This is a genomic window from Enterobacter cancerogenus, from assembly GCF_019047785.1.
Taxonomy (GTDB): domain Bacteria; phylum Pseudomonadota; class Gammaproteobacteria; order Enterobacterales; family Enterobacteriaceae; genus Enterobacter; species Enterobacter cancerogenus.
The window spans coordinates 2,401,685-2,459,355 of sequence record NZ_CP077290.1 but is presented as its reverse complement, the minus strand read 5'-3'; the positions used below and the strand labels follow the sequence as shown (position 1 = coordinate 2,459,355).

The 57,671-nt window shown below is 55.5% G+C and carries 44 protein-coding genes, 4 tRNA genes, 3 rRNA genes and 1 riboswitch; of the genes, 36 read left to right on the top strand and 15 right to left on the bottom strand.

The features are described 5' to 3' along the window. The first annotated feature begins 85 nt into the window (after nucleotides 1-85). The 5 genes from dppA to dppF all read left to right on the top strand — a co-directional run bounded on the left by dppA (nucleotide 86) and on the right by dppF (nucleotide 5,826). On the top strand, nucleotides 86-1,693 hold the full coding sequence (gene dppA, locus I6L58_RS11570) for a dipeptide ABC transporter periplasmic-binding protein DppA (protein WP_006177809.1): 1,608 nt from the start codon (nucleotides 86-88) through the stop codon (nucleotides 1,691-1,693). A 197-nt stretch (nucleotides 1,694-1,890) separates the two neighbouring features. Next, entirely contained in the window at nucleotides 1,891-2,910 is a 1,020-nt protein-coding gene (gene dppB / locus I6L58_RS11565) for a dipeptide ABC transporter permease DppB (protein ID WP_006177810.1), read from the top strand. A 9-nt stretch (nucleotides 2,911-2,919) separates the two neighbouring features. Then, nucleotides 2,920-3,822 carry a dipeptide ABC transporter permease DppC gene (gene dppC, locus I6L58_RS11560; protein WP_006177811.1) on the top strand — a complete coding sequence of 301 codons (903 nt, stop codon included), beginning with the start codon at nucleotides 2,920-2,922 and terminating at the stop codon, nucleotides 3,820-3,822. 10 nt (nucleotides 3,823-3,832) lie between these two features. Beyond that, nucleotides 3,833-4,816: a dipeptide ABC transporter ATP-binding protein gene (dppD, locus tag I6L58_RS11555; protein ID WP_006177812.1), complete on the top strand. Its 984-nt coding sequence runs from the start codon at nucleotides 3,833-3,835 to the stop codon at nucleotides 4,814-4,816. After that, nucleotides 4,813-5,826 (top strand): dipeptide ABC transporter ATP-binding subunit DppF, encoded by a 1,014-nt coding sequence (gene dppF, locus I6L58_RS11550; RefSeq protein ID WP_058610530.1) that lies wholly within the window; start codon nucleotides 4,813-4,815, stop codon nucleotides 5,824-5,826. Before dppD ends, dppF begins: the two co-directional genes overlap by 4 nt. Nucleotides 5,827-5,869: 43 nt before the next feature. On the opposite strand, the gene coaA is transcribed toward dppF, so the two are convergent. Further along, the gene (gene coaA, locus I6L58_RS11545) at nucleotides 5,870-6,820 is read right to left on the bottom strand and encodes a type I pantothenate kinase (protein ID WP_042321387.1); all 951 of its coding nucleotides are present in this window, start codon (nucleotides 6,818-6,820) and stop codon (nucleotides 5,870-5,872) included. 316 nt (nucleotides 6,821-7,136) lie between these two features. On the opposite strand from coaA, the gene I6L58_RS11540 reads away from it, so the two are divergent. The 13 genes from I6L58_RS11540 (at nucleotide 7,137) to rpoC (ending at nucleotide 21,203) form a co-directional block, all read left to right on the top strand. Next, nucleotides 7,137-7,212, top strand: a tRNA-Thr gene (locus tag I6L58_RS11540). A gap of 8 nt (nucleotides 7,213-7,220) precedes the next feature. After that, nucleotides 7,221-7,305 (top strand) — tRNA-Tyr (locus I6L58_RS11535). Between the two features lie 117 nt (nucleotides 7,306-7,422). Then, nucleotides 7,423-7,497, top strand: a tRNA-Gly gene (locus I6L58_RS11530). A 6-nt stretch (nucleotides 7,498-7,503) separates the two neighbouring features. Continuing rightward, nucleotides 7,504-7,579 (top strand) — tRNA-Thr (locus tag I6L58_RS11525). Between the two features lie 117 nt (nucleotides 7,580-7,696). After that, nucleotides 7,697-8,881, top strand: coding sequence for an elongation factor Tu (tuf, locus tag I6L58_RS11520; RefSeq protein ID WP_058637001.1), 1,185 nt, complete (start codon nucleotides 7,697-7,699; stop codon nucleotides 8,879-8,881). Nucleotides 8,882-9,110: 229 nt separating this feature from the next. Further along, on the top strand, nucleotides 9,111-9,494 hold the full coding sequence (gene secE / locus I6L58_RS11515; RefSeq protein ID WP_003033128.1) for a preprotein translocase subunit SecE: 384 nt from the start codon (nucleotides 9,111-9,113) through the stop codon (nucleotides 9,492-9,494). A 1-nt stretch (nucleotide 9,495) separates the two neighbouring features. After that, the gene (nusG, locus tag I6L58_RS11510; protein ID WP_003862341.1) at nucleotides 9,496-10,041 is read left to right on the top strand and encodes a transcription termination/antitermination protein NusG; all 546 of its coding nucleotides are present in this window, start codon (nucleotides 9,496-9,498) and stop codon (nucleotides 10,039-10,041) included. 155 nt (nucleotides 10,042-10,196) lie between these two features. Next, entirely contained in the window at nucleotides 10,197-10,625 is a 429-nt protein-coding gene (gene rplK, locus I6L58_RS11505; RefSeq protein WP_004097640.1) for a 50S ribosomal protein L11, read from the top strand. Between the two features lie 3 nt (nucleotides 10,626-10,628). After that, nucleotides 10,629-11,333, top strand: coding sequence for a 50S ribosomal protein L1 (rplA, locus tag I6L58_RS11500; protein ID WP_006176745.1), 705 nt, complete (start codon nucleotides 10,629-10,631; stop codon nucleotides 11,331-11,333). A 292-nt stretch (nucleotides 11,334-11,625) separates the two neighbouring features. Then, a complete protein-coding gene (rplJ, locus tag I6L58_RS11495) occupies nucleotides 11,626-12,123 on the top strand; it encodes a 50S ribosomal protein L10 (protein ID WP_001207203.1) in 498 nt (165 codons plus the stop codon). A gap of 66 nt (nucleotides 12,124-12,189) precedes the next feature. After that, entirely contained in the window at nucleotides 12,190-12,555 is a 366-nt protein-coding gene (gene rplL / locus I6L58_RS11490; protein ID WP_006176746.1) for a 50S ribosomal protein L7/L12, read from the top strand. A gap of 319 nt (nucleotides 12,556-12,874) precedes the next feature. After that, nucleotides 12,875-16,903, top strand: coding sequence for a DNA-directed RNA polymerase subunit beta (gene rpoB / locus I6L58_RS11485; protein WP_042320726.1), 4,029 nt, complete (start codon nucleotides 12,875-12,877; stop codon nucleotides 16,901-16,903). A gap of 76 nt (nucleotides 16,904-16,979) precedes the next feature. After that, the gene (gene rpoC / locus I6L58_RS11480) at nucleotides 16,980-21,203 is read left to right on the top strand and encodes a DNA-directed RNA polymerase subunit beta' (protein ID WP_006176749.1); all 4,224 of its coding nucleotides are present in this window, start codon (nucleotides 16,980-16,982) and stop codon (nucleotides 21,201-21,203) included. Nucleotides 21,204-21,318: 115 nt separating this feature from the next. On the opposite strand, the gene I6L58_RS11475 is transcribed toward rpoC, so the two are convergent. From I6L58_RS11475 to rsd, 10 genes are all read right to left on the bottom strand, one after another. Further along, on the bottom strand, nucleotides 21,319-21,636 hold the full coding sequence (locus I6L58_RS11475; protein ID WP_008503455.1) for a PTS lactose/cellobiose transporter subunit IIA: 318 nt from the start codon (nucleotides 21,634-21,636) through the stop codon (nucleotides 21,319-21,321). Next, nucleotides 21,636-21,944, bottom strand: a complete 309-nt coding sequence (locus tag I6L58_RS11470) for a PTS sugar transporter subunit IIB (protein WP_006176751.1) — start codon at nucleotides 21,942-21,944, stop codon at nucleotides 21,636-21,638. Before I6L58_RS11470 ends, I6L58_RS11475 begins: the two co-directional genes overlap by 1 nt. Before the next feature lie 180 nt (nucleotides 21,945-22,124). Continuing rightward, nucleotides 22,125-23,666 (bottom strand): sensor domain-containing diguanylate cyclase, encoded by a 1,542-nt coding sequence (locus I6L58_RS11465; protein ID WP_088209513.1) that lies wholly within the window; start codon nucleotides 23,664-23,666, stop codon nucleotides 22,125-22,127. 327 nt (nucleotides 23,667-23,993) lie between these two features. Further along, entirely contained in the window at nucleotides 23,994-25,127 is a 1,134-nt protein-coding gene (gene thiH / locus I6L58_RS11460; RefSeq protein WP_058610867.1) for a 2-iminoacetate synthase ThiH, read from the bottom strand. Continuing rightward, complete coding sequence (gene thiG / locus I6L58_RS11455; RefSeq protein WP_058610865.1) at nucleotides 25,127-25,894, bottom strand: thiazole synthase; 768 nt, start codon at nucleotides 25,892-25,894, stop codon at nucleotides 25,127-25,129. The genes thiH and thiG overlap by 1 nt, the downstream gene beginning before the upstream one ends. Nucleotide 25,895: 1 nt before the next feature. Then, nucleotides 25,896-26,096 carry a sulfur carrier protein ThiS gene (gene thiS, locus I6L58_RS11450; RefSeq protein WP_006176757.1) on the bottom strand — a complete coding sequence of 67 codons (201 nt, stop codon included), beginning with the start codon at nucleotides 26,094-26,096 and terminating at the stop codon, nucleotides 25,896-25,898. Continuing rightward, complete coding sequence (locus I6L58_RS11445) at nucleotides 26,080-26,835, bottom strand: HesA/MoeB/ThiF family protein (RefSeq protein ID WP_058610864.1); 756 nt, start codon at nucleotides 26,833-26,835, stop codon at nucleotides 26,080-26,082. Before I6L58_RS11445 ends, thiS begins: the two co-directional genes overlap by 17 nt. Further along, on the bottom strand, nucleotides 26,828-27,463 hold the full coding sequence (thiE, locus tag I6L58_RS11440) for a thiamine phosphate synthase (protein ID WP_006176759.1): 636 nt from the start codon (nucleotides 27,461-27,463) through the stop codon (nucleotides 26,828-26,830). The genes I6L58_RS11445 and thiE overlap by 8 nt, the downstream gene beginning before the upstream one ends. Continuing rightward, complete coding sequence (thiC, locus tag I6L58_RS11435) at nucleotides 27,463-29,358, bottom strand: phosphomethylpyrimidine synthase ThiC (RefSeq protein WP_088209512.1); 1,896 nt, start codon at nucleotides 29,356-29,358, stop codon at nucleotides 27,463-27,465. Before thiC ends, thiE begins: the two co-directional genes overlap by 1 nt. 79 nt (nucleotides 29,359-29,437) lie before the next feature. Further along, nucleotides 29,438-29,551, bottom strand: a riboswitch (TPP riboswitch). A gap of 52 nt (nucleotides 29,552-29,603) precedes the next feature. Beyond that, on the bottom strand, nucleotides 29,604-30,101 hold the full coding sequence (gene rsd / locus I6L58_RS11430; RefSeq protein ID WP_088209511.1) for a sigma D regulator: 498 nt from the start codon (nucleotides 30,099-30,101) through the stop codon (nucleotides 29,604-29,606). A gap of 95 nt (nucleotides 30,102-30,196) precedes the next feature. Between rsd and nudC the strand changes: the two genes are divergently transcribed. From nudC to I6L58_RS11400, 6 genes are all read left to right on the top strand, one after another. Then, nucleotides 30,197-30,970 carry an NAD(+) diphosphatase gene (nudC, locus tag I6L58_RS11425; protein ID WP_006176762.1) on the top strand — a complete coding sequence of 258 codons (774 nt, stop codon included), beginning with the start codon at nucleotides 30,197-30,199 and terminating at the stop codon, nucleotides 30,968-30,970. 38 nt (nucleotides 30,971-31,008) lie between these two features. Further along, on the top strand, nucleotides 31,009-32,073 hold the full coding sequence (gene hemE, locus I6L58_RS11420) for a uroporphyrinogen decarboxylase (RefSeq protein WP_088209510.1): 1,065 nt from the start codon (nucleotides 31,009-31,011) through the stop codon (nucleotides 32,071-32,073). A 9-nt stretch (nucleotides 32,074-32,082) separates the two neighbouring features. Then, nucleotides 32,083-32,754, top strand: coding sequence for a deoxyribonuclease V (gene nfi, locus I6L58_RS11415; protein WP_006176764.1), 672 nt, complete (start codon nucleotides 32,083-32,085; stop codon nucleotides 32,752-32,754). A 41-nt stretch (nucleotides 32,755-32,795) separates the two neighbouring features. After that, nucleotides 32,796-33,386: a YjaG family protein gene (locus I6L58_RS11410; RefSeq protein WP_006176765.1), complete on the top strand. Its 591-nt coding sequence runs from the start codon at nucleotides 32,796-32,798 to the stop codon at nucleotides 33,384-33,386. A gap of 186 nt (nucleotides 33,387-33,572) precedes the next feature. Further along, nucleotides 33,573-33,845, top strand: a complete 273-nt coding sequence (gene hupA / locus I6L58_RS11405) for a nucleoid-associated protein HU-alpha (RefSeq protein ID WP_002445246.1) — start codon at nucleotides 33,573-33,575, stop codon at nucleotides 33,843-33,845. Between the two features lie 11 nt (nucleotides 33,846-33,856). Beyond that, a complete protein-coding gene (locus I6L58_RS11400) occupies nucleotides 33,857-34,549 on the top strand; it encodes a DUF1481 domain-containing protein (protein WP_058610861.1) in 693 nt (230 codons plus the stop codon). A gap of 56 nt (nucleotides 34,550-34,605) precedes the next feature. Here I6L58_RS11400 and purD read toward each other — a convergent pair whose 3' ends face one another. Next, the gene (gene purD, locus I6L58_RS11395; RefSeq protein ID WP_088209509.1) at nucleotides 34,606-35,898 is read right to left on the bottom strand and encodes a phosphoribosylamine--glycine ligase; all 1,293 of its coding nucleotides are present in this window, start codon (nucleotides 35,896-35,898) and stop codon (nucleotides 34,606-34,608) included. A gap of 15 nt (nucleotides 35,899-35,913) precedes the next feature. Next, nucleotides 35,914-37,503: a bifunctional phosphoribosylaminoimidazolecarboxamide formyltransferase/IMP cyclohydrolase gene (gene purH, locus I6L58_RS11390; protein ID WP_088209508.1), complete on the bottom strand. Its 1,590-nt coding sequence runs from the start codon at nucleotides 37,501-37,503 to the stop codon at nucleotides 35,914-35,916. 562 nt (nucleotides 37,504-38,065) lie between these two features. Between purH and I6L58_RS11385 the strand changes: the two genes are divergently transcribed. The 7 genes from I6L58_RS11385 to aceK all read left to right on the top strand — a co-directional run bounded on the left by I6L58_RS11385 (nucleotide 38,066) and on the right by aceK (nucleotide 49,038). Further along, a 16S ribosomal RNA gene (locus I6L58_RS11385) occupies nucleotides 38,066-39,605 on the top strand. Nucleotides 39,606-39,803: 198 nt separating this feature from the next. Further along, nucleotides 39,804-42,709 (top strand): 23S ribosomal RNA (locus tag I6L58_RS11380). Between the two features lie 72 nt (nucleotides 42,710-42,781). Next, a 5S ribosomal RNA gene (gene rrf / locus I6L58_RS11375) occupies nucleotides 42,782-42,897 on the top strand. The 16S, 23S and 5S rRNA genes sit together here, the layout of an rRNA operon. A 176-nt stretch (nucleotides 42,898-43,073) precedes the next feature. Beyond that, nucleotides 43,074-44,003: a homoserine O-acetyltransferase MetA gene (gene metA, locus I6L58_RS11370; RefSeq protein ID WP_088209282.1), complete on the top strand. Its 930-nt coding sequence runs from the start codon at nucleotides 43,074-43,076 to the stop codon at nucleotides 44,001-44,003. A 271-nt stretch (nucleotides 44,004-44,274) separates the two neighbouring features. After that, nucleotides 44,275-45,876 (top strand): malate synthase A, encoded by a 1,602-nt coding sequence (aceB, locus tag I6L58_RS11365; RefSeq protein ID WP_088209283.1) that lies wholly within the window; start codon nucleotides 44,275-44,277, stop codon nucleotides 45,874-45,876. A gap of 31 nt (nucleotides 45,877-45,907) precedes the next feature. Next, the gene (gene aceA / locus I6L58_RS11360; protein ID WP_042321216.1) at nucleotides 45,908-47,212 is read left to right on the top strand and encodes an isocitrate lyase; all 1,305 of its coding nucleotides are present in this window, start codon (nucleotides 45,908-45,910) and stop codon (nucleotides 47,210-47,212) included. 65 nt (nucleotides 47,213-47,277) lie between these two features. Further along, nucleotides 47,278-49,038, top strand: coding sequence for a bifunctional isocitrate dehydrogenase kinase/phosphatase (aceK, locus tag I6L58_RS11355; protein WP_006177532.1), 1,761 nt, complete (start codon nucleotides 47,278-47,280; stop codon nucleotides 49,036-49,038). 21 nt (nucleotides 49,039-49,059) lie between these two features. Here aceK and iclR read toward each other — a convergent pair whose 3' ends face one another. Next, the gene (gene iclR / locus I6L58_RS11350) at nucleotides 49,060-49,887 is read right to left on the bottom strand and encodes a glyoxylate bypass operon transcriptional repressor IclR (protein ID WP_140418827.1); all 828 of its coding nucleotides are present in this window, start codon (nucleotides 49,885-49,887) and stop codon (nucleotides 49,060-49,062) included. A gap of 192 nt (nucleotides 49,888-50,079) precedes the next feature. Here iclR and metH point away from each other — a divergent pair, with 192 nt between their 5' ends. The 5 genes from metH (at nucleotide 50,080) to rluF (ending at nucleotide 57,374) form a co-directional block, all read left to right on the top strand. Next, entirely contained in the window at nucleotides 50,080-53,763 is a 3,684-nt protein-coding gene (gene metH, locus I6L58_RS11345) for a methionine synthase (protein ID WP_088209284.1), read from the top strand. A gap of 217 nt (nucleotides 53,764-53,980) precedes the next feature. Then, on the top strand, nucleotides 53,981-55,612 hold the full coding sequence (locus I6L58_RS11340; protein WP_088209285.1) for a Na/Pi cotransporter family protein: 1,632 nt from the start codon (nucleotides 53,981-53,983) through the stop codon (nucleotides 55,610-55,612). 145 nt (nucleotides 55,613-55,757) lie between these two features. After that, entirely contained in the window at nucleotides 55,758-56,108 is a 351-nt protein-coding gene (locus tag I6L58_RS11335; protein ID WP_088209286.1) for a type II toxin-antitoxin system RelE/ParE family toxin, read from the top strand. Nucleotides 56,109-56,110: 2 nt separating this feature from the next. Then, a complete protein-coding gene (locus I6L58_RS11330) occupies nucleotides 56,111-56,449 on the top strand; it encodes a helix-turn-helix domain-containing protein (RefSeq protein WP_088209287.1) in 339 nt (112 codons plus the stop codon). A 52-nt stretch (nucleotides 56,450-56,501) separates the two neighbouring features. After that, nucleotides 56,502-57,374, top strand: coding sequence for a 23S rRNA pseudouridine(2604) synthase RluF (gene rluF / locus I6L58_RS11325; RefSeq protein WP_006177527.1), 873 nt, complete (start codon nucleotides 56,502-56,504; stop codon nucleotides 57,372-57,374). Here the strand turns inward: rluF and I6L58_RS11320 are convergent, their stop codons facing one another. Continuing rightward, nucleotides 57,375-57,647 (bottom strand): DUF3811 domain-containing protein, encoded by a 273-nt coding sequence (locus tag I6L58_RS11320; RefSeq protein ID WP_088209288.1) that lies wholly within the window; start codon nucleotides 57,645-57,647, stop codon nucleotides 57,375-57,377. Nucleotides 57,648-57,671: the final 24 nt, after the last annotated feature.

The window sequence follows — 57,671 nt, the reverse complement described above, 5'->3', positions numbered from 1 at the left end:
GCACCACCGACCAGACCGGGTAAAAAATAAATAAAGGTCAGGCGGCGTAACACAACAAAGCAAAACATCACATTGGAGCAGAATAATGAGTATTTCCTTGAAGAAGTCAGGGATGCTGAAGCTTGGTCTGAGCCTGGTGGCTATGACCGTTGCAGCAAGTGTTCAGGCAAAAACCCTGGTTTACTGTTCTGAAGGCTCGCCGGAAGGCTTTAACCCACAGCTCTTTACCTCTGGTACAACGTACGACGCTAGCTCTGTACCTATCTATAACCGTCTGGTTGAATTCAAAACCGGTACTACGGAAGTGATTCCGGGTCTGGCTGAGAAGTGGGACGTCAGCGAAGACGGTAAGACCTATACCTTCCACCTGCGTCAGGGCGTGAAGTGGCAGGACAGCAAAGAGTTCAAACCTACGCGCGATTTCAACGCCGACGACGTGGTGTTCTCCTTCGACCGTCAGAAAAATGCCCAGAACCCGTACCACAAAGTGTCCGGCGGCAGCTATGAATACTTCGAAGGCATGGGTCTGCCTGACCTGATTGCTGAAGTGAAAAAAGTGGACGACAAAACCGTTCAGTTCGTGCTGACGCGTCCGGAAGCACCATTCCTGGCCGACCTGGCAATGGACTTCGCCTCTATTCTCTCTAAAGAGTATGCGGACAACATGCTGAAGGCCGGTACGCCTGAGAAAGTGGATCTGAATCCTATCGGGACCGGTCCGTTCCAGCTGCTGCAGTACCAGAAAGACTCCCGTATTCTGTACAAAGCCTTCCCGGGCTACTGGGGCACCAAGCCGCAGATTGACCGTCTGGTCTTCTCCATCACGCCTGATGCTTCTGTGCGCTACGCAAAACTGCAGAAAAACGAATGTCAGGTTATGCCGTACCCGAACCCGGCTGACATTGCGCGCATGAAGCAGGACAAAAACATCAACCTGCTGGAGCAGGCGGGCCTGAACGTGGGTTACCTCTCCTTTAATACCGAGAAGAAACCGTTTGATGACGTGAAAGTCCGTCAGGCGCTGACCTACGCGGTAAACAAAGAAGCGATCATCAAAGCCGTTTATCAGGGCGCTGGCGTTGCCGCGAAGAACCTGATCCCACCAACCATGTGGGGCTATAACGACGACATCAAGGACTACACCTACGATCCTGAGAAAGCGAAAGCGCTGCTGAAAGAAGCGGGCCAGGATAAAGGCTTTACCGTTGAGCTGTGGGCAATGCCTGTTCAGCGTCCATACAACCCGAACGCGCGCCGCATGGCGGAAATGGTTCAGGCTGACTGGGCGAAGATCGGCGTTCAGGCCAAGATCGTGACCTACGAGTGGGGCGAATACCTCAAGCGTGCCAAAGCGGGCGAGCACCAGGCGGTGATGATGGGCTGGACCGGCGACAATGGGGATCCGGATAACTTCTTCGCGACGCTGTTCAGCTGTGCGGCAGCGAAAGACGGTTCCAACTACTCTCGCTGGTGCTACAAGCCGTTTGAAGACCTGATCCAGCCAGCCCGCGCGACCGACGATCACAACAAACGTATTGAACTGTACAAACAAGCGCAGGTTGTTATGCACGATCAGGCTCCGGCGCTGATTGTTGCTCACTCCACCGTGTACGAGCCAGTGCGTAAAGAAGTGAAGGGCTACGTGGTTGATCCACTGGGCAAACACCACTTCGAAAACGTGTCTGTTGAATAACTAAAAGCGTAAGGGGTGCAGTAGCACCCCATGCCCGGCGGTGCTGCGCTTGCACGGGCCTACGAATGTAGGCCGGGTAAGCGTAGCGCCACCCGGCAGTAGTGCTTTATTTCCTCTCTGGAAGGGGAGGGAATAAGATTTGTGAGCAATACAGACGTCGCGCCGTTGGGCGTGCGTCATCAGAGAGAATCCGGGTTATGTTGCAGTTCATCCTCCGACGTCTGGGACTTGTCATCCCCACGTTTATCGGTATCACCCTTCTCACTTTTGCCTTCGTCCATATGATCCCCGGCGACCCGGTGATGATTATGGCGGGCGAGCGTGGTATTTCCCCTGAACGTCATGCCCAACTGCTGGCGGAACTCGGCCTTGATAAGCCGATGTGGCAGCAGTACCTCCATTACATCTGGGGCGTTCTGCACGGCGATTTAGGGATTTCACTGAAAAGCCGTCTCCCGGTGTGGGACGAGTTCGTGCCGCGGTTTAAAGCGACGCTGGAACTGGGTATCTGCGCCATGATTTTTGCAACCGCGGTGGGTATCCCCGTTGGCGTACTGGCTGCCGTTAAGCGCGGTTCAATTTTCGATCATACGGCCGTTGGCCTCGCGCTGACCGGCTACTCCATGCCTATCTTCTGGTGGGGCATGATGCTGATTATGCTGGTGTCGGTGCAGTGGAACCTGACGCCGGTGTCCGGGCGCGTCAGCGATATGGTCTTCCTTGACGATACCAACCCGTTGACCGGCTTCATGCTGATCGATACGGCTATCTGGGGCGAGGAGGGCAACTTCATTGATGCCGTGGCGCACATGATCCTGCCTGCAATGGTGCTGGGCACCATTCCTCTGGCGGTCATCGTGCGTATGACCCGTTCCTCGATGCTGGAAGTGCTGGGCGAAGACTACATCCGTACCGCGCGTGCTAAAGGGCTGACCCGTATGCGCGTGATCATCGTTCACGCCTTGCGTAACGCGATGCTGCCGGTGGTTACCGTTATCGGCCTGCAGGTGGGAACGCTGCTGGCAGGGGCGATCCTGACGGAAACCATCTTCTCCTGGCCGGGGCTGGGACGCTGGCTGATTGATGCATTGCAACGCCGTGACTATCCGGTGGTGCAGGGCGGTGTGCTGCTGGTTGCGACGATGATTATTCTCGTCAACCTGCTGGTCGATCTGCTGTACGGCGTGGTGAACCCGCGTATTCGACATAAGAAGTAAGGGGCCATCATGTCACAAGTAACTCAAAATAAAGTGGTCGCGGCGCCGGTTCCTATGACCCCGCTGCAGGAGTTCTGGCACTATTTCAAGCGCAACAAAGGCGCGGTTATCGGGCTGGTCTATGTCACCATCATGATCCTGATTGCGGTGTTTGCGAACGTGCTTTCACCGTATAACCCGGCGGATCAGTTCCGCGATGCGCTGCTCGCGCCACCTGCCTGGCAGGACGGCGGCAGCCTGACGCACCTGCTGGGGACCGATGACGTGGGCCGCGACGTGCTGTCGCGCCTGATGTACGGCGCGCGCCTGTCGCTGCTGGTCGGCTGTCTGGTGGTAGTGCTGTCGCTGATCATGGGCGTGGTTCTCGGTCTGATTGCCGGCTACTTCGGCGGTATCGTAGATAACATCATCATGCGCATCGTCGATATCATGCTGGCGCTGCCAAGCCTGCTGCTGGCTCTGGTGCTGGTGGCGGTCTTTGGGCCGTCGATAGGTAACGCCGCCCTGGCGCTGACCTTCGTGGCCCTTCCGCACTATGTTCGATTAACCCGCGCGGCCGTTCTGGTTGAAGTGAACCGCGACTATGTGACCGCTTCTCGCGTGGCGGGAGCAGGCGCCATGCGCCAGATGTTCGTCAACATTCTTCCTAACTGCCTTGCACCGCTGATTGTTCAGGCGTCGCTTGGTTTCTCTAACGCCATTCTTGATATGGCCGCTCTTGGCTTCCTTGGCATGGGTGCGCAGCCGCCAACACCGGAGTGGGGCACCATGCTCTCCGACGTGTTGCAGTTCGCACAAAGCGCCTGGTGGGTCGTCACCTTCCCAGGTCTGGCGATTCTGCTGACGGTGCTGGCATTTAACCTGATGGGTGATGGTCTGCGTGATGCACTTGATCCCAAACTGAAGCAGTAAGAGGCACGAGATGGCGTTATTAACTATAGATAAATTATCGGTGCACTTCGGAGACGAAGGCACACCGTTTCGCGCCGTGGACCGCATCAGCTACAGCGTAAATCAGGGCGAAGTGGTCGGCATTGTTGGGGAATCTGGTTCCGGTAAATCGGTGAGTTCACTGGCGATCATGGGGTTGATTGACTATCCCGGTCGCGTGATGGCAGAAAGCCTGACCTTTAACGGCCAGGATCTGAAGCGCATCTCCGAAAAAGAGCGTCGCCAGCTGGTGGGCGCTGAAGTGGCGATGATCTTCCAGGACCCGATGACCAGTCTCAACCCTTGCTACACCGTTGGCTACCAGATTATGGAAGCCATTAAGGTGCACCAGGGCGGCAATAAGAAAACGCGTCGTCAGCGGGCTATCGACCTGCTGACGCAGGTGGGAATACCTGACCCGGCATCGCGTCTGGACGTTTATCCGCACCAGCTCTCCGGCGGGATGAGCCAGCGCGTGATGATCGCCATGGCGATTGCCTGTCGGCCAAAGCTGCTGATTGCCGATGAACCGACCACCGCGCTGGACGTAACGATTCAGGCGCAAATCATCGAACTTCTGCTGGAGCTACAGCAGAAAGAGAACATGGCGCTGGTGCTGATTACGCACGACCTGGCGCTGGTGGCTGAAGCAGCACATAAAATTATCGTGATGTACGCAGGGCAGGTTGTGGAAACCGGCAACTCGCACGATATCTTCCGCGCGCCGCGTCACCCGTATACCCAGGCGCTGTTGCGCGCGCTGCCGGAGTTTGCTCAGGATAAAGCTCGTCTGGCCTCGCTGCCGGGCGTGGTGCCGGGCAAATATGACCGTCCGCAGGGCTGCCTGCTTAACCCGCGCTGCCCGTATGCGACGGACAAATGCCGTGTCGATGAGCCAGAGCTGAATACGCTGGCTGACGGCCGCCAGTCGAAATGTCACTACCCACTCGATGATGCCGGGAGGCCAACACTATGAGTACGCAACAGGCCGCCACGCAACACATGCTGTTGCAGGCCATCGACCTGAAAAAACATTACCCGGTCAAAAAGGGGATGTTTGCCCCTGAGCGTCTGGTGAAAGCGCTGGATGGCGTATCCTTTACCCTCGAGCGCGGTAAAACGCTGGCGGTGGTGGGGGAGTCGGGCTGCGGTAAGTCTACCTTGGGCCGTCTGCTGACGATGATCGAAACGCCGACCGGCGGTGAGCTTTATTATCAGGGTCAGGATCTGCTCAAGCACGATCCGCAGGCGCAGAAACTGCGTCGCCAGAAAATCCAGATCGTCTTCCAGAACCCGTACGGTTCTCTGAACCCGCGGAAAAAAGTGGGGCAGATTCTGGAAGAGCCGCTGCAGATCAACGCTAATCTGAGCAAAGAGCAGCGTCGTGAAAAAGCGCTGGCGATGATGGCGAAGGTGGGTCTCAAAACCGAACATTACGATCGTTACCCGCACATGTTCTCCGGCGGCCAGCGTCAACGTATCGCCATTGCCCGTGGTCTGATGCTTGACCCGGACGTGGTGATTGCCGACGAACCGGTTTCAGCGCTCGACGTTTCCGTGCGCGCGCAGGTGCTGAACCTGATGATGGATCTGCAGCAGGAGCTGGGGCTGTCGTACGTATTTATCTCGCACGATCTCTCCGTGGTGGAGCACATTGCTGACGAAGTGATGGTGATGTATCTCGGGCGCTGCGTGGAGAAGGGGACCAAAGACCAGATCTTTACGAATCCTCGTCACCCGTACACCCAGGCGCTGCTATCGGCTACGCCGCGTCTGAACCCGGATGACCGTCGCGAGCGCATCAAGCTCACCGGCGAACTGCCAAGCCCGCTGAATCCGCCGCCGGGGTGTGCGTTCAACGCCCGCTGCCGTCGCCGCTTTGGTCCCTGCACACAGTTGCAGCCGCAGCTGAAGGATTACGGTGGACAACTGGTGGCCTGCTTCGCGGTCGATCAGGATGAAAACGGCGAGAAGCCGCAGGCGTAAACAAAAAAACCGGCACTGAGCCGGTTTTTTTATGCCTGAAAGATTACTTCCGCAACCGGATCTGGTCGACAGCGTGTTTCTCACTCTTGGTGAGGATCAGGCTGGCGCGCTCGCGCGTTGGCAGGATGTTCTCTTTGAGGTTCACGTAGTTGATCTCATTCCACAGCCCCGTCGCGACCTTAATAGCCTCTTCTTTGGAGAGCTGCGCGTAGTTATGGAAGTAAGAATCAGGATCGGTGAACGCCCCCTCACGGAACTTCAGGAAGCGGTTGATATACCAGCTTTGCAGCAAATCTTCCGGCGCATCGACATAGATAGAGAAATCCACGAAGTCGGAAACGAATACGTGATGCGGGTCGTGAGGATAATCCATTCCGCTTTGCAGCACGTTTAACCCTTCGAGGATCAGGATATCCGGCTGCACCACCGTTTTGTCGCCGTCCGGGATGCGGTCGTAGATTAAATGCGAATAGACCGGCGCGGTCACGTTTGGCGCGCCCGATTTCAGATCAGAGACGAATTTCACCAGCCGGTGCATATCATAGGAGAGCGGGAAGCCTTTCTTCTTCATCAGACCGCGCTCTTTTAACACCTCATTCGGGTGCAGGAAGCCGTCGGTGGTGATCAGCTCCACGCTGCGGTGTTCCGGCCAGCGGCTCAGCAGCGCCTGCAATACGCGCGCTGTGGTGCTTTTACCCACCGCCACGCTGCCCGCAATGCTGATGATATAAGGAATGCGTTGGCCGTTGGTTCCAAGGAACTGCTCCAGCACCGCCTGACGGCGCAGGTTGGAGCTTATATAGAAGTTAAGCAAGCGAGAGAGGGGAAGATAGATCTCTGCCACCTCTTCCAGGGAGAGATCTTCGTTTATCCCTTTTAACCGTGCGATTTCGCCTTCCGTCAGCGTCATGGGGACGGAGTCACGCAGGGCAGCCCACTGGCTGCGGTTAAACTGAAGATAAGGCGTCATTAACGTTTGCTCTTTTTTGCTCATAAGCATGCTTCTGTGAACCGCCACAGACCGGCGCGTAACGGCTCATCACATAGTTAATTTTGGACAATGGGCAGGAGGTTAACACCAGATGACAGGAATAATAAGAAAAAATATGGGAAAGCGGTGCGTTACGCGGGAGTCGTCACGCCAGAGTAACGCAGGGTAAAACGGGGGTTTCCGCTGATTTTTTGTTCGCGAGTGAATGATTTTACAGCACTCGACGCTACTTTCGAATAAAATGTGAGCGAAAGAACGTTTTATGCAATTTTTTAGTTGCATGACTGCGCAGGTCTCCATAGAATGCGCGCTACTTGATGCCGACTTAGCTCAGTAGGTAGAGCAACTGACTTGTAATCAGTAGGTCACCAGTTCGATTCCGGTAGTCGGCACCATCAAGTCCGGTGGGGTTCCCGAGCGGCCAAAGGGAGCAGACTGTAAATCTGCCGTCACAGACTTCGAAGGTTCGAATCCTTCCCCCACCACCACTTTCTGGCAGCGAATATGCCGCCGGAGCTGGTTGGAAAAATTGACCAGCTCGAACTTAAAAAGAGAGAAATCTCTTTTTTTGTTACAGAAAGAACTGGGTAGCCGAGTTTCAGGATGCGGGCATCGTATAATGGCTATTACCTCAGCCTTCCAAGCTGATGATGCGGGTTCGATTCCCGCTGCCCGCTCCAATACGTGCTGATATGGCTCAGTTGGTAGAGCGCACCCTTGGTAAGGGTGAGGTCCCCAGTTCGACTCTGGGTATCAGCACCACTTCACTTCTCCTCCCTTTTCTCTCTGTTTCAATGTAAATGTATTCAACAGTTCAGGCATTTCGCCTGGTTGATGTGGTGATATCACCGATTTATCCGTGTCTTAGAGGGACAATCGATGTCTAAAGAAAAGTTTGAACGTACAAAACCGCACGTTAACGTCGGTACTATCGGCCACGTTGACCATGGTAAAACAACGCTGACCGCTGCAATCACTACCGTACTGGCTAAGACCTACGGCGGTGCTGCTCGCGCATTCGACCAGATCGATAACGCACCAGAAGAAAAAGCTCGTGGTATCACCATCAACACGTCCCACGTTGAATATGACACCCCGACTCGCCACTACGCACACGTAGACTGCCCAGGCCACGCCGACTATGTTAAAAACATGATCACCGGTGCTGCGCAGATGGACGGCGCGATCCTGGTTGTTGCTGCGACTGACGGCCCAATGCCTCAGACTCGTGAGCACATCCTGCTGGGTCGTCAGGTAGGCGTTCCTTACATCATCGTGTTCCTGAACAAGTGCGACATGGTTGATGACGAAGAGCTGCTGGAACTGGTAGAGATGGAAGTTCGTGAACTGCTGTCTCAGTACGATTTCCCAGGCGACGACACCCCAATCGTTCGTGGTTCCGCGCTGAAAGCGCTGGAAGGCGAAGCAGAGTGGGAAGCAAAAATCATCGAACTGGCTGGCTTCCTGGATTCTTACATCCCAGAACCAGAGCGTGCGATTGACAAGCCATTCCTGCTGCCAATCGAAGACGTATTCTCCATCTCCGGTCGTGGTACCGTTGTTACCGGTCGTGTAGAGCGCGGTATCATCAAAGTTGGTGAAGAAGTTGAAATCGTTGGTATCAAAGATACTGCGAAATCTACCTGTACTGGCGTTGAAATGTTCCGCAAACTGCTGGACGAAGGCCGTGCTGGTGAGAACGTTGGTGTTCTGCTGCGTGGTATCAAACGCGAAGAAATCGAACGTGGTCAGGTTCTGGCGAAGCCAGGCTCAATCAAGCCACACACCAAGTTCGAATCTGAAGTGTACATCCTGTCCAAAGACGAAGGCGGCCGTCATACTCCGTTCTTCAAAGGCTACCGTCCACAGTTCTACTTCCGTACAACTGACGTGACCGGTACCATCGAACTGCCAGAAGGCGTAGAGATGGTAATGCCAGGCGACAACATCAAGATGGTTGTGACGCTGATCCACCCAATCGCGATGGACGACGGTCTGCGTTTCGCAATCCGTGAAGGCGGCCGTACCGTTGGCGCGGGCGTTGTTGCTAAAGTTCTCGGCTAATTGCTGATAACATTTGACGCAATGCGCAATAAAAGGGCATCATTTGATGCCCTTTTTGCACGCTTTCACATCAGAACCTGGCTCATCAGTGATTATTTTTGTCATAATCATTGCTGAGACAGGCTCTGCAGAGGGCGTATAATCCGAAAAGCGAATATGCGTTTCGATTTGGTTTGCCTCGCGATCGCGGGGTGAAAATGTTTGTAGAATACTTCTGACAGGTTGGTTTATGAGTGCGAATACCGAAGCTCAAGGAAGCGGGCGCGGCCTGGAAGCGATGAAATGGGTAGTTGTTGCCGTGCTGCTTCTCGTAGCGATTGTTGGCAACTATCTTTATCGTGACATGATGCTGCCGCTCCGCGCGCTTGCAGTGGTAATTCTGATTGCTGCAGCGGGTGGTGTCGCGCTGTTGACAACGAAAGGCAAAGCGACCGTTGCTTTTGCTCGCGAAGCGCGTACTGAAGTCCGCAAGGTAATTTGGCCGACTCGCCAGGAAACATTGCACACCACGCTGATCGTAGCGGCGGTTACCGCTGTAATGTCACTGATCCTGTGGGGACTGGATGGTATTCTGGTTCGCCTGGTATCCTTTATCACTGGCCTGAGGTTCTGAGATGTCTGAAGCCCCTAAAAAGCGCTGGTACGTCGTTCAGGCGTTTTCCGGTTTTGAAGGCCGCGTAGCAACGTCGCTGCGTGAGCATATCAAATTACACAACATGGAAGAGTTATTTGGCGAAGTTATGGTTCCAACCGAAGAAGTGGTTGAGATCCGTGGCGGCCAACGTCGCAAAAGCGAGCGTAAATTCTTCCCGGGTTACGTGCTGGTTCAGATGGTTATGAACGACGCGAGCTGGCACCTGGTGCGCAGCGTACCGCGCGTGATGGGCTTTATCGGCGGCACGTCCGACCGTCCGGCGCCAATCAGCGATAAAGAAGTTGATGCGATTATGAACCGCCTGCAGCAGGTTGGTGATAAGCCGCGTCCTAAAACGCTGTTTGAACCGGGTGAAATGGTTCGTGTTAACGACGGTCCGTTTGCTGACTTTAACGGCGTAGTTGAAGAAGTGGACTACGAGAAGTCCCGCCTGAAAGTTTCTGTGTCTATCTTTGGTCGTGCGACCCCGGTAGAGCTGGACTTTGCCCAGGTAGAAAAAGCCTAAGCAGCGATCAAAAAAGCGGCGATTTAATCGTTGCACAGGGCGCGAGATTGGAATACAATTTCGCGCCTTTTGTTTTTATGGGCCTGGCCCGTAAAACGATTTTTATTCACGGGGAGCCTCCTTGAGGCGCTATTACCCAATCAGAGGATTTTAGAATGGCTAAGAAAGTACAAGCCTACGTCAAGCTGCAGGTTGCAGCTGGTATGGCGAACCCAAGTCCACCAGTTGGTCCAGCTCTGGGTCAGCAGGGTGTGAACATCATGGAATTCTGTAAAGCGTTCAACGCCAAAACCGAATCCCTGGAAAAAGGTCTGCCAATCCCAGTCGTAATCACTGTTTACGCTGACCGTTCTTTCACTTTCGTTACCAAAACCCCTCCAGCAGCAGTTCTGCTGAAGAAAGCAGCGGGCATCAAGTCTGGTTCCGGTAAGCCGAACAAAGACAAAGTCGGTAAAATTTCCCGCGCTCAGCTGCAGGAAATCGCGCAGACCAAAGCTGCCGACATGACTGGTTCCGACATTGAAGCGATGACTCGCTCCATTGAAGGTACTGCACGTTCCATGGGCCTGGTAGTGGAGGACTAAGAAATGGCTAAACTGACCAAGCGCATGTCCGTGATCCGTGACAAAGTTGATGCGACCAAACAGTACGACATCAACGAAGCTATCGCTCTGCTGAAAGAACTGGCTACTGCTAAGTTCGTTGAAAGCGTTGACGTTGCCGTTAACCTGGGCATCGACGCTCGTAAATCCGATCAGAACGTTCGTGGCGCAACTGTACTGCCACACGGTACTGGCCGTTCCGTTCGCGTAGCTGTATTTGCTCAGGGTGCAAACGCTGAAGCTGCTAAAGCTGCCGGCGCTGAACTGGTAGGTATGGAAGATCTGGCTGATCAGATCAAGAAAGGCGAAATGAACTTTGACGTTGTTATTGCTTCTCCAGATGCAATGCGCGTTGTTGGCCAGCTGGGCCAGGTTCTGGGTCCACGCGGCCTGATGCCAAACCCGAAAGTTGGTACTGTAACCCCTAACGTTGCTGAAGCGGTTAAGAACGCTAAAGCAGGTCAGGTTCGTTATCGTAACGACAAAAACGGCATCATCCACACCACCATCGGTAAAGTGGACTTTGACGCTGACAAACTGAAAGAAAACCTGGAATCTCTGCTGGTTGCGCTGAAAAAAGCAAAACCAACTCAGGCGAAAGGCGTGTACATCAAGAAAGTTAGCATCTCCACCACCATGGGTGCAGGTGTTGCAGTTGACCAGGCTGGCCTGAGCGCTGCTGCAAACTAATGCCTTTACGTGGGCGGTGATTTTGTCTACAATCTTACCCCCACGTTTGCTAACGAAAGTTAGCGGCTAAAAAGATTTGTTCGTTGGAGCCTGGCCTATCCAGGCCTCCGTCGAAGACCGCAGGTGTTTCGCAAGAAACTTAATCCCCTGCGTAGACGGTGACAGAACGCTAAGATTATTTTTTGAATACTCTGGCTTGTTTCTGCTCACCGTATTAAGACGCTCTTTCCGTTTGGGAGAGTGAAGTGAGTTCCGGAACATGAGTTCCGGCAAACATCCAGGAGCAAAGCTAATGGCTTTAAATCTTCAAGACAAACAAGCGATTGTTGCTGAAGTCAGCGAAGTAGCCAAAGGCGCGCTGTCTGCAGTAGTTGCGGATTCCCGTGGCGTTACTGTAGACAAAATGACTGAACTGCGTAAAGCAGGTCGTGAAGCTGGCGTATACATGCGTGTTGTTCGTAACACCCTGCTGCGTCGCGTCGTTGAAGGTACTCAGTTCGAGTGCCTGAAAGACACGTTTGTTGGTCCGACCCTGATTGCATACTCTATGGAACACCCGGGCGCTGCTGCTCGTCTGTTCAAAGAGTTCGCGAAAGCGAATGCAAAATTTGAGGTCAAAGCTGCAGCCTTTGAAGGTGAGTTGATCCCGGCATCGCAAATCGATCGCCTGGCAACCCTGCCGACCTACGAAGAAGCAATTGCACGCCTGATGGCAACCATGAAAGAAGCTTCGGCTGGCAAACTGGTTCGCACTCTGGCTGCTGTTCGCGATGCGAAAGAAGCTGCTTAATAGCAGTTATCTTTATAAAGCATTTGCTTACGTATAAACTTATTCTGATTTTCAGGAACAATTTAAATGTCTATCACTAAAGATCAAATCATTGAAGCAGTTGCAGCTATGTCCGTAATGGACGTTGTAGAACTGATTTCTGCAATGGAAGAAAAATTCGGTGTTTCCGCTGCTGCTGCTGTAGCTGTAGCTGCTGGCCCGGCTGAAGCTGCTGAAGAAAAAACTGAATTCGACGTAATTCTGAAAGCTGCAGGCGCTAACAAAGTTGCTGTTATCAAAGCAGTACGTGGCGCAACTGGCCTGGGTCTGAAAGAAGCTAAAGACCTGGTAGAATCTGCTCCAGCTGCGCTGAAAGAAGGCGTGAGCAAAGATGACGCAGAAGCACTGAAAAAATCTCTGGAAGAAGCTGGCGCTGAAGTTGAAGTTAAATAAGCCAACTTTTCTGGTTGCAGCCTAAGTCATTAGGCTGATGGCTGGTGACTTTTTAGTCACCAGCCTTTTTGCGCTGTAAGGCATCAGCAGCATTTCACACTGTTTGACTGCTGGTTGTCCTGACAATGCATGTTTCTATCGACGACTTAATATATTGCGACAGGGTGCTCGCTCTGTGTAAATCGCGACGAAATGATTTAAGCGTGATAGCAACAGGTATTGCGGAAAGTATTCAATTTTCCGGTCCACAAAATGGTGTTGCACAAACTGTCCCTTCGTCGGACAGATGCGTCGACTTGTCAGCGAGCTGAGGAACCCTATGGTTTACTCCTATACCGAGAAAAAACGTATTCGTAAGGATTTTGGTAAACGTCCACAAGTTCTGGACATACCTTATCTCCTTTCTATCCAGCTTGACTCGTTCCAGAAGTTTATCGAGCAAGATCCTGAAGGGCAGTACGGCCTGGAAGCAGCCTTCCGCTCCGTGTTCCCAATTCAGAGCTACAGCGGTAATTCCGAGCTGCAGTACGTCAGCTATCGCCTTGGCGAACCGGTGTTTGACGTTCAGGAATGTCAGATCCGTGGCGTGACCTATTCCGCACCGCTGCGCGTAAAACTGCGTCTGGTGATCTACGAGCGCGAAGCGCCGGAAGGCACCGTAAAAGACATTAAAGAACAAGAAGTCTACATGGGTGAAATTCCACTCATGACGGACAACGGTACTTTCGTTATCAACGGTACTGAGCGTGTTATCGTTTCCCAGCTGCACCGTAGCCCGGGCGTCTTCTTCGACAGCGATAAAGGTAAAACACACTCTTCCGGTAAAGTACTGTATAACGCACGCATCATCCCTTACCGTGGTTCATGGCTGGACTTTGAGTTCGATCCGAAAGACAACCTGTTTGTCCGTATCGACCGTCGTCGTAAACTGCCTGCAACCATCATCCTGCGTGCGCTGCAATATACGACTGAACAGATCCTGGACCTGTTCTTCGAGAAAGTGATCTTTGAAATCCGCGACAACAAGCTGCAGATGGAGCTGGTGCCGGAACGTCTGCGTGGTGAGACCGCGTCGTTCGACATCGAAGCCGACGGCAAAGTGTATGTGGAAAAAGGTCGCCGTATTACTGCGCGCCATATTCGTCAGCTGGAAAAAGATGATATCAAACTCATCGAAGTACCGGTTGAATACATTGCAGGAAAAGTATCCGCGAAAGATTACGTTGACGAGTCAACTGGCGAGCTGATCTGCCCGGCTAACATGGAGCTGAGCCTGGATCTGCTGGCTAAGCTGAGCCAGTCTGGTCACAAGCGTATCGAAACGCTGTTCACCAACGATCTGGACCACGGTGCGTATATCTCTGAGACCATTCGCGTCGACCCAACGACCGATCGTCTGAGCGCGCTGGTAGAAATCTACCGCATGATGCGCCCTGGTGAGCCACCAACTCGTGAAGCAGCTGAAAGCCTGTTTGAGAACCTGTTCTTCTCCGAAGACCGCTACGATCTGTCTGCGGTAGGTCGTATGAAGTTCAACCGTTCTCTGCTGCGTGACGAAATCGAAGGTTCCGGAATCCTGAGCAAAGACGACATCATCGAAGTGATGAAGAAGCTCATCGATATCCGTAACGGCAAAGGCGAAGTGGATGATATCGACCACCTCGGCAACCGTCGTATCCGTTCCGTAGGCGAAATGGCGGAAAACCAGTTCCGCGTTGGCCTGGTACGTGTAGAGCGTGCGGTGAAAGAGCGTCTGTCTCTGGGCGATCTGGATACCCTGATGCCTCAGGATATGATCAACGCCAAGCCGATTTCCGCAGCCGTGAAAGAGTTCTTCGGTTCCAGCCAGCTGTCTCAGTTTATGGACCAGAACAACCCGCTGTCTGAGATTACGCACAAGCGTCGTATCTCTGCACTCGGCCCAGGCGGTCTGACCCGTGAACGTGCAGGCTTCGAAGTTCGAGACGTACACCCGACGCACTACGGTCGCGTATGTCCAATCGAAACGCCTGAAGGTCCAAACATCGGTCTGATCAACTCCCTGTCCGTGTACGCACAGACTAACGAATACGGTTTCCTCGAGACTCCGTATCGTAAAGTGACTGACGGTGTTGTAACCGACGAAATTCATTACCTGTCTGCTATCGAAGAAGGCAACTACGTTATCGCTCAGGCGAACTCCAACCTGGATGACGAAGGCCACTTTGTAGAAGATCTCGTTACCTGTCGTAGTAAAGGCGAATCCAGCCTGTTCAGCCGTGACCAGGTTGACTACATGGACGTTTCCACCCAGCAGGTGGTCTCCGTCGGTGCGTCCCTGATCCCGTTCCTGGAACACGATGACGCCAACCGTGCATTGATGGGTGCGAACATGCAACGTCAGGCCGTTCCAACGCTGCGCGCTGATAAGCCGCTGGTTGGTACCGGTATGGAACGTGCTGTTGCCGTTGACTCCGGTGTAACTGCGGTTGCTAAACGTGGCGGTACCGTACAGTACGTGGATGCTTCCCGTATCGTTATCAAAGTTAACGAAGACGAGATGTACCCGGGCGAAGCAGGTATCGACATTTATAACCTGACCAAATACACCCGTTCTAACCAGAACACCTGTATCAACCAGATGCCATGCGTGTCTCTGGGTGAGCCAGTTGAGCGCGGCGACGTGCTGGCAGACGGTCCGTCCACCGACCTCGGTGAACTGGCGCTCGGTCAGAACATGCGCGTAGCGTTCATGCCGTGGAACGGTTACAACTTCGAAGACTCCATCCTCGTCTCCGAGCGTGTGGTTCAGGAAGATCGTTTCACCACCATCCACATTCAGGAACTGGCGTGTGTGTCCCGTGACACCAAGCTGGGGCCAGAAGAGATCACCGCTGACATCCCTAACGTGGGTGAAGCTGCGCTCTCCAAGCTGGATGAATCCGGTATTGTTTACATCGGTGCGGAAGTGACCGGCGGCGACATTCTGGTTGGTAAGGTTACGCCAAAAGGTGAAACCCAGCTGACGCCAGAAGAAAAACTGCTGCGTGCAATCTTCGGTGAGAAAGCGTCTGACGTTAAAGACTCTTCTCTGCGCGTACCAAACGGTGTATCCGGTACGGTTATCGACGTTCAGGTCTTCACTCGTGATGGCGTTGAAAAAGATAAACGTGCGCTGGAAATCGAAGAGATGCAGCTCAAGCAGGCGAAAAAAGACCTGTCTGAAGAACTGCAGATCCTCGAAGCAGGTCTGTTCAGCCGTATCTATGCGGTACTCGTTGCCGGTGGTATCGAAGCTGAGAAGCTCGACAAACTGCCACGCGATCGCTGGCTGGAACTGGGCCTGACCGACGAAGAGAAACAGAATCAGCTGGAACAGCTGGCTGAGCAGTATGACGAACTGAAACACGAGTTCGAGAAAAAACTCGAAGCGAAACGCCGCAAAATCACTCAGGGCGACGATCTGGCACCAGGCGTGCTGAAGATTGTTAAGGTGTATCTGGCCGTTAAACGTCAGATCCAGCCTGGTGATAAGATGGCAGGTCGTCACGGTAACAAGGGTGTTATTTCTAAGATCAACCCGATCGAAGATATGCCGCACGATGCTAACGGTACGCCGGTAGATATCGTACTGAACCCATTGGGCGTACCGTCTCGTATGAACATCGGTCAGATTCTGGAAACCCACCTGGGTATGGCTGCAAAAGGTATCGGCGACAAGATCAACGCCATGCTGAAGCAGCAGGAAGAAGTCGCGAAACTGCGCGAATTCATCCAGCGTGCCTACGATCTGGGTACCGACGTTCGTCAGAAAGTCGACCTGAATACCTTCAGCGATGACGAAGTGCTGCGTCTGGCAGAGAACCTGCGCAAAGGTATGCCGATTGCAACGCCGGTATTCGACGGTGCAAAAGAAGCTGAAATCAAAGAGCTGCTGCAACTGGGTGGTCTGCCAACGTCTGGTCAGATTACGCTGTTTGACGGCCGTACCGGTGAACAGTTCGAGCGTCCGGTAACCGTAGGTTACATGTACATGCTGAAACTGAACCACCTGGTCGACGACAAGATGCACGCTCGTTCTACCGGTTCTTACAGCCTGGTTACTCAGCAGCCGCTGGGTGGTAAGGCACAGTTCGGTGGTCAGCGCTTCGGGGAGATGGAAGTGTGGGCGCTGGAAGCATACGGCGCAGCATACACCCTGCAGGAAATGCTTACCGTTAAGTCTGATGACGTGAACGGTCGTACCAAGATGTATAAAAACATCGTGGACGGCAACCATCAGATGGAGCCGGGCATGCCAGAATCCTTCAACGTACTGTTGAAAGAGATTCGTTCGCTGGGTATCAACATCGAACTGGAAGACGAGTAATTCTCGCTCAAACAGGTCACTGGTGTCGGGTTAACCCCCGACACCAGATTGTGCTAACTCCGACGGGAGCAAATCCGTGAAAGATTTATTAAAGTTTCTGAAAGCGCAGACTAAAACCGAAGAGTTTGATGCGATCAAAATTGCTCTGGCTTCGCCAGACATGATCCGTTCATGGTCTTTCGGTGAAGTTAAAAAGCCGGAAACCATCAACTACCGTACGTTCAAGCCTGAGCGTGACGGCCTTTTCTGTGCACGTATTTTCGGGCCAGTAAAAGACTACGAGTGCCTGTGCGGTAAGTACAAGCGCCTGAAACACCGTGGTGTGATCTGTGAGAAGTGCGGCGTTGAAGTGACCCAGACCAAAGTGCGTCGTGAGCGCATGGGCCACATCGAGCTGGCGTCTCCAACGGCGCACATCTGGTTCCTGAAATCTCTGCCGTCCCGTATCGGTCTGCTGCTGGATATGCCGCTGCGCGATATCGAACGTGTTCTGTACTTCGAATCTTATGTGGTTATCGAAGGCGGGATGACGAACCTGGAACGTCACCAGATCCTGACCGAAGAACAGTATCTGGACGCGCTGGAAGAGTTCGGTGACGAATTCGACGCGAAGATGGGTGCGGAAGCTATTCAGGCCCTGCTGAAGAGCATGGATCTGGAGCAAGAGTGCGAGCAGCTGCGTGAAGAGCTGAACGAAACTAACTCCGAAACCAAACGTAAAAAGCTGACCAAGCGTATCAAACTGCTGGAAGCGTTCGTTCAGTCTGGTAACAAGCCAGAGTGGATGATCCTGACCGTTCTGCCGGTTCTGCCGCCAGACCTGCGTCCACTGGTTCCGCTTGATGGTGGTCGTTTCGCGACGTCTGACCTGAACGATCTGTATCGTCGCGTCATTAACCGTAACAACCGTCTGAAACGTCTGCTGGATCTGGCTGCGCCTGACATCATCGTACGTAACGAAAAACGTATGCTGCAGGAAGCGGTCGATGCCCTGCTGGATAACGGTCGTCGCGGTCGTGCGATCACCGGTTCTAACAAACGTCCTCTGAAATCTTTGGCCGACATGATCAAAGGTAAGCAGGGTCGTTTCCGTCAGAACCTGCTCGGTAAGCGTGTTGACTACTCCGGTCGTTCTGTTATCACCGTAGGTCCATACCTGCGTCTGCATCAGTGCGGTCTGCCGAAGAAAATGGCACTGGAGCTGTTCAAACCGTTCATCTACGGCAAGCTGGAGCTGCGTGGCCTCGCCACCACCATCAAAGCCGCTAAGAAAATGGTTGAGCGTGAAGAAGCTGTCGTTTGGGATATCCTGGACGAAGTGATCCGCGAACACCCGGTACTGCTGAACCGTGCACCAACCCTGCACCGTTTAGGTATCCAGGCATTTGAGCCAGTACTGATCGAAGGTAAAGCTATCCAGCTGCACCCGCTGGTTTGTGCGGCCTATAACGCCGACTTCGATGGTGACCAGATGGCTGTTCACGTACCGCTGACGCTGGAAGCCCAGCTGGAAGCGCGTGCGCTGATGATGTCTACCAACAACATCCTGTCTCCAGCGAACGGTGAGCCAATCATCGTTCCTTCTCAGGACGTTGTATTGGGTCTGTACTACATGACCCGTGACTGTGTTAACGCCAAAGGCGAAGGCATGGTGCTGACTGGTCCGAAAGAAGCTGAGCGTATTTATCGCGCTGGCCTGGCCTCTCTGCATGCGCGCGTTAAAGTGCGTATCACCGAATATGAAAAAGATGAAAACGGCGAATTCGTTGCGAAAACCAGCCTGAAAGACACGACCGTTGGCCGTGCGATTCTGTGGATGATCGTACCGAAAGGTCTGCCTTTCTCCATCGTCAACCAGGCGCTGGGCAAGAAAGCGATCTCCAAAATGCTGAACACCTGTTACCGCATTTTGGGTCTGAAGCCGACCGTTATCTTCGCTGACCAGACGATGTACACCGGCTTTGCTTATGCAGCGCGTTCAGGTGCCTCTGTTGGTATCGATGACATGGTCATCCCAGAGAAGAAACACGAGATCATCTCTGAAGCGGAAGCCGAAGTTGCTGAGATCCAGGAGCAGTTCCAGTCTGGTCTGGTCACCGCGGGCGAACGCTACAACAAAGTTATCGATATCTGGGCAGCGGCGAACGATCGTGTATCCAAAGCGATGATGGATAACCTGCAAACCGAAACCGTGATTAACCGTGACGGCGTCGAAGAGCAGCAGGTTTCCTTCAACAGCATCTACATGATGGCCGACTCCGGTGCGCGTGGTTCTGCAGCACAGATTCGTCAGCTGGCAGGTATGCGTGGTCTGATGGCGAAGCCAGATGGCTCCATCATCGAAACGCCAATCACCGCGAACTTCCGTGAAGGTCTGAACGTACTCCAGTACTTCATCTCCACGCACGGTGCGCGTAAAGGTCTGGCGGATACCGCACTGAAAACAGCAAACTCCGGTTATCTGACGCGTCGTCTGGTTGACGTTGCTCAGGATCTGGTTGTGACTGAAGACGATTGTGGCACCCTCGAAGGTATCACCATGACCCCGGTTATCGAGGGTGGTGATGTTAAAGAGCCGCTGCGCGATCGCGTACTGGGCCGTGTTACCGCGGAAGACATTCTGAAGCCGGGTACCGCAGACATTCTGGTTCCACGCAACACGCTGCTGCACGAGCACTGGTGTGACCTGCTGGAAGCGAACTCTGTTGACTCCGTGAAAGTGCGTTCCGTTGTATCCTGTGACACCGACTTTGGTGTATGTGCACACTGCTATGGTCGTGACCTGGCGCGTGGCCACATCATCAACAAAGGTGAAGCAATCGGCGTTATCGCGGCACAGTCCATCGGTGAGCCGGGTACACAGCTGACGATGCGTACGTTCCACATCGGTGGTGCGGCATCTCGTGCGGCTGCTGAATCCAGCATCCAGGTGAAAAACAAAGGTAGCATCAAGCTCAGCAACGCGAAGTCTGTTGTTAACTCTTCAGGCAAGCTGGTTGTCACCTCACGTAACACCGAGCTGAAGCTGATCGACGAATTCGGTCGTACCAAAGAGAGCTATAAAGTGCCTTACGGTGCGGTTATGGCGAAAGGTGATGGCGAGCAGGTTGCTGGCGGTGAAACCGTTGCAAACTGGGATCCACACACCATGCCGGTTATCACCGAAGTAAGTGGTTTCATCCGCTTCACTGACATGATCGACGGCCAGACCATTACTCGTCAGACCGACGAGCTGACCGGTCTGTCTTCTCTGGTGGTTCTGGATTCTGCTGAACGTACTGCCGGTGGTAAAGACCTGCGTCCTGCACTGAAAATCGTTGATGGTCAGGGTAACGACGTTCTGATCCCTGGTACCGATATGCCTGCGCAGTACTTCCTGCCGGGTAAAGCGATTGTACAGCTGGAAGATGGCGTACAGATCAGTTCTGGTGACACCCTGGCGCGTATTCCTCAGGAATCCGGCGGTACCAAGGACATCACCGGTGGTCTGCCACGCGTTGCGGATCTGTTTGAAGCACGTCGTCCGAAAGAGCCGGCAATCCTGGCTGAAATCAGCGGTATCATTTCCTTCGGTAAAGAGACCAAAGGGAAACGTCGTCTGGTTATCACCCCGGTAGATGGCAGCGAGCCGTACGAAGAGATGATTCCAAAATGGCGTCAGCTCAACGTGTTTGAAGGTGAACGTGTAGAACGTGGTGATGTGGTTTCCGATGGTCCAGAAGCACCACACGACATTCTGCGTCTTCGTGGCGTACACGCAGTAACGCGTTACATCACCAACGAAGTACAGGACGTTTACCGTCTGCAAGGCGTTAAGATTAACGATAAGCACATCGAAGTTATCGTTCGTCAGATGCTGCGTAAAGCAACCATCGAAAACGCAGGCAGCTCCGACTTCCTGGAAGGCGAGCAGGTTGAATACTCTCGCGTTAAGATCGCTAACCGCGATCTGGAAGCGAACGGCAAAATCGGTGCGACCTTCTCACGCGATCTGCTGGGTATCACAAAAGCGTCTCTGGCAACCGAGTCCTTCATCTCTGCAGCATCGTTCCAGGAAACCACGCGTGTCCTGACCGAAGCGGCTGTTGCGGGTAAACGTGATGAACTGCGCGGTCTGAAAGAGAACGTTATCGTGGGTCGTCTGATCCCGGCCGGTACCGGTTATGCGTACCACCAGGATCGTATGCGTCGTCGTGCGGCAGGCGAACTGCCAGCTGCACCGCAGGTTACTGCAGAAGATGCATCCGCGAGCCTGGCAGAACTGCTGAACGCAGGTCTGGGTGGTTCTGACAACGAGTAATCGTTGATGCCCGGTGGCGAACATTACCGGGCATGTACCACGGAGGTCGGGTAAGCGTAGCGTCACCCGACAATAAAAAACCCGCCTCGGCGGGTTTTTTTACATCTGTAGGTTCTTAGTTTACCAACGGGATGCGTCGATAAAGCTCAATCATATCGCCCGCCAGATCCTGAATGACCATCGCATTCATCAGGTGATCCTGAGAGTGGACGGTGATCAGGTTAACCGGCAATTTTCCGGTGCCTTCATCAAGGCCAATGAGCTGGGTCTGGATGGTGTGCGCGTGCTTAACGTATTCGCGCGACTCCTCCATTGCCTTTTCGGCTTCGTCAAATTCACCTTTGCGTGCCATCTGTAATGCCGTCAGGGCAGCGCTACGCGCCGCGCCAGCGTTGACCAGCAATTCCATGATTGTTGTTTCTAAGTCTTCCATTATGACTCCAGCAGCTTGAGCGCTTTTTCCAGCACGGCATCGCCTTTCATCATGCCGTAATCCATCATGTCGATAACCGCGACCTTTTTACCCAGCGGGTCGGCCTGCGCCTGAAGTTTTGCCTGCTCGTATTTCACCTGTGGCCCCAGTAATACGATGTCAGCCGTCGCGATATTGTCCTTAAATTCCGCGACCGGAACGGCTTTAATGGTTACTTCAACCCCTTTTTTCACTGCGGCATCTTTCATACGTTGAACCAGCATGCTGGTTGACATTCCCGCTGCACAGCATAAAACGATGTTCTTCATAGTCAGCCTCGATCTACATGTGTTTATTGATAATTATCCCGTGCAGTGGGCTTCAACAACCGCTTTACCGCGATTGTGTGTCTGGCATCACAAAGAAATCGGTATTTTTATGAAACCGGTTACAATTTTACATAAGCGATGATTCTGCCCGCCGAAACGGGCGAATGGGGGAGGCGGGAATTAGATCTCAGAGGTAAGCAAAATGCGGTTTTTGCCCTGCTGTTTGGCCTGATACAGGGCGGCATCGACACGGCCAACAAACTGTTCCAGCGGTTCGAACTGCCACTCACCCAGCCCGGCGCTGAAGGTGACATGGAGGTTGTCTTCCCGCCACTCGCGCTGTTCAACGGCGCTACGCCACGCCTCCAGTAACTGCCGGGAGGCTTCGGACCGTTCGGCCTGGAAGATCACCGCGAACTCTTCTCCGCCGTAACGATAAACGGAAACGCTGTGCGGCTGCATCACCTGCAGGCCTTCACGCGCGACGTTGCGCAGGACGATATCGCCGCTCAGATGACCCCAGGTGTCGTTGATCGATTTGAAATTATCGATATCCACCAGCGCCAGCGCGAAAGGCTGATGGTTATTCATCAGCTCTGTCATATCGTTATCAAAAGCGCGGCGATTCTTACAGCCCGTCAGCGCATCGTGGGTGGCCTGTCGGACGTAGGCCAGCTCGCGTTCTTTGTTTGACTGAATGGTGTGGCTGAGCATGGATTCAAGGCGAGGCGCCTGGCTCACGTCGCCGGTTTTAATGGCGTTGATAATATTCATCAGAACGGTGCGGGAAGCATGGCGCAGATAGAGCCCGAACAGCACAATGATAATGGCGGCCAGCGCGAAACCCCAGCTGATGAGCGCTGTCTCGTGGCGGGTAATATCGGCAAGCGTCGCGTCAGATACCCGGTAGATGACAAACCAGTCAGGGTTGGTAAAGGAGTAATAGTAGTACCAGGCATTACTTTTTTGATCGTAAATGTGCCCTTCACCGCTGGTCATTTTATTCATCAGCGCTTCGCTGACGTACCGCTTAAAGAGCGCGCCCGTGTCCGGGTGAAGCACCACCGCGCCATCGCGTTCAACGACGAAGAACTCGCCCTGAACAGGGGCAACCATCTGGCGCAGGGTGTAACCCATTGAGGTCAGATCGAGATGAAACGCCAGGGTGCCTTTCAAACGGCCTTCCGGTGAAATGACCGGCCTGTAAACGGTGACCGTGGGATGGTCGGTGAAGTAGTCCCTGTACGGATGCGTGTAATTGCTGAAGGAGCTGGCCTCGGCCTGGGCGACAAACCACGGGCGGGTACGTGCATCAAACGTTTTGCTTTTATCGGTCGGCAGCACTTCTGGCGCACGCAGATAGTGCCCCTCTGTATCTGCAAGTGAGATCGACGATACGCTCGGCATCAGGTTCTGAAGGTGCATCAGTACCTGCAGCCCCTCTTCAGGATGGGTGCTTAGCGTCTCATTCAGCCGGTTATTGCGGGCGAAAAAGGTCGTGGCGGTACCCAGAATATGATCGTTTTCGCGCAGGATGGATTCGGTGTAGTTGACCGCAAGATTGTGGGTGAAATTACCATTGATCTTATGATACTCATCGAGGAAATCCTTGCGCTGTGTCAGCGTGATAAAGAGCGCAATCAGCACGAAGCTGAACAAGATCCCCGCAAAGCTGAGCATGATCGGCCGGGTAAACGAAAGTTTAGTGCTGTGAAGTGCCATGAGCTGTACATCAATCCCGATGGTGAACGCGTCGCGTAAATCGATATCCTCTCAGCATAGTCGCTGTCCGGATGCAGACAGCCAATTATAAGGAAATGCCTGGGCGGGGAGATGATTTATCTTAAGTGTGAATAAGAAAGTGCCTTTTATTTTCGCGGTGAATTGCGTTGGGTGAGAGGGCAGGGCGAAACGAGGAAGAAGCCTTTCGCCCTGGTCAGCGTCCGTTGCTGACCCGCTAAGCATAAAAAAACCGGGCATCGGTCGACAATCACCCGGTTATCATCTTTCGAGCCGCCTCGTAACCTTTCTTCGCGTTTACACCGGGTTTCAGCGTAATTGCGAAGCTCTTCCCAGCCAGCTGTCCCAGTCTTTCCAGACGGGCTGCAGCCCCTGAGCCTTCAGGGCGGCCGCGACCGCTTCCGGTCGTCGGCCATCATGCGGGGCGAACTGCTCCAGTTCAGGGCGTTCATCGGCATAGCCGCCCGGCTGCGTTTTAGAAAAGGCGCTGACGTTGTTTATCGCAAGCGGTATCACCCGATCGCGAAACGCCGGGGCCTCCCGGGTGGAGAGCGATAATTCCACTTCCGGGGCGAGCAGGCGAAACGCGCAGATGGTTTGCACCAGCTGGCGTTCATCCATGATCGACGCGGGCTCAATGCCGCCCGCGCAAGGGCGCAGCCGGGGAAACGAGATGGAGTAACGGCTCTGCCAGTAGTGCTGCTGGAGCCACAGCAGATGTTCCGCCACCATGTAGCAATCCACCCGCCAGCTGTCGGATAGCCCAATCAGTGCCCCAAGGCCGATTTTATCGATCCCGGCGCGTCCCAGCCTGTCCGGCGTCTCCAGCCGGAAGATAAAGTCCTGTTTCTTGCCTTTCAGGTGATGCCGGGCATACATCGCCTCGTGATAGGTTTCCTGATAAACCATCACGCCGTCCAGACCGAGGGTTTTTAGCTCCGCATACTCCTCCTGCGACAGCGGCTGAACCTCCATCTGCAGCGACGCAAACTCACGGCGAATGGCGGGAAGATGCTGGCGAAAGTAGTCCATTCCGACCTTGCTCTGATGCTCACCGGTGACCAGCAGCAGGTGCTCAAAACCCATCTCTCGTATGGCGGCGCATTCGCGGGCGATTTCATGCTCATCAAGCGTTTTACGCCTGATGCGGTTGCTCATTGAGAAGCCACAATAGGTACAGTCATTGGCGCACAGGTTGGAGAGGTACAGCGGCACGTAAAAACTCACCGTGTTGCCAAAGCGCTGACGGGTGAGCCGCTGCGCGCGCTGCGCCATCGGCTCCAGATACCCGCTGGCCGCCGGCGAGAGCAGGGCCATCATATCGTCGCGGGTCAGGTGGCGGGTAGCTAATGCCCGTTCGACGTCCGCCGCGGTTTTGCTGTTGATGCGCAGGGCAATATCATCCCAGTTAAGCTGCCGCCAGCGATCGGTAAAGGTCGGCATCATAACGCCTCCAGAAAACCGGTCAGCGGGCTGGTGGCCTGCGCCAGAACGCTGCGCGAACCGGGGCCAGACTGTCTTGCCAGCAGGCCAGCTTCGACCGCCAGGCGGAAGGCGCGAGCCATCGTAACCGGATCGTCGGCCACGGCGATGGCGGTATTGACCAGCACCGCATCGGCCCCCATTTCCAGCGCCTGGGCGGCATGGCTCGGCACGCCTATACCTGCGTCAACGATAACGGGGACGGTCGCCTGCTCAATGATGATCTCCAGCATCGCGCGGGTTTCCAGCCCCTGATTGGAGCCGATAGGCGCTCCCAGCGGCATCACGGCCGCGCAGCCAGCCTCTTCCAGACGTTTACACAGGACGGGGTCGGCTCCGCAGTAGGGCAGGACGGTAAAGCCCTGCTGAACGAGCTTTTCCGCCGCCTTTAGCGTTTCGATGGGATCGGGTAATAGCCAGCGAGCGTCCGGATGAATTTCCAGCTTCAGCCAGGGAGTGTCCAGGGCTTCACGCGCCAGCCGGGCGGCAAAGATGGCCTCCTCCGCCGTTTTCGCGCCGGAAGTATTAGGTAAGAGCGTTACGCCCGCGTCCAGCAAAGGCGCCAGAATGGCGTCGCTGTGATGGCGCAGATCCACGCGTTTCAACGCCAGCGTCACCAGTTGGCTACCGCTTTCCCGGATGGCATCCACCATCAGCTGCGGAGAGGCAAATTTCCCGGTTCCGGTAAACAGATGGGAATCAAAGGTTTTATCGGCAATACGTAACATCTCAGCCTCCCGCGATAACCTGAAACAGCAGGATCTGGTCGCCTTCGCTTACCTGCTGATGTTCCCACTGCTCGCGCGGCAGGATCTGTTGATTGAGCGCCAGCGCCGTTCCCGGCCTGAGCTGACGCAGCTTATCGAGCAGTGTGGCTACGGTCTGCCCCTCGTCACACTGCATTGGCTCATCGTTAAACAGGATGCGCATTGTGACCTCCGCATACCGGGCATTGGCCTGCGCGGTGGAGAGCCAGCTGACGCCAGCCGCCGGCGCGGGCGTCGAACAGCCGCAGCGTATTACGTTGCGTTTCCATACCGCAGAGCAGCGTGATTGCCTCCAGCGCCTGCAACGTTCCCATCACCCCGACCACGGGGCCGGTAATGCCTGCTGTGCGGCAGTTGCGCTCCGGCTCGGCGTCGTCCGGCCACAGGCAGCGGTAACAGCCCTGCGCCCACGGCGGCGTCAGGACCATCATCTGCCCGCCAAAACCGACGGCGCTGGCGGTGATAAGCGGCGTATTGTACGCGACGCAGGCGGCGTTAATCGCCTGGCGCGTCGCCATATTGTCAGTGCAGTCGAGCACGACGTCAGCCAGCGCAACCTCGCGTCGCAGGCTGTCACCGCTAAGGCGCGTCTGAAGCGCGATGAGTTCGATATCAGGGTTGAGCTGATGCAGCCGCTGGCGGGCAATATCTGCCTTAGGCTGGCCCACATCCGCCGTATTAAACAGGATCTGCCGCTGCAGATTGCTGATGTGAATATCATCGTCATCCGCCAGCACCAGCGTACCGATGCCTGCGCCCGCCAGATAAAGCGCGGCAGGCGAGCCTAATCCGCCCAGACCGACGATCAGCACCCGGCTTTCGAGCAGCTTTTGCTGACCGTCAACGGCGATATCCTCCAGCAGGATCTGGCGGCTGTAGCGCATAAAATCGCGATCATTCATCGCCTGCTCCTGCCAGCCGTAAGAGCTGAGCGGTGGCATCACGCCAGTCATTGGCCTGGGTGATGGCGCTGACGACGGCGATGCTGCCGACGCCGGTCTCCAGAACGGACGCCGCGCGTTCAAGGCTAATCCCGCCGATGGCGACCGTCGGATACTCTGCCAGGCGTTTAACGTGGTCTGCCAGCTGCGCCAGCCCCTGCGGTGCGGAAGGCATTTGCTTGGTTTGCGTCGGGAAAACGTGGCCGAGAGCGATATAAGAAGGACGGGCGGCCAGCGCCACGTCGATCTCCATATCGTCATGCGTCGATACGCCCAGGCGCAGCCCTGCGTCACGAATGGCGCTCAAATCGGTGGTTTCCAGATCTTCCTGACCAAGATGAACCCCGTAGGCCTGGTGTTTCACCGCCAGCTGCCAGTAGTCGTTGATAAACAGGCGGGCCTGGTAACGACGCCCCAGCGCAATGGCGGCAACCACATCGGCCTCGACCTCGTCATCGCGTTTATCTTTGATACGTAACTGGATCGTGCGCACGCCGGCCTCCAGCAGGCGCGCAATCCACTCGACGCTGTCCACGACCGGGTACAGCCCCAGCCGGAAGGGGACGGAGGGGAAATCAGGCTGGTACATTATGCCTCCTCTTTTCTGAGGTAAATTTCGCCGCCTCTGGCGCGGAAGTTCTCTGACATATCCGCCATCCCAACTTCAATTGCCTGCGCGGCGGCGTAGTCCCGCACTTCCTGGCTGATTTTCATTGAGCAGAATTTTGGGCCGCACATGGAGCAGAAGTGCGCCACCTTGCCGGACTCCTGGGGCAGGGTTTCATCGTGGTAGGCGCGGGCGGTGAACGGGTCGAGCGCGAGGTTGAACTGATCCTCCCAGCGGAATTCGAAGCGCGCCTTTGACATCGCGTTATCGCGGATCTGCGCCCCCGGGTGGCCTTTCGCCAGGTCTGCAGCGTGCGCGGCAATTTTGTAAGTGATAAGCCCCTGTTTCACATCCTCTTTGTTGGGCAAGCCAAGGTGCTCTTTCGGCGTGACGTAGCACAGCATCGCGCAGCCGAACCAGCCAATCATTGCCGCGCCAATACCGGAGGTGAAGTGGTCGTAACCCGGTGCGATATCGGTGGTCAGCGGCCCTAAGGTGTAGAACGGCGCTTCGTGGCAGTGCTCGAGCTCCTCGGTCATGTTGCGGCGGATCATCTGCATCGGCACGTGTCCCGGACCTTCAATCATCACCTGCACGTCATACTCCCAGGCGATTTTGGTCAGTTCGCCCAGCGTATGCAGTTCGGCAAACTGCGCTTCGTCGTTGGCATCGCGGATCGATCCCGGACGAAGGCCGTCGCCCAGCGAGAGCGAGACGTCATAGGCGGCGCAGATTTCGCAGATTTCGCGGAAGTGTTCATAGAGGAAGTTTTCCTGATGGTGGGACAGGCACCACTTCGCCATAATCGAACCGCCGCGCGAGACGATGCCGGTCAAGCGTTTGGCGGTCATCGGCACGTAGCGCAGCAGCACGCCAGCGTGGATGGTGAAGTAATCCACGCCCTGTTCGGCCTGCTCCAGAAGCGTGTCGCGGAAGGCTTCCCAGGTGAGGTTTTCCGCGATGCCGTTCACTTTCTCCAGCGCCTGATAGATGGGCACTGTGCCAATCGGCACCGGGCTGTTACGCAGGATCCACTCGCGGGTTTCGTGAATATAGCGGCCGGTTGAGAGATCCATCACCGTGTCCGCGCCCCAGCGCGTAGACCAGACCAGTTTCTCTACCTCTTCTTCGATGGACGAGGTGACAGCAGAGTTACCGATGTTGGCGTTAACCTTCACCAGGAAGTTGCGGCCAATGATCATCGGCTCTGATTCCGGGTGGTTGATGTTGGCCGGGATGATAGCCCGGCCCGCCGCCACTTCGTCACGCACGAATTCCGGCGTGATGTTTTCCGGCAGGCGAGCACCGAACCCTTCGCCCGGATGCTGGTGGCGTAACACCTCGCTGCGGATGCGCTCGCGCCCCATATTTTCACGGATGGCGATAAACTCCATCTCCGGGGTGACAATGCCCTGACGCGCGTAGTGCAGCTGCGTAACGCATTTGCCTGGCTTAGCACGCTTCGGCGTCAGCAGCCCGGTGAAACGCAACGCGTCCAGACCGTCGTCGGCCAGACGCGCGTTGGTATACGCCGAGCTGCGGACGGGCAATTCTTCGCTGTCGTTGCGCGCATCAATCCAGGCCTGGCGCAGCTTCGCCAGACCCTGCTGCACGTTGATCGCAACGGTCGGGTCGCCGTACGGGCCGGACGTGTCGTACACCGGCACGGCTTCGTTGTCTTCAAACTGTGGTGTCTCTTTGTTGCCGCCGATAAGCGTCGGGCTAAGCTGGATCTCGCGCATTGGGACGCGAATATCAGCCTGAGAGCCAGTGATGTAAATGCGTGTTGAGTTCGGGAAAGCGGTGCCTTCCAGGGTGTCGATGAAGCGTTGGGCGTGTTCGCGCTGTTCGCGACGGGTCAGTTTAGTTGCAGACATAGCTCATTCCAAAGGTGAAGGACATGGCTTGTCAGACGACGGATGAAGCAAGAGGGGATCGCCCGAAAGGCGATACAACAGCAGTTTGACTCTTGTTCCCTTCGCAGGTATTAGCCTGATCAGGTTCCGCGGATCCCGAATTAACGGTCTCAGCCCGCGTTTTTCCAAACGCTGGGCACTCCGACAAGAAAAACCCCCTCCGAAGAGGGGCGATAGATGTAAATTACTCGTTAACGATTAAGAACTCAAGCCGGCCGCGCGATGTTGTCTTCGTTGCTGGCTTTCAGGTCATTATCCAGCACGAGTACGATCAGCTTATCTTCCAGCGTGAATCGCTCCTCCAGCGCTTCACCGAGATCGGACAGCGCCTGCTGGAACTCGAGATAATTATCGTGATCGATCGCGTTCTCGAGCGTGGAGTCGTAGTACGCCATGATCCGCTGGGTGTTGGCTTCCAGCAGCGAACAGAGTTTGCTGGCGGCTAAATAGGGATTTGTGCCTTCCATTTCGCGGACAATGCGTTCATAAATATTGAAATGCCCGTCGGAAAGGTAGTCGACCAGGCTTTGACAAAAATCGTCCAGCGCTTTTTCATTCAGCCGCATGAAGGATTCTTTGCCAGGCTTAATACCGACCAGATTGTAATACGCCACGAGGAGATGCTTGCGGTCATGTAGCCAGCGATCCACCAGGTTGTTACTTCCTCCAACGCGCTCAGTCAGGCTTTCTAGCTGGTTTAACATGTTCGACTCCACAAGGTTTAGAATTGAATCTGCTTATCCAAAATGTAACCACAATGCTAACAACATGTCAGTGAAGCGAAGGTAGTGCAATAGATATGGATCGTATTATTGAAAAATCAGATCTGGGTTGGTGGATCGTCAGTCACGAACAAAAGTTATGGTTGCCCGCCGGGACACTGCCTTACGGAGCGGCGGAAACCTTCGATCTTGTCGGCTTGCCCGCGCTGAGGATCGGCGAATGGCAGGGCGACCCGGTATGGTTGATCCAGCAATCTCGTCGCCACGATATGGGATCGGTTCGTCAGGTGCTCGATCTTGACGCTGGCCTGTTCCAGCTGGCGGGCCGCGGCGTGCAACTGGCGGAGTTTTACCGCTCGCATAAATTCTGCGGCTATTGCGGCCATACCATGCACCCGAGCAAAACCGAGTCGGCGATGCTCTGTAGCCACTGCCGCGAACGTTACTATCCGCAAATTGCGCCGTGCATCATTGTGGCCATTCGTCGCGAGGATTCCATCCTGCTGGCGCAGCATACCCGCCATCGTAACGGCATTCATACCGTGCTGGCCGGGTTCGTCGAAGTTGGCGAAACGCTGGAGCAGGCGGTCGCGCGTGAAGTCATGGAGGAGAGCAGTATCAGGGTGAAAAACCTGCGCTATGTGACGTCTCAGCCGTGGCCCTTCCCGATGTCTTTAATGACGGCGTTTATGGCGGATTACGATAGCGGCGAGATCGTTATCGACCAAAAAGAGCTGCTGGAGGCGAACTGGTATCGCTATGACGATTTACCGCTGTTACCCCCGCCGGGGACGGTGGCGCGTCGGCTGATAGAAGATACCGTGGCAATGTGTCGGGCCGAGTATGAGTAGTGTTACACTGAGGCCATGACGCTTAAGGAACTGCAAAAATGACCGAACTGAAGAACGATCGTTATCTGCGTGCGCTGCTGCGCCAGCCCGTTGATGTCACCCCGGTGTGGATGATGCGCCAGGCGGGACGCTATCTGCCAGAGTACAAAGCCACACGTGCGCAGGCGGGCGATTTTATGTCGCTGTGCAAAAACGCCGAGCTGGCCTGTGAAGTGACGCTCCAGCCGCTGCGTCGCTTTCCACTGGATGCCGCCATTCTCTTTTCAGACATTTTGACCATTCCGGATGCGATGGGGCTTGGGCTCTATTTCGAAACCGGCGAAGGCCCGCGTTTCACCTCCCCGATTAAAAGTAAAGCCGACGTTGATAAGCTGCCAATCCCCGATCCCGAAGGCGAACTGGGCTACGTGATGAATGCGGTGCGTACCATTCGTCGTGAGCTGAAGGGCGAAGTGCCGCTGATTGGCTTCTCCGGCAGCCCGTGGACGCTGGCGACCTACATGGTTGAAGGCGGCAGCAGCAAAGCCTTCACGGTCATCAAAAAAATGATGTACGCCGAGCCTCTGGCCCTGCATGCGCTGCTCGACAAGCTGGCGAAAAGCGTCACGCTTTACCTTAACGCGCAGATTAAAGCGGGCGCGCAGTCGGTGATGATTTTTGATACCTGGGGCGGCGTGCTGACCGGGCGCGATTACCAGCAGTTCTCGCTGTACTACATGCACAAAATCGTCGACGGCCTGCTGCGTGAAAACGAAGGTCGCCGCGTGCCGGTCACCCTGTTTACCAAAGGCGGCGGGCAGTGGCTGGAAGCGCTGGCCGCAACCGGCTGTGATGCGCTGGGTCTTGACTGGACCACCGACATTGGCGAGGCGCGCCGTTGCGTGGGCGACAAAGTGGCGCTGCAGGGCAACATGGACCCGTCCATGCTTTATGCCCAGCCTGCCCGCATTGAAGAAGAAGTGTCGACTATACTGTCTGCTTTCGGCCAGGGTGAAGGCCACGTCTTTAACCTCGGCCACGGCATTCATCAGGATGTGCCGCCAGAACACGCAGGCGTCTTTGTGGAGGCGGTGCATCGGCTTTCTGCCCAGTATCACAAGTAAGGAGTGGTTATGGATCTCGCGTCGTTACGCGCTCAACAGATAGAACTGGCCTCATCCGTGATCCGCGAGGATCGTCTGGATACGGATCCCCCGCAGTACATCGGCGGCGCGGACGTGGGGTTCGAGCAGGGCGGGGAAGTGACGCGGGCGGCGATGGTAGTTTTGAAGTACCCCTCGCTTGAGCTGGTTGAGTACAAAGTGGCGCGTATCGCCACCACCATGCCTTACATTCCCGGTTTTCTCTCCTTCCGTGAATACCCCGCGCTGCTCGCAGCGTGGGAGCAACTCTCGCAAAAGCCCGACCTGCTGTTCGTTGATGGACACGGCATCTCTCACCCGCGCCGCCTGGGCGTTGCCAGCCACTTTGGGCTGCTGGTGGATGTGCCGACCATCGGCGTCGCCAAGAAACGCCTCTGTGGGAAGTTTGAGCCGCTCTCCGCCGAGCCGGGCGCTCTGGCACCGCTTATTGATAAAGGCGAGCAGCTGGCGTGGGTCTGGCGCAGTAAAGCCCGCTGCAATCCGCTGTTCATTGCCACCGGGCATCGGGTCAGTATGGATAGCGCGCTGGCATGGGTACAACGCTGTATGAAGGGCTACCGTTTACCGGAGCCAACGCGCTGGGCCGATGCCGTGGCGTCCTCGCGTCCGGCATTTGTTCGTTGGCAGGAAATTCAGCCATGATTCAGGTAAACTGCGGCTAATTTTCGATTCGAGACATCATCATGTTACAAAACCCGATTCATCTGCGCCTTGAGAAGCTGGAAAGCTGGCAGCACGTCACCTTTATGGCCTGCCTGTGCGAGCGCATGTATCCCAACTATGCCACGTTCTGCAAGCAGACTGAATTTGGTGAAGGCCAGATCTATCGCCGCATCCTGGACTTGATCTGGGAAACGCTGACGGTAAAAGATGCCAAAGTTAACTTCGACTCTCAGCTCGAAAAGCTGGAAGAGGCAATCCCGGCGGCGGATGACTATGATGTGTATGGCGTCTACCCGGCGATTGACGCCTGCGTCGCGTTAAGCGAACTGATCCACTCTCGCCTGAGCGGCGAAACGCTGGAACATGCGATTGAGGTAAGTAAGGCGTCCATCACCACCGTCGCGATGCTGGAAATGACGCAGGAAGGTCGTGAAATGACCGACGAAGAGCTGCGTGCCAACCCGGCGGTTGAACAGGAATGGGACATCCAGTGGGAAATTTTCCGCCTGCTGGCAGAGTGTGAAGAACGCGACATTGAGCTGATCAAAGGGCTGCGCGCGGACTTACGTGAGGCGGGTGAGAGTAATATTGGTATAGTTTTTAACCAATGAGACAACAAAACGTGATTTAACGCCTGTTTTGTCGTACCTCAACTCTTCCCTTCTGCCCCCCGTCTGGTCTACATTTGGGGGGCGAAAAAAAGTGGCTATCGGTGCGTGTATGCAGGAGAGTGCTTTTTTGGCATTTTCGTCGCACTCGATGCTTAGCAAGCGATAAACACATTGAAAGGATAACTTATGAACAAGACTCAACTGATTGATGTAATTGCGGACAAGGCTGATCTGTCTAAAGTGCAGGCTAAAGCTGCTCTGGAATCTACCCTGGCTGCTATTACTGAGTCTCTGAAAGAAGGCGATGCTGTACAACTGGTTGGTTTCGGTACCTTCAAAGTGAACCACCGCGCTGAGCGTACTGGCCGCAACCCGCAGACCGGTAAAGAAATCAAAATCGCCGCAGCTAACGTGCCGGCATTTGTTTCTGGTAAAGCACTGAAAGACGCAGTTAAGTAAGACGCGTGGCAGTGAACAGTTTTAACGAAGGGGCGGCAACGCCCCTTTTGTCATTCTGTCGCGGAACGCTCGCGCTGGCAGGCGTGCTGTTACTGTCTGCCTGTAGCCATGACGCCTCCCTTCCTCCGTTTACCGCCAGCGGCTACGCGGATAACCAGGGTGCGGTCAGGATGTGGCGCAAAGATTCCAGCGGGGAAGTGCACCTTCTCTCCGCGTTCAGCCCGTGGCATACCGGTAATACCTCAACCGCAGAGTATCGCTGGCAGGGGGATTCCCTCTCCCTTATCGAGCTGAATATCTACAGTAAGACCCCCGAACATGTGAAAGTGCGTTTTGATGACCATGGCGAGCTGAGCTTTATGCAGCGCGAGGTCAGTGGTCATAAACAGCAGCTTTCCAGCGAGCAAATAGCCCTTTATCGCTATCGTGCCGAACAGATCCGCCAGACCAGCGATGCGCTGCGTCTGGGGCGCGTAGTGCTGCGCCAGGGGCGATGGCATGCCGATGGTACGGTAACGACCTGTGAAGGGCAGACGGTGAAGCCTGAGCTGGAATCCTGGGCAACCGAACATATTGAACGTCGTCAGCGTCACTCTTCTATGGAAGTGAGTATCGCGTGGCTTGAAGCGCCGGAAGGTTCTCAGCTGCTGCTGGTGGCGAACGAAGATTTCTGCACCTGGCAGCCGACGGAAAAGCGTTTTTGAGCAATATCCCCTCTCCCTGAGGGAGAGGGGAGGATGAGGGGGAACAGACGGCTCTGTTACTCGCCCTGCTCACGCGCAATCGCGCGATAACCGATATCCTGGCGGCTGAAGCTGCCGTTCCAGTGGATATCCGCCATCAGCGCATAGGCGCGCTTCTGTGCTTCCGCAACGGTGTGACCCAGCGCGGTCGCGCACAGTACGCGGCCACCGTTGGTCAGGACGCGATCGTCGTCAGACAGCGTTGTGCCCGCATGGAACACCTTCGCGCCGTCTACCGCTTCCAGCGGCAGGCCGTGGATCTCGTCACCGGTGTTGTAATTCCCCGGATAACCGCCCGCCGCAATCACCACGCCCAGAGAGGCACGCTCGTCCCACTCGGACGTTTTCTCGTCGAGCTTGCCTTCGCAGGCCGCCAGGCACAGTTCGACCAGATCCGATTTCATGCGCAGCATGATTGGCTGCGTTTCCGGATCGCCGAAGCGGCAGTTAAATTCGATCACCTTCGGGTTGCCCTGCTTGTCGATCATCAGGCCTGCATAGAGGAAACCGGTGTAGGTGTTGCCTTCCGCCGCCATCCCTTTAACGGTAGGCCAGATGATGCGCTCCATGGTGCGCTGATGCACTTCGTCAGTGACCACTGGCGCAGGGGAGTAAGCGCCCATCCCACCGGTATTCGGACCTGTGTCTGCGTTACCCACGCGCTTATGATCCTGACTGGTTGCCATCGGCAGGACGTGCTCGCCATCGACCATCACGATAAAGCTCGCCTCTTCACCGTCGAGAAACTCTTCGATGACGATGCGATGGCCCGCATCGCCAAAGGCGTTGCCAGCCAGCATGTCCTGCACTGCGGCTTCCGCTTCTTCAAGCGTCATCGCCACGATCACGCCTTTACCGGCGGCCAGACCGTCGGCCTTAATCACAATCGGCGCGCCTTTTTCACGCAGATACGCCAGCGCTGGCTCGACCTCGGTGAAGTTCTGGTATTCCGCCGTCGGGATGTGATGACGCGCAAGGAAATCTTTGGTGAAGGCTTTTGAACCTTCCAGCTGCGCGGCACCTTCCGTCGGGCCGAAGATGGTCAGCCCGGCTTCGCGGAATGCGTCAACCACGCCAATCACCAGCGGCGCTTCCGGGCCGACGATGGTCAGATCGATATTCTCGTTTTGGGCAAAGCTCAGCAGCGCCGGGATATCGGTCACGCTAATGGCGACGTTCTGCAGCGTGGGCTCCAGGGCAGTGCCGGCATTGCCCGGCGCCACAAAGACGGTTTCCACTCGCGGAGACTGCGCGGCTTTCCACGCCAGCGCGTGCTCGCGGCCGCCATTACCAATCACTAATACTTTCATTTTCTGCTCCTGGAATTAATGGCGGAAGTGACGCATGTCGGTGAAGATCATCGCGATGCCGTGTTCGTCAGCTGCGGCAATCACTTCTTCATCGCGAATGGAGCCGCCAGGCTGGATCACGCAGGTGATGCCCACCGCCGCTGCCGCGTCGATGCCGTCGCGGAACGGGAAGAAGGCGTCGGAGGCCATGGCGGACCCTTTCACTTCCAGCCCTTCGTCGCCTGCTTTAATACCGGCAATTTTCGCCGAGTAAACGCGGCTCATCTGGCCTGCGCCTATCCCGATGGTCATGTTCTCTTTCGCGTAGACAATGGCGTTGGATTTCACGAACTTCGCGACCTTCCAGCAGAACAACGCGTCACGCAGTTCCTGCTCGGTTGGCTGACGTTTGGTCACCACGCGCAGGTCGGCTTCTGTCACCATACCCAGATCGCGATCCTGAACCAGCAAACCGCCGTTGACGCGCTTGAAGTCCAGGCCCGGCACGCGATCAGCCCACTGACCGCAAACCAGGACGCGCACGTTTTGCTTCGCCGCGGTAATTTTCAGGGCTTCTTCAGACGCTGATGGCGCAATAATCACTTCGACAAACTGACGCGAGATAATGGCCTGCGCGGTCTGTGCATCCAGCTCGCGGTTGAAGGCAATAATGCCGCCAAACGCGGAGGTCGGGTCGGTTTTGTAGGCGCGATCGTAGGCATCCAGAACAGAGGTGCTTACCGCCACGCCGCACGGGTTCGCGTGCTTGACGATAACGCAGGCCGGCTCGCTGAACGCTTTCACGCATTCCAGCGCAGCGTCGGTGTCAGCAATGTTGTTATAGGAGAGCGCTTTGCCCTGAACCTGCTGAGCGGTGGCAACCGAGGCTTCTTTTACCTCTTCTTCTATATAGAAGGCTGCCTGCTGGTGGCTGTTCTCGCCGTAGCGCATATCCTGCTTCTTAATAAAGTTCAGGTTCAGCGTGCGCGGGAAGCGGCCAGATGGATCGTTGCTTTCGCCATGGTAGGCGGGCACCAGGCTGCCGAAGTAGTTGGCGATCATGCTGTCGTAGGCGGCAGTGTGCTCGAAGGCTTTGATGGCGAGGTCGAAACGGGTTGCGAGGGTTAATGAACCTTCATTGGCGTCCATCTCATTAATAATGGTGCTGTAGTCGCTGCTCTTGACCACGATAGCCACATCTTTATGGTTCTTGGCCGCGGAGCGCACCATGGTCGGGCCGCCGATATCAATATTCTCTACGGCATCTTCCAGCGAGCAACCTTCGCGGGCTACGGTCTGGGCGAACGGGTAGAGGTTAACGACAACTATGTCGATAGGTGCGATGCCATGCTGTTCCATAATGCTGTCATCCTGACCGCGGCGGCCAAGAATGCCGCCGTGCACTTTCGGGTGAAGGGTTTTGACGCGTCCATCCATCATTTCCGGGAAACCGGTGTAATCAGAGACTTCGGTAACCGGCAAACCTTTCTCTGCTAACAGGCGAGCGGTACCGCCTGTGGACAGCAGCTCCACACCGCGTGCAGAAAGTGCCTGAGCGAATTCAACGATACCGGCTTTATCAGAGACACTGAGCAGAGCGCGGCGGACTGGACGACGTTGTTGCATGGTAAATCCCCTGGATTTCACGATTACAGAGAGCGTTAGATGAATTTTTCCTGTGAAAAACTCATCTAACACACCTGGCGGGGCATGCCTGTTAAGCGCGAGCATTTTAACGAAAACGTTTGCGCAACGCTCGCACAATTTCACTTTTTCGTATCATTGTGGATAAGTCTGTGCGTAAAAAGGTATAAGGCGGGGTTTTGCTGTGGAATGCAGCAGTCAGTCATTTTTCTGTCATTTAGCGGTTGCGGCGGCGCGAGAACTCCCTATAATGCGCCTCCATCGACACGGCGGATGTGAATCACTTCACACAACAACCGGTTCGGTTGAAGAGAAAAAATCCTGAGATTCAGGGTTGACTCTGAAAGAGGAAAGCGTAATATACGCCACCTCGCGACAGAGCGCTAAAGCGCGTCGCAACTGCTCTTTAACAATTTATCAGACAATCTGTGTGGGCACTCAAAGTGACATGGATTCTTAATGTCTTCGGACAATAAATGAATACCAAGTCTCTGAGTGAACATACGTAATTCATTACGAAGTTTAATTCACGAGCATCAAACTTAAATTGAAGAGTTTGATCATGGCTCAGATTGAACGCTGGCGGCAGGCCTAACACATGCAAGTCGAACGGTAGCACAGAGAGCTTGCTCTCGGGTGACGAGTGGCGGACGGGTGAGTAATGTCTGGGAAACTGCCTGATGGAGGGGGATAACTACTGGAAACGGTAGCTAATACCGCATAACGTCGCAAGACCAAAGAGGGGGACCTTCGGGCCTCTTGCCATCAGATGTGCCCAGATGGGATTAGCTAGTAGGTGGGGTAACGGCTCACCTAGGCGACGATCCCTAGCTGGTCTGAGAGGATGACCAGCCACACTGGAACTGAGACACGGTCCAGACTCCTACGGGAGGCAGCAGTGGGGAATATTGCACAATGGGCGCAAGCCTGATGCAGCCATGCCGCGTGTATGAAGAAGGCCTTCGGGTTGTAAAGTACTTTCAGCGGGGAGGAAGGCGATAAGGTTAATAACCTTGTCGATTGACGTTACCCGCAGAAGAAGCACCGGCTAACTCCGTGCCAGCAGCCGCGGTAATACGGAGGGTGCAAGCGTTAATCGGAATTACTGGGCGTAAAGCGCACGCAGGCGGTCTGTCAAGTCGGATGTGAAATCCCCGGGCTCAACCTGGGAACTGCATTCGAAACTGGCAGGCTAGAGTCTTGTAGAGGGGGGTAGAATTCCAGGTGTAGCGGTGAAATGCGTAGAGATCTGGAGGAATACCGGTGGCGAAGGCGGCCCCCTGGACAAAGACTGACGCTCAGGTGCGAAAGCGTGGGGAGCAAACAGGATTAGATACCCTGGTAGTCCACGCCGTAAACGATGTCGACTTGGAGGTTGTGCCCTTGAGGCGTGGCTTCCGGAGCTAACGCGTTAAGTCGACCGCCTGGGGAGTACGGCCGCAAGGTTAAAACTCAAATGAATTGACGGGGGCCCGCACAAGCGGTGGAGCATGTGGTTTAATTCGATGCAACGCGAAGAACCTTACCTACTCTTGACATCCAGAGAACTTAGCAGAGATGCTTTGGTGCCTTCGGGAACTCTGAGACAGGTGCTGCATGGCTGTCGTCAGCTCGTGTTGTGAAATGTTGGGTTAAGTCCCGCAACGAGCGCAACCCTTATCCTTTGTTGCCAGCGGTCCGGCCGGGAACTCAAAGGAGACTGCCAGTGATAAACTGGAGGAAGGTGGGGATGACGTCAAGTCATCATGGCCCTTACGAGTAGGGCTACACACGTGCTACAATGGCGCATACAAAGAGAAGCGACCTCGCGAGAGCAAGCGGACCTCATAAAGTGCGTCGTAGTCCGGATTGGAGTCTGCAACTCGACTCCATGAAGTCGGAATCGCTAGTAATCGTAGATCAGAATGCTACGGTGAATACGTTCCCGGGCCTTGTACACACCGCCCGTCACACCATGGGAGTGGGTTGCAAAAGAAGTAGGTAGCTTAACCTCCGGGAGGGCGCTTACCACTTTGTGATTCATGACTGGGGTGAAGTCGTAACAAGGTAACCGTAGGGGAACCTGCGGTTGGATCACCTCCTTACCTTAAAGAACCTGCCTTTGTAGTGCTCACACAGATTGTCTGATGAATGATAAATTTCAAAATGTACTGCGAAGTGCATTGTGAAATTTTGCTCTTTAAAAATCTGGATCAAGCTGAAAATTGAAACGACACACATGTTATGTGTGTTCGAGTCTCTCAAATTTTCGCAATCAGAAGTGAAACATCTTCGGGTTGTGAGGTTAAGCGACTAAGCGTACACGGTGGATGCCCTGGCAGTCAGAGGCGATGAAGGACGTGCTAATCTGCGAAAAGCGACGGCGAGGTGATATGAACCTTTGACCCGTCGATGTCCGAATGGGGAAACCCAGTGCAATTCGTTGCACTATCTTTAACTGAATACATAGGTTAACGAGGCGAACCGGGGGAACTGAAACATCTAAGTACCCCGAGGAAAAGAAATCAACCGAGATTCCCCCAGTAGCGGCGAGCGAACGGGGAGCAGCCCGGAGTCTGAATCAGCTTGTGTGTTAGTGGAACGGTCTGGAAAGTCCGACGGTACAGGGTGATAGTCCCGTACACGAAAGCACACTTGCTGTGAACTCGAAGAGTAGGGCGGGACACGTGGTATCCTGTCTGAATATGGGGGGACCATCCTCCAAGGCTAAATACTCCTGACTGACCGATAGTGAACCAGTACCGTGAGGGAAAGGCGAAAAGAACCCCGGCGAGGGGAGTGAAAAAGAACCTGAAACCGTGTACGTACAAGCAGTGGGAGCCTCTTTTATGGGGTGACTGCGTACCTTTTGTATAATGGGTCAGCGACTTATATTCTGTAGCAAGGTTAACCGTATAGGGGAGCCGAAGGGAAACCGAGTCTTAACTGGGCGTTAAGTTGCAGGGTATAGACCCGAAACCCGGTGATCTAGCCATGGGCAGGTTGAAGGTTGGGTAACACTAACTGGAGGACCGAACCGACTAATGTTGAAAAATTAGCGGATGACCTGTGGCTGGGGGTGAAAGGCCAATCAAACCGGGAGATAGCTGGTTCTCCCCGAAAGCTATTTAGGTAGCGCCTCGTGAACTCATCTTCGGGGGTAGAGCACTGTTTCGGCTAGGGGGCCATCCCGGCTTACCAACCCGATGCAAACTACGAATACCGAAGAATGTTATCACGGGAGACACACGGCGGGTGCTAACGTCCGTCGTGAAGAGGGAAACAACCCAGACCGCCAGCTAAGGTCCCAAAGTCATGGTTAAGTGGGAAACGATGTGGGAAGGCACAGACAGCCAGGATGTTGGCTTAGAAGCAGCCATCATTTAAAGAAAGCGTAATAGCTCACTGGTCGAGTCGGCCTGCGCGGAAGATGTAACGGGGCTAAACCATGCACCGAAGCTGCGGCAGCGACGCTTATGCGTTGTTGGGTAGGGGAGCGTTCTGTAAGCCGTTGAAGGTGTGCTGTGAGGCATGCTGGAGGTATCAGAAGTGCGAATGCTGACATAAGTAACGATAAAGCGGGTGAAAAGCCCGCTCGCCGGAAGACCAAGGGTTCCTGTCCAACGTTAATCGGGGCAGGGTGAGTCGACCCCTAAGGCGAGGCCGAAAGGCGTAGTCGATGGGAAACAGGTTAATATTCCTGTACTTGGTGTTACTGCGAAGGGGGGACGGAGAAGGCTATGTTAGCCGGGCGACGGTTGTCCCGGTTTAAGCATGTAGGCGGAGGTTCCAGGTAAATCCGGTACCTTTTAACGCTGAGGTGTGATGACGAGGCACTACGGTGCTGAAGTAACAAATGCCCTGCTTCCAGGAAAAGCCTCTAAGCATCAGGTAACACGAAATCGTACCCCAAACCGACACAGGTGGTCAGGTAGAGAATACCAAGGCGCTTGAGAGAACTCGGGTGAAGGAACTAGGCAAAATGGTGCCGTAACTTCGGGAGAAGGCACGCTGATATGTAGGTGAAGCCCCTGCGGGTGGAGCTGAAATCAGTCGAAGATACCAGCTGGCTGCAACTGTTTATTAAAAACACAGCACTGTGCAAACACGAAAGTGGACGTATACGGTGTGACGCCTGCCCGGTGCCGGAAGGTTAATTGATGGGGTTAGCGGCAACGCGAAGCTCTTGATCGAAGCCCCGGTAAACGGCGGCCGTAACTATAACGGTCCTAAGGTAGCGAAATTCCTTGTCGGGTAAGTTCCGACCTGCACGAATGGCGTAATGATGGCCAGGCTGTCTCCACCCGAGACTCAGTGAAATTGAACTCGCTGTGAAGATGCAGTGTACCCGCGGCAAGACGGAAAGACCCCGTGAACCTTTACTATAGCTTGACACTGAACACTGGTCCTTGATGTGTAGGATAGGTGGGAGGCTTTGAAGCGTGGACGCCAGTCTGCGTGGAGCCATCCTTGAAATACCACCCTTTAATGGCTGGTGTTCTAACGTGGACCCGTTACCCGGGTTGCGGACAGTGTCTGGTGGGTAGTTTGACTGGGGCGGTCTCCTCCCAAAGAGTAACGGAGGAGCACGAAGGTTAGCTAATCCTGGTCGGACATCAGGAGGTTAGTGCAATGGCATAAGCTAGCTTGACTGCGAGAGTGACGGCTCGAGCAGGTGCGAAAGCAGGTCATAGTGATCCGGTGGTTCTGAATGGAAGGGCCATCGCTCAACGGATAAAAGGTACTCCGGGGATAACAGGCTGATACCGCCCAAGAGTTCATATCGACGGCGGTGTTTGGCACCTCGATGTCGGCTCATCACATCCTGGGGCTGAAGTAGGTCCCAAGGGTATGGCTGTTCGCCATTTAAAGTGGTACGCGAGCTGGGTTTAGAACGTCGTGAGACAGTTCGGTCCCTATCTGCCGTGGGCGCTGGAGAATTGAGGGGGGCTGCTCCTAGTACGAGAGGACCGGAGTGGACGCATCACTGGTGTTCGGGTTGTCATGCCAATGGCACTGCCCGGTAGCTAAATGCGGAAGAGATAAGTGCTGAAAGCATCTAAGCACGAAACTTGCCCCGAGATGAGTTCTCCCTGAGACTTTAAGTCTCCTGAAGGAACGTTGAAGACGACGACGTTGATAGGTCGGGTGTGTAAGCGCAGCGATGCGTTGAGCTAACCGATACTAATGAACCGTGAGGCTTAACCTTACAACGCCGAAGCTGTTTCGGCGAAGAGACAGACAATCAAATTTCAGCTTTGATACAGATTAACAGAATTTGCCTGGCGGCTTTAGCGCGGTGGTCCCACCTGACCCCATGCCGAACTCAGAAGTGAAACGCCGTAGCGCCGATGGTAGTGTGGGGTCTCCCCATGTGAGAGTAGGGAACTGCCAGGCATCAAACAAGAAGAACCCCGTACCGTAAGGTGCGGGGTTTTTTGCTTTTGGCTTTATTTCTCTCCGTGAAACTTTCTCACCTTCCTCTTGCAGACTCGACATTCGGGCCGGATCTCGGTATCGTTAGCTGTCTGGATGTCTAAACGTTTATACGTATGCTTTGAGGATTCAACGATATGCCGATACGGGTGCAGGACGAGCTACCAGCCGTCAATTTCTTACGTGAAGAGAACGTCTTTGTCATGACGGCTTCACGCGCGACAGGTCAGGAAATTCGCCCGCTGAAGGTGCTCATTCTCAATCTGATGCCAAAGAAGATTGAAACAGAAAACCAGTTCCTGCGCCTGCTCTCCAACTCTCCGTTACAGGTTGATATCCAGCTGCTGCGTATCGATGCCCGCGAGTCGCGCAACACGCCTTCTGAGCATCTGAATAACTTCTACTGCAACTTCGATGATATCCGCGATGAAAACTTCGATGGGCTGATTGTCACCGGCGCGCCGCTGGGTCTGGTGGAGTTCAATGACGTTGCCTACTGGCCGCAGATCAAACAGGTGCTGGAGTGGGCAAAAGATCACGTCACCTCCACGCTTTTCGTCTGTTGGGCGGTTCAGGCTGCACTGAATATCCTCTACGGTATTCCTAAACAAACCCGCACCGAAAAACTCTCTGGCGTATACGAACACCATATCCTGCACCCTCATGCGCTGCTGACGCGCGGTTTTGACGATTCTTTCCTCGCGCCGCACTCCCGTTACGCAGACTTCCCGGCGCAGCTGATCCGCGATTATACCGATCTTGAGATCCTCGCTGAAACGGAAAACGGGGATGCGTACCTGTTCGCCAGTAAAGACAAACGTATCGCCTTTGTCACGGGCCATCCTGAATACGATCCCGATACCCTCGCATCTGAATTTTTCCGCGATCTCGAGGCGGGCCTTAACCCGGATGTCCCGTACAACTACTTCCCAAAAAACGATCCGCAGAACACGCCCCGGGCGACTTGGCGCAGCCACGGAAATCTGCTGTTCACTAACTGGCTCAACTATTACGTCTACCAGATCACACCATACGATCTGCGTCATATGAATCCGACGTTAGAGTAATCCGCTACCTGAAACGATCCTAAAGCGTTTCAGCTGTCCATATCAGGCACCTTCGGGTGCCTTTTTTATTTCCGAAATCCCAACCATCTATAAATAAAACTTTAATATCAATTTAATCAAGTGGTTAAAGAACTTTAAAATTAAAAATGGAAATTGTTTTTGATTTTAGAAAAATTACAGATAGTCTTAATTCTGCTGAGCGAAAACCGCACAACGATCTTTCGTTCGCATTGGGGGTGTGTTTTTTGGATCTTTAATGAGGAGCAGAATGATGACTGAGCAGGTAAACACAGCCGATGAACTGGCCTTTAACCAGCCGCAGGGTGAGCAGGAACAGCAGATCTTGACCCCGGAGGCCGTCGAGTTCCTGACCGAGTTGGTGACACGCTTTGCGCCACAGCGTAATAAACTGCTGGCGGCACGCGTTCACCAGCAGCAGGAAATTGATAACGGGAAGCTGCCTGGTTTTATTTCGGAAACTGCTTCCATTCGTCGCGGTGAGTGGACGATCCGCGGTATCCCTGATGACTTACAGGATCGTCGCGTCGAGATCACCGGCCCGGTCGAGCGCAAGATGGTGATCAATGCCATGAACGCCAACGTTAAAGTGTTTATGGCCGATTTTGAAGACTCGCTGGCTCCCGACTGGCGTAAGGTGATCGAGGGGCAGATTAACCTGCGCGACGCCGTGAATGGCACCATCAGTTACACCACCGAAGCCGGGAAAATCTATCAGCTTAAACCCGATCCAGCCGTGCTGATCTGCCGTGTACGCGGTTTACACCTGCCTGAAAAGCATGTTACCTGGCGCGGAGAAGCCATCCCGGGCAGCCTGTTCGATTTTGCATTCTATTTCTTCCACAACCATAAAAAGCTGCTGGCGAAAGGCAGCGGCCCCTATTTCTATTTGCCGAAAACGCAGGCCTGGCAGGAGGCCGCCTGGTGGAGTGAGGTGTTCAGCTATGCGGAGGATCGCTTCGACCTGCCTCGCGGCACCATCAAAGCCACGCTGCTGATCGAAACGCTGCCTGCCGTATTCCAGATGAATGAAATCCTGCACGCGCTGCGTGACCATATTGTTGGCCTGAACTGCGGGCGCTGGGACTATATCTTCAGCTATATCAAAACCCTGAAAAACCATCCCGACCGCGTGTTACCGGATCGTCAGGTCGTCACCATGGATAAACCCTTCCTGAGCGCCTACTCGCGCCTGCTGATCAAGACCTGCCACAAGCGCGGCGCCTTTGCGATGGGCGGTATGGCGGCGTTTATCCCGAGCAAAGATCCTGAGCGCAACAATCAGGTGCTCAACAAGGTAAAAGCCGATAAAGAGCTGGAAGCCCTCAATGGCCACGACGGTACGTGGATTGCCCACCCGGGCCTGGCCGATACGGCGATGGAGGTATTTAACCGCGTGCTCGGCGACAACAAAAATCAGCTGTTTGTCACCCGTGAAAACGATGCTCCCACGGCTGAAGAGCAGCTGCTCGCCCCGTGCGAGGGCGAACGCACCGAAGAGGGCATGCGCGCCAATATTCGCGTTGCCGTGCAGTACATCGAGGCGTGGATCTCCGGTAACGGCTGCGTCCCAATCTACGGCCTGATGGAAGATGCGGCTACGGCGGAGATCTCACGCACCTCTATCTGGCAGTGGATCCATCACCAAAAAACGCTCAGCAACGGTAAGCCCGTCACCAAAGAATTGTTCCGCCAGATGCTGGCTGAGGAGATGCGGGTGATCCAGGACGAGCTGGGCGAGCACCGCTTCAGCAGCGGACGCTTTAACGAGGCTGCCCGCCTGATGGAGCAAATCACCACTTCAGATGACTTAATCGACTTCCTTACCCTGCCGGGCTACCGCTTCCTGGCGTAATTCACCACATAACAATATGGAGCATCTGCACATGAAAACCCGTACCCAACAGATCGAAGAGTTACAGAAAGAGTGGACACAACCGCGCTGGGAAGGCATCCGTCGCCCCTACAGCGCAGAGGAAGTGGTGAAATTACGCGGCTCGGTCAACCCGGAATGCACGCTCGCACAGCATGGTGCGGCAAAAATGTGGGCACTGCTGCACGGCGGTGCCAAAAAAGGCTACATCAACAGCCTGGGCGCGCTGACCGGGGGGCAGGCGCTGCAGCAGGCGAAGGCCGGGATTGAAGCCATCTATCTTTCAGGCTGGCAGGTTGCAGCAGATGCCAACCTGGCCTCCAGTATGTATCCGGATCAGTCGCTCTACCCGGCGAACTCCGTGCCGTCGGTGGTTGATCGGATCAACAACACCTTCCGCCGTGCGGATCAGATCCAGTGGGCGGCAGGTATCGAGCCAAACGATCCGCGCTTTGTTGACTACTTCCTGCCGATCGTTGCGGATGCAGAAGCCGGTTTTGGCGGCGTGCTCAACGCATTCGAGCTGATGAAATCGATGATTGAAGCCGGTGCAGCGGCCGTTCACTTCGAAGACCAGCTGGCGTCGGTGAAGAAGTGTGGGCACATGGGCGGCAAGGTGCTGGTTCCGACACAGGAAGCGATTCAGAAGCTGGTTGCAGCGCGTCTGGCAGCCGACGTGCTTGGCGTGCCCACGCTGGTGATCGCCCGTACCGATGCGGACGCGGCTGATCTGATCACCTCTGACTGTGACCCGTACGACAGCGAGTTTATTACCGGCGAGCGCACCAGCGAAGGGTTCTATCGCACCCATGCGGGTATAGAGCAGGCCATCAGCCGCGGCCTGGCCTATGCGCCTTACGCAGACCTTGTCTGGTGTGAAACCTCCACGCCGGACCTGGCGCTGGCTAAACGTTTTGCCGATGCCATCCATGCCAAATATCCGGGCAAACTGCTGGCCTACAACTGCTCGCCGTCCTTCAACTGGCAGAAGAAACTGGACGACGAGACGATCGCCAGCTTCCAGCAGCAGCTCTCGGATATGGGCTACAAATACCAGTTCATCACCCTGGCGGGGATCCACAGCATGTGGTTCAACATGTTCGACCTGGCGCACGCTTACGCGCAGGGCGAGGGCATGAAGCACTATGTTGAGAAGGTACAACAGCCAGAGTTCGCCGCCGGCAAAGACGGCTATACCTTTGTGTCGCACCAGCAGGAGGTGGGAACCGGCTACTTCGATAACGTCACCACCATTATCCAGGGCGGAACCTCCTCCGTCACCGCGTTAACGGGTTCAACTGAAGAAGCCCAGTTCTGATATTTCCCCTTCATCCCGGCCCTCTCCGGGCGAGAGGGTTAGGGTGAGGGGTACTGGAGGAAAATATGCCGCGTGGCCTGGAATTACTGATAGCACAGACTATTTTGCAGGGCTTCGACGCCCAGTATGGTCGTTTTCTGGAGGTCACCTCGGGCGCGCAGCAACGCTTCGAGCAGGCCGACTGGCATGCGGTTCAGCAGGCCATGAAGCAGCGTATTCATCTCTACGATCATCACGTAGGGCTTGTGGTGGAGCAGCTGCGCTGTATCACCGACGGCAAAAGCCCGGACGCGGCGTTTCTGCTGCGCGTGAAAGAGCAATACACCCAGTTGTTGCCCGATTACCCTCGCTTCGAGATTGCAGAGAGCTTTTTTAACTCTGTCTATTGCCGGTTATTTGACCACCGCTCGTTATCTCCCGAGCGGCTATTTATTTTCAGCTCCCAGCCGGAGCGCCGATTTCGTACTATCCCGCGCCCGCTGGCGAAAGATTTTTTTCCCGATCGCGGCTGGGAACCGCTGCTCCATCGCGTGTTAACGGACCTGCCCCTGCGTTTGCCCTGGGAAAATAAAACCCGGGATATCGGCTATATCATCGCGCATCTCATCGAAACCTTTGGCGCAGAGGTGCTCAGGAACAGCCATTTACAGGTGGCCAACGAGCTTTTCTACCGCAATAAAGCGGCCTGGCTGGTCGGCAAGCTGGTTACGCCCTCCGCCACCGTGCCGTTTCTGCTGCCCATTCACCGCACCGATGAAGGTGAACTGTTTATCGATACCTGCCTGACCACCAGCGCAGAGGCCAGCATTGTGTTCGGCTTTGCCCGGTCCTATTTCATGGTATACGCTCCGCTGCCTGCGGCGCTGGTTGAATGGCTGCGCGAGATCCTGCCGGGTAAAACCACCGCCGAGCTGTACATGGCGATTGGCTGTCAGAAACACGCCAAAACCGAAAGTTACCGGGAATACCTTCACTATATCGCCAGCGCGGATGAGCAATTTATCGAAGCCCCCGGCATCCGCGGGATGGTGATGCTGGTTTTCACCCTGCCGGGCTTTGACCGCGTGTTTAAGATCATCAAAGACACATTCGCCCCGCAGAAAGAGATGACCGCCGCCCACGTCCGCGCCTGCTATCAGCTGGTGAAAGAGCACGACCGCGTCGGACGCATGGCCGATACCCAGGAGTTCGAAAATTTCGTGCTGGATAAACAGCAGATCGATCCGGCGCTGATGGCGCTGTTAATGCAGGAAGCGCCGGGGAAGATCACCGATCTGGGGGATAAAATCGTGATTGGCCACCTTTATATCGAGCGCCGTATGGTGCCGCTCAATATCTGGCTTGAGCAGTCAGAAGGCCAGGCGCTACGCGATGCGATTGAAGAGTACGGTAACGCCATCCGCCAGCTTGCCGCCGCCAATATTTTCCCTGGCGATATGCTGTTTAAAAACTTTGGCGTGACGCGCCACGGTCGGGTGGTGTTCTACGATTACGATGAAATTTGCTATATGACTGAGGTGAATTTCCGCGATATTCCCCCGCCGCGCCACCCGGAGGATGAGCTGTCCGGTGAGCCGTGGTACAGCGTCTCGCCGGGCGATGTGTTTCCCGAGGAGTTTCGCCACTGGCTGTGCGCTGACCCGCGTATCAGGCCATTATTTGAGGAGATGCACGACGACCTGTTCCGCGCCGACTACTGGCGCGAACTGCAAACGCGGATCAAGAACGGGCACGTTGAAGACGTTTACGCCTACCGCCGCAAGCAGCGGTTTAGCATCCGGTTTTCTCCAGGAGAAGGGCTCGAATGTAGGCCGGGTAAGGCGTAGCCGCCTCCCGGCAAACCCATCTTAACGGATCCCACCGTACGCCAGCGTCACCTCTTTCGCCGCCTTAATCACCAGCGCGCCCAGCTCCGTTACGCGGTCGTCGGTCATGCGTGAGATCGGCCCGGAAATCGAAATGGCGGCGAACGGCTCGCGATGCTCGTCAAAAATACAGGCCGCCAGGCAGCGCAGACCCAGGGCGTGCTCTTCGTCATCAAACGAATAGCCGCGCTTACGTGTCAGGGCTAAATCTTCTTTCAGGTGCACCGGCGAAACCAGGGTGGCGTGGGTGTAGGCGTGTAGTCCTTTGCGGTGCAGCAACCCCGTCACCTGCTCTTCGCTGAGCTGCGACAAAAATGCTTTTCCCGCGCCGGAGGCGTGCATCGGCAGCTTGCCGCCAATCGGGGCGGACATGCGCATCAGCTGCGTACATTGGACCTGGTCGATAATGACCGCCTGATGATCGCTCTGGTCCAGCACGGCCAGGTTCACCGTCTCGCCGGAGTCCTCCATCAGCTTGCGCAGAATAGGGTGGACAATCGCCAGCAGATTACGGCTCTGCAGGAAGCTGCTCCCCACGATAAACGCATGTGCGCCCACCGCCCAGTGCCCCAGCTCGCCGACCTGGCGGACGAAGCCCAGCTGCTGCATGGTGGTCAGCAGGCGGTGTGTGGTGGAGTTGGGAAGCCCGGCCTGCTGCGCCAGTTCCGTGAGGGCCACGCTGCCGTGCGAATCGGCTATCCATTCCAGCAGCTTCAAACCCCGCGTCAGCGATTGAACCTGTCCGCCGGGTTGCGCTGAGGGGGTGGCAGCAGGTTTTCTGCCGCGTTTAGCGGGAACGGTCGCGACCATGGGCAACTCCTTTTTCTGTATCGTGGAAATCATTTTCGTTTTATTTGGTGAATTTGCAACCGTATCCTGACTGATCGGAGGAGTGATGGTGAACATGTCTCATGTTACCGCTGAGTGACTTTTCCGCCCTGCGAGAATATGCCAGTATGGACCGCAGCCTTTTGGCCATGTTGAGCGTTGTCGGGAGCAAGTGTGAGCAGCAAAGTAGAGCAACTGCGTGCGCAGTTAAATGAACGAATTCTGGTGCTGGACGGCGGCATGGGCACCATGATCCAGGGCTATCGCCTCAGTGAAGACGATTTCCGCGGCGAACGCTTTGCCGACTGGCCATGCGATCTCAAAGGCAACAATGACCTGCTGGTGTTAAGCAAACCGCAGGTGATTGCCGATATCCACAACGCCTACTTTGAGGCGGGTGCCGATATCGTTGAAACCAACACCTTTAACTCGACAACCATCGCCATGGCGGATTACCAGATGGAATCCCTGTCGGCGGAGATCAACTTCGAGGCGGCAAAGCTGGCGCGCGCCTGCGCCGATGAATGGACCGCCCGCACGCCGGACAAACCGCGCTACGTTGCCGGTGTGCTTGGCCCGACGAACCGCACCGCGTCGATCTCACCGGACGTGAACGATCCGGCGTTTCGTAATATCACTTTTGACCAGCTGGTGGTCGCCTACCGGGAATCGACCAAAGCGCTGGTGGAAGGCGGGTCCGACCTGATCCTGATTGAAACGGTATTCGACACCCTTAACGCCAAGGCCGCCATCTACGCGGTGAAAGCGGAGTTCGAGGCGCTGGGCGTGGACCTGCCGATCATGATTTCCGGCACCATCACCGACGCCTCCGGGCGCACGCTCTCCGGCCAGACGACGGAGGCGTTTTACAACTCTTTGCGCCATGCCGACGCGCTCACCTTCGGCCTGAACTGCGCGCTGGGGCCAGACGAACTGCGCCAGTATGTGCAGGAGTTGTCCCGCATCGCGGAGTGCTACGTCACCGCGCACCCGAACGCCGGGCTGCCAAACGCCTTTGGCGAATACGATCTGGATGCGGACACCATGGCGGCGCAAATCCGCGAGTGGGCCGAGTCTGGCTTCCTGAACATCGTTGGCGGCTGCTGCGGCACCACGCCGGCGCACATCGCCGCCATGAGTAACGCGGTGGCAGGGCTACCGCCGCGTAAGCTGCCTGAGCTTCCGGTTGCCTGCCGTCTCTCCGGTCTTGAGCCGTTAACCATTGGCGATGAAAGCCTGTTTGTGAACGTGGGCGAGCGTACTAACGTGACCGGTTCTGCAAAGTTCAAACGGCTGATTAAAGAAGAGAAATACAGCGAAGCGCTGGACGTGGCGCGTCAGCAGGTGGAGAGCGGCGCGCAGATTATCGATATCAACATGGATGAGGGGATGCTCGACGCCGAAGCGGCGATGGTGCGTTTCCTGAACCTGATCGCCGGTGAGCCGGACATCGCCCGCGTGCCGATCATGATCGACTCCTCCAAATGGGACGTCATCGAAAAAGGGCTGAAGTGTATTCAGGGCAAAGGCATCGTTAACTCGATTTCGATGAAAGAGGGCGTCGAGAGTTTTATCCATCATGCGAAGCAGGTACGTCGCTACGGCGCCGCCGTGGTGGTGATGGCCTTTGACGAAGTCGGCCAGGCCGATACCCGCGAGCGCAAAATTGAGATCTGCCGCCGCGCGTACAAAATTTTGACCGAAGAGGTGGGCTTCCCGCCGGAAGACATCATCTTCGACCCGAACATCTTCGCCGTGGCAACCGGCATTGAAGAACATAATAACTACGCGCAGGACTTTATCGGCGCGTGCGAAGACATCAAACGCGAGCTGCCGCACGCGCTGATCTCAGGCGGCGTCTCCAACGTCTCGTTCTCGTTTCGCGGTAACGACCCGGTACGCGAGGCGATCCACGCCGTGTTCCTTTACTACGCCATCCGTAACGGGATGGACATGGGCATCGTCAACGCCGGGCAACTGGCCATTTATGACGACCTGCCCGCCGAACTGCGCGACGCGGTGGAGGATGTGATCCTTAACCGTCGCGACGACGCTACCGAACGCATGCTGGATCTGGCTGAGAAATACCGCGGCAGTAAATCCGATGAGGCGGTAAACGTTCAGCAGGCCGAGTGGCGCGCCTGGGACGTGAAAAAGCGTCTGGAGTATTCGCTGGTTAAAGGCATCACCGAATTTATTGAATTCGACACCGAAGAGGCCCGCCAGCAGGCAACGCGCCCGATAGAAGTGATTGAAGGCCCGCTGATGGACGGCATGAACGTGGTCGGCGACCTGTTTGGCGAAGGCAAAATGTTCCTGCCGCAGGTGGTGAAGTCCGCACGCGTGATGAAACAGGCGGTGGCCTACCTTGAGCCGTACATCGAAGCCAGCAAAGAGAAAGGCTCCAGCAACGGCAAGATGGTGATCGCCACCGTCAAGGGCGACGTGCACGACATCGGCAAGAATATCGTCGGCGTGGTTTTGCAGTGTAACAACTACGAGATTATCGACCTTGGCGTGATGGTCCCGGCGGATAAAATCCTCAAAACCGCGCGGGAAGTGAACGCCGACCTGATTGGCCTCTCCGGGCTGATTACCCCGTCGCTGGACGAGATGGTCTTTGTTGCCAAAGAGATGGAGCGTCAGGGCTTTACTATTCCGTTGCTGATCGGCGGGGCGACCACCTCAAAAGCGCACACGGCGGTGAAAATCGAACAGAACTACAGCGGGCCGACGGTGTACGTGCAGAACGCCTCGCGCACCGTGGGCGTGGTGTCCGCGCTACTGTCCGACACCCAGCGCGATGAGTTCGTGGCGCGTACCCGAAAAGAGTACGAAACCGTGCGCATCCAGCACGGGCGCAAGAAACCGCGCACGCCACCGGTCTCGCTTCAGGCGGCGCGTGAAAACGATCTGGCATTCGACTGGTCAGCCTATACGCCGCCGGTAGCGCATCGTCTGGGCGTGCAGGACGTCACTGCCAGCATTGAAACGCTGCGCAACTACATCGACTGGACGCCGTTCTTTATGACCTGGTCGCTGGCAGGCAAATACCCGCGCATTTTGGAAGATGAGGTGGTGGGCGAAGAGGCAAAACGTCTGTTTAACGATGCCAACGACATGCTCGACAGGCTGAGCGCGGAGAAAACGCTCAACCCGCGCGGCGTGGTGGGCCTGTTCCCGGCGAACCGCGTGGGGGACGATATCGAAATTTATCGCGATGAAACCCGCACCCACGTGCTGGCGGTGAGCCATCACCTGCGCCAGCAAACGGAGAAAGTGGGCTTTGCCAACTACTGCCTGGCGGATTTCGTCGCACCGAAGTTAAGCGGTAAAGCCGACTATATCGGCGCGTTTGCCGTGACCGGTGGGCTGGAAGAGGACGCGCTGGCAGAGGCGTTCGACGCGCAGCATGATGATTACAATAAAATCATGATCAAAGCGATTGCCGACCGTCTGGCGGAAGCCTTCGCCGAATATCTGCACGAGCGCGTGCGCAAGGTGCACTGGGGCTACGCGGCGAATGAAAACCTGAGCAACGAAGAGCTGATCCGCGAAAACTATCAGGGCATTCGTCCGGCACCAGGCTATCCTGCCTGCCCGGAGCACACCGAGAAGGGGACGATCTGGAAACTGCTGGACGTGGTGGCGCATACCGGGATGAAGCTCACCGAGTCCTTCGCCATGTGGCCGGGCGCGTCTGTCTCCGGCTGGTACTTTAGCCATCCGGACAGCAAATACTTTGCGGTGGCACAGCTTCAGCGCGATCAGGTAGAAGACTACGCCCTGCGCAAAGGGATGAGCGTGTCGGAAGTGGAGCGCTGGTTAGCCCCTAATTTGGGCTACGACGCAGACTGACGTCACCTTTCCTTACAACAAACAGGGCGCTCATCAGGCGCCCTGTCTCTTTCTTACATTTAAACCCTTATACTGGAAGAAGGTTCTGGCCATATTGCCCGGTGGCGCTGCGCTTACCGGTCCTGTGCGTAGGCCGGATAAGGCGTAACCGCCATCCGGCAAGACAGCGCGCAGTAAACCTCAGGAAAACAGATAACGATAAGGAGGAACACTTTCCGTGCTGACGTTGTTACATCTGCTCTCTGCAGTCGCACTGCTGGTGTGGGGCACTCATATTGTCCGCACCGGCGTGATGCGCGTGTTTGGCGCGCGTTTACGCACCGTTCTCAGCGGCAGCGTTGAGAAGAAGCCGCTCGCCTTTTGCGCGGGCATCGGCGTAACGGCGCTGGTGCAAAGCAGTAATGCGACCACCATGCTCGTCACCTCGTTTGTGGCGCAGGATTTGGTGGCGCTCGCCCCGGCGCTGGTGATTGTTCTCGGTGCCGATGTCGGGACCGCGCTGATGGCGCGCGTGCTGACCTTCGATCTCTCCTGGCTGTCGCCGCTGCTGATATTTATCGGCGTGATTTTCTTCCTGAGCCGTAAGCAGAGCCGTGCCGGGCAGCTTGGCCGCGTGGGCATTGGCCTTGGGCTGATCCTGCTGGCACTGGAGCTGATTGTGCAGGCGGTGACGCCGATCACCCAGGCCAACGGGGTGCAGGTCATCTTTGCCTCCCTGACCGGCGATATCATGCTGGATGCGCTCATCGGCGCGGTGTTCGCCATCGTCAGCTACTCGAGCCTGGCAGCCGTGCTGCTGACCGCGACGCTTACCGCCGCAGGGGTCATTTCCTTCCCGGTGGCGCTCTGTCTGGTGATCGGTGCCAACCTTGGTTCGGGCCTGCTGGCGATGCTCAACAACAGCGCCGCCAACGCCGCCGCACGCCGCGTGGCGCTCGGCAGCCTGCTGTTTAAGCTGGTGGGCAGCCTGATTATCCTGCCGTTTGTCCATCCGCTGGCGAACCTGATGGATAACCTGCCGCTGCCGAAAGCCGAGCTGGTGATCTATTTCCACGTCTTCTACAACCTGGTGCGTTGCCTGACGATGGTCCCCTTCGCCGCGCCGATGGCCCGTTTCTGCGAGCGCCTCATTCGGGATGAACCCGAGCTGGACGCCCGCCTGAAACCGAAGCATCTTGATACCTCCGTGCTGGATACCCCGGCGCTGGCTATTGCCAACGCCGCCCGCGAAACGCTGCGCATGGGCGATGCGATGGAAACTATGCTCGAAGGGCTGCAAAAAGTGATGCATGGCGAGCCGCGCGAGGAGAAAGAGCTGCGAAAGCTGGCGGACGACATCAACGTGCTCTATACCGCCATCAAGCTCTATCTGGCGCGCATCCCGCAGGACGAGCTGGCGGAAGAGGAGTCCCGCCGCTGGGCGGAAATCATCGAAATGTCCCTCAACCTGGAGCAGGCCTCAGATATCGTCGAGCGCATGGGCAGTGAAATTGCGGATAAATCCCTTGCCGCGCGTCGCGCCTTCTCCGTTGAAGGGCTTAAGGAGCTGGAGGCGCTGCATGAGCAGCTGGTCAGCAACCTGAAGCTGGCGCTGTCGGTCTTCTTCTCCAGCGACGTACCGAGCGCGCGTCGGCTGCGGCGCAACAAGCACCGCTTCCGCATTCTCAACCGCCGCTATTCGCACGCCCACGTTGAGCGTCTGCATCAGCAAAACGTGCAGAGCATTGAGACCAGCTCCCTGCACCTGGGGCTGCTGGGCGATATGAAACGTCTTAACTCGCTGTTCTGCGCGGTGGCCTACAGCGTAATGGAGCAGCCGGACGAAGATGACGAGCGGGATGAGTATTAATCTCTGAAAGCGCCTCGCAGTTTGCTTTCGTCAGGCGTGACGACATCCTTTCCCAACTGTAACGTTGCATCGCGGGTAAAGCACTTATCCGCGCTGCGACGTTTTTATGTTTTTGGGTGTATAAAATTTTATACAAGGATGTGGTATGCTTTCACAAAGGCCGGCAATGCGGCCTATCGCATGGATGGGAAGTGCGTACGACGATTTGCTCGGCTTCCCGGAAGAGATTCGAAGAGACGCGGGTTATCAACTGCACCGCCTGCAGTCTGGTCTGGAGGCCGCAGACTGGAAGCCCATGTCAGAGATTGGCAAAGGCGTTGCTGAAATTCGGCTTCGGGGAAATACAGGGGCATTTCGTATTCTTTACCTGGCCCGTTTTGACGACGCTGTGTATGTACTTCATTGCTTTAACAAGAAAACACAGCGGACATCAGGCCAGGATAAACAGATTGCAAAGGTACGTTTGCATGCGGCGCTTGATGCCCGGAGGGGTTAAAGATGGGAAAGAACATTGATACTAAAATTCGCCATGTGACGGCGGCAGACGCCAACATTTTTGCCGAGCTGGGGTTTGACAGGGATGAGGCTGAACGGTTACGGGAAAAAGCTGGCAAGGAAGTGGAGCAACTGCTGGCGATCAAGCGACAGCTTATGCTGGAAATCTCCACGTGGATCGCTGAAAACAAGCTGCGCCAGGCTGACGCAGCGGCAAGACTGAACGTCTCCCGCCCACGTGTCTCCGACGTTGTGAACCTTAAAACGAGCAAGTTTACGCTTGATACGCTGGTCATGATGCTGAGTAAACTTGGAAAACCTGTCTCAGTTACCGTGGGCTAATCTTTTTACCAGCCCAAACCTAAGGTATATTTCGCCCTTCACAGGAGAAACTATGCTGCCAACTCAATCAACCCGATTAAACAAATACATTAGCGAGAGCGGGATCTGCTCACGTCGCGAGGCGGACCGTTACATTGAACAAGGTAACGTGTTCCTCAACGGCAAACGCGCCACCATCGGCGACCAGGTTGTTCCTGGCGATGTGGTCAAAGTGAATGGTCAGCTCATTGAACCGCGTGATGCAGAAGACCTGGTATTTATCGCGTTGAACAAACCGGTTGGTATCGTCAGTACCACGGAAGATGGCGAGCGGGACAATATTGTGGATTTTGTTAACCACAGCAGCCGCATCTTCCCGATTGGGCGTCTGGATAAAGACTCTCAGGGGCTGATTTTTCTCACCAACCACGGCGACCTGGTGAACAAAATTCTGCGCGCCGGTAACGATCACGAGAAAGAGTACATCGTGACGGTGAACAAGCCGGTCACGGACGAGTTCATCCGTGGTATGGGCGCGGGGGTGCCGATTCTGGGCACCGTAACGAAGAAGTGCAAGGTTAAGAAAGAAGCACCGTTTGCGTTTCGCATTACCCTGGTGCAGGGTCTGAACCGTCAGATCCGCCGCATGTGCGAGCACTTTGGGTATGACGTGACGAAGCTGGAGCGCACCCGCATCATGAACGTGAGCCTGTCCGGCATTCCGCTGGGCGAGTGGCGTGATTTAACGGATGACGAGCTGATCGAGCTGTTCAGGCTTATCGAAAATTCGTCGTCCGAAGCGAAGCCGAAGGCCAAAGCCAAACCGAAAACCCAGGCCATTAAACGCCCGGTGGTAAAGGCTCCGCCAGCGGAAGAGAAAGGGCGAGGCAAGCCGGCGAACGGGAAACGCTTCGCGCAGCCGGGCCGTAAAAAGAAAGGGCGCTAATTAGCGCCTTCCGCGTGTCGAGGTTGTGGCAGACCAGGAAAATGTCGCCTCTCTATCGGGTTTATACGCCTGCTCTTTTTTCAGTTTGCGGGCTTTTTTCGCTTCGGCGTCGCGCTGCGCCATCAGCTTGTCGATGTACTCTTTTTTAACCTGATTGGTTTCGGCGTTGGTCAGCGTGCGGCCATGCGCGATGCGGGCGCGGTCAAGAAGCGTTTTGAGTTCGCGCTGCTCGGCTTCCGTCATGTCTTTCTGGGTCAGTCGTGGTGTCGCCATTGCTGGAACCTCCTGATGGGGAGG

Excerpts from the sequence above, each read along its gene's own strand:
- dppA (WP_006177809.1), top strand. The coding sequence starts at position 86 with ATGAGTATTTCCTTGAAGAAGTCAGGGATGCTGAAGCTTGGTCTGAGC.
- dppB (WP_006177810.1), top strand. The coding sequence starts at position 1,891 with ATGTTGCAGTTCATCCTCCGACGTCTGGGACTTGTCATCCCCACGTTT.
- dppC (WP_006177811.1), top strand. The coding sequence starts at position 2,920 with ATGTCACAAGTAACTCAAAATAAAGTGGTCGCGGCGCCGGTTCCTATG.
- dppD (WP_006177812.1), top strand. The coding sequence starts at position 3,833 with ATGGCGTTATTAACTATAGATAAATTATCGGTGCACTTCGGAGACGAA.
- dppF (WP_058610530.1), top strand. The coding sequence starts at position 4,813 with ATGAGTACGCAACAGGCCGCCACGCAACACATGCTGTTGCAGGCCATC.
- coaA (WP_042321387.1), bottom strand. The coding sequence starts at position 6,820 with ATGAGCAAAAAAGAGCAAACGTTAATGACGCCTTATCTTCAGTTTAAC.
- tuf (WP_058637001.1), top strand. The coding sequence starts at position 7,697 with ATGTCTAAAGAAAAGTTTGAACGTACAAAACCGCACGTTAACGTCGGT.
- secE (WP_003033128.1), top strand. The coding sequence starts at position 9,111 with ATGAGTGCGAATACCGAAGCTCAAGGAAGCGGGCGCGGCCTGGAAGCG.
- nusG (WP_003862341.1), top strand. The coding sequence starts at position 9,496 with ATGTCTGAAGCCCCTAAAAAGCGCTGGTACGTCGTTCAGGCGTTTTCC.
- rplK (WP_004097640.1), top strand. The coding sequence starts at position 10,197 with ATGGCTAAGAAAGTACAAGCCTACGTCAAGCTGCAGGTTGCAGCTGGT.
- rplA (WP_006176745.1), top strand. The coding sequence starts at position 10,629 with ATGGCTAAACTGACCAAGCGCATGTCCGTGATCCGTGACAAAGTTGAT.
- rplJ (WP_001207203.1), top strand. The coding sequence starts at position 11,626 with ATGGCTTTAAATCTTCAAGACAAACAAGCGATTGTTGCTGAAGTCAGC.
- rplL (WP_006176746.1), top strand. The coding sequence starts at position 12,190 with ATGTCTATCACTAAAGATCAAATCATTGAAGCAGTTGCAGCTATGTCC.
- rpoB (WP_042320726.1), top strand. The coding sequence starts at position 12,875 with ATGGTTTACTCCTATACCGAGAAAAAACGTATTCGTAAGGATTTTGGT.
- I6L58_RS11475 (WP_008503455.1), bottom strand. The coding sequence starts at position 21,636 with ATGGAAGACTTAGAAACAACAATCATGGAATTGCTGGTCAACGCTGGC.
- I6L58_RS11470 (WP_006176751.1), bottom strand. The coding sequence starts at position 21,944 with ATGAAGAACATCGTTTTATGCTGTGCAGCGGGAATGTCAACCAGCATG.
- I6L58_RS11465 (WP_088209513.1), bottom strand. The coding sequence starts at position 23,666 with ATGGCACTTCACAGCACTAAACTTTCGTTTACCCGGCCGATCATGCTC.
- thiH (WP_058610867.1), bottom strand. The coding sequence starts at position 25,127 with ATGCCGACCTTTACCGATCGCTGGCGGCAGCTTAACTGGGATGATATT.
- thiG (WP_058610865.1), bottom strand. The coding sequence starts at position 25,894 with ATGTTACGTATTGCCGATAAAACCTTTGATTCCCATCTGTTTACCGGA.
- thiS (WP_006176757.1), bottom strand. The coding sequence starts at position 26,096 with ATGCGCATCCTGTTTAACGATGAGCCAATGCAGTGTGACGAGGGGCAG.
- I6L58_RS11445 (WP_058610864.1), bottom strand. The coding sequence starts at position 26,835 with ATGAATGATCGCGATTTTATGCGCTACAGCCGCCAGATCCTGCTGGAG.
- thiE (WP_006176759.1), bottom strand. The coding sequence starts at position 27,463 with ATGTACCAGCCTGATTTCCCCTCCGTCCCCTTCCGGCTGGGGCTGTAC.
- thiC (WP_088209512.1), bottom strand. The coding sequence starts at position 29,358 with ATGTCTGCAACTAAACTGACCCGTCGCGAACAGCGCGAACACGCCCAA.
- rsd (WP_088209511.1), bottom strand. The coding sequence starts at position 30,101 with ATGTTAAACCAGCTAGAAAGCCTGACTGAGCGCGTTGGAGGAAGTAAC.
- nudC (WP_006176762.1), top strand. The coding sequence starts at position 30,197 with ATGGATCGTATTATTGAAAAATCAGATCTGGGTTGGTGGATCGTCAGT.
- hemE (WP_088209510.1), top strand. The coding sequence starts at position 31,009 with ATGACCGAACTGAAGAACGATCGTTATCTGCGTGCGCTGCTGCGCCAG.
- nfi (WP_006176764.1), top strand. The coding sequence starts at position 32,083 with ATGGATCTCGCGTCGTTACGCGCTCAACAGATAGAACTGGCCTCATCC.
- I6L58_RS11410 (WP_006176765.1), top strand. The coding sequence starts at position 32,796 with ATGTTACAAAACCCGATTCATCTGCGCCTTGAGAAGCTGGAAAGCTGG.
- hupA (WP_002445246.1), top strand. The coding sequence starts at position 33,573 with ATGAACAAGACTCAACTGATTGATGTAATTGCGGACAAGGCTGATCTG.
- purD (WP_088209509.1), bottom strand. The coding sequence starts at position 35,898 with ATGAAAGTATTAGTGATTGGTAATGGCGGCCGCGAGCACGCGCTGGCG.
- purH (WP_088209508.1), bottom strand. The coding sequence starts at position 37,503 with ATGCAACAACGTCGTCCAGTCCGCCGCGCTCTGCTCAGTGTCTCTGAT.
- metA (WP_088209282.1), top strand. The coding sequence starts at position 43,074 with ATGCCGATACGGGTGCAGGACGAGCTACCAGCCGTCAATTTCTTACGT.
- aceB (WP_088209283.1), top strand. The coding sequence starts at position 44,275 with ATGACTGAGCAGGTAAACACAGCCGATGAACTGGCCTTTAACCAGCCG.
- aceA (WP_042321216.1), top strand. The coding sequence starts at position 45,908 with ATGAAAACCCGTACCCAACAGATCGAAGAGTTACAGAAAGAGTGGACA.
- aceK (WP_006177532.1), top strand. The coding sequence starts at position 47,278 with ATGCCGCGTGGCCTGGAATTACTGATAGCACAGACTATTTTGCAGGGC.
- iclR (WP_140418827.1), bottom strand. The coding sequence starts at position 49,887 with ATGGTCGCGACCGTTCCCGCTAAACGCGGCAGAAAACCTGCTGCCACC.
- I6L58_RS11335 (WP_088209286.1), top strand. The coding sequence starts at position 55,758 with ATGCTTTCACAAAGGCCGGCAATGCGGCCTATCGCATGGATGGGAAGT.
- I6L58_RS11330 (WP_088209287.1), top strand. The coding sequence starts at position 56,111 with ATGGGAAAGAACATTGATACTAAAATTCGCCATGTGACGGCGGCAGAC.
- rluF (WP_006177527.1), top strand. The coding sequence starts at position 56,502 with ATGCTGCCAACTCAATCAACCCGATTAAACAAATACATTAGCGAGAGC.
- I6L58_RS11320 (WP_088209288.1), bottom strand. The coding sequence starts at position 57,647 with ATGGCGACACCACGACTGACCCAGAAAGACATGACGGAAGCCGAGCAG.